We start from the raw sequence: 57,416 nt of genomic DNA on the forward strand, positions 1-57,416 counted from the left end.
GACCACGGTTCCTCCCGCATCACGTCGATTTCCGCCGGAGACCGTGAGCGGGCGACGATGGCCCGCGCCTCGGGCAGCCGGCCACCAACCTCTGCCAATCGGCCGGTGGCCGATTGGCAGAGGTTGGTGGCCGACGCGGGCTTGGCCTCACGCCGGTGCGACGCTAGCCTGAGTTTAGGTCTAAAGTTTAGGTCTAAACACAGAGGAAGGTGGACGGCGATGTCGCGAGTGGTCCTGGTCAGTGGTGGCGGCACCGGTATCGGCCGCGCGGTCGCGGCCGAGTTCGCCGCCAGCGGCGACCAGGTGGTGATCCTCGGGCGCCGCAAGGACGTGCTGGATCGCGCGGCCGAGGAGATCGATGCCGTCGCGATCCCGGCCGACCTCGTCGAGGACACCGAGGTGGAACGGGTCCGCGCGGAGGTCGCCGGGCGGTTCGGCCGGGTGGACGTGCTGGTCAACAACGCTGGCGGGAACACCGAGTTCGGTGCCACACCGTCACAAGGGATCCGCGGGCTGTCCGAGCGGTGGCTCGGCAACTTCCGCGCCAATGTGCTCAGCGCGGTGCTGCCGACCGAGGCGCTCTCGGACCTGCTGGCCGATGACGGCCGGGTCCTGTTCCTCAGCTCCATCGCTGCGGTGCGGGGCTCGGGCACCGGCTCCTACGGCGCGGTCAAAGCGGCGCTGCACCCGTACGCGTTCGACCTTGCCTCGGCGCTCGGCCCGCGTGGCATCACGGTGAACGTCATCGCGCCCGGCTACATCGAGGACACCGAGTTCTTCGGTGACCGGCTGGACGAGGAGCGGCGGCGGGCGCTGGTCGACCAGACCGCCACCGGCCGTCCCGGGACGCCCAGGGACGTGGCGGCGACCGTGCACTGGCTCGCCTCGCCCGCCGCCGGGCACGTCACCGGGCAGATCATCCAGGTGAACGGCGGTGCCGAACGTGGCCGGTGACTCGGCTCGGGACCCGGTCGACGAGATCCAGCTCGCGTGGGCCCGGGAACTGCCCGAAGCTCCGGTCGGTTCCATCGGGGTCATCACCCGGATCTGGTGGGCCGCCAAGATCTTCGGCGACCGGCGACGCCGGCTGCTCAGGGAGTTCGGCGTGGACGTGGCGACACTGGACCTGCTGTCGGCCCTGCGCCGCGCCGGCCCGCCGTACGAGATGAGCCCGGGCGCGCTGGCCGGCGCGTGCATGGTCACCCGCGGCGCGGTCACCCAGCGGGTGGACCGCGCCGCCGCGGCCGGGCTGGTCACCAGGCCCGTCGGCTCCGGCCGTCGGGTCCGCGCCGTCAGGCTCACCGACGACGGGCACGCGCTGCTCGACCGCGTGGTCGTCGACCTGTTGGGGGTCGAGCAGCGGATGCTCGACCACCTGACGTCCGAGCAACAGGAACAGCTGAGCGACCTGCTGCGCGTCCTGCTCGCCGGCCTGGACGCGGGCCCGGTCCGGCTGAGTCATGTCGGCTACGACTGAGCGCCTACGTCCGCGCACCCGGCGGACGAGCAGCGCGTCGATCAGCCCGGCACGGGCCGCCGCCAGGGCGCGTCGCGGGACCTGGCGCCGAACCGTGGCGCCAACACCGCCTTCATGCCGATTCCTTCGCGACGGCTCGCCGCTGCATTCCCTCGACCGCGGGGTTGATCGACCCCGAGAGAATGACCCGCGGATGGATACGGATGAGCTCACCGCTGAGCCCTGGCAGGTACGGGCGCTGGTCGCGCAGGGCCTGAGCCCAGCCGCGGACCTCGACCCCACGGACTTGCTGCTGATGTACCGAGATCGGCCCGTTGACGACGAAGGCAACACGCACCGAGCCCTGCTCGACACCACGGAACTGTTCGCGTGCTGACGCGTTAGCCCCGCGAGAAGTTGGATTCGCGGTTCGGTCCGCGTGGTTCGCACGCTGGGCATCCACAAGGGCCGGCGTGATCTCCTCGGGTGCCACCGTCTCGGTCAGTCCGACGTGATCAGCTTGACCACGTCGTCCATTGTGGGGCAGGTAGCGATCTCGTCGGCCATTTGCCTCGCCCGATCGCGATAGCCCGGGTCGGCCAGGACGGTGCGGACAGCACGCCGGAGCTTCCGGGGCGAGACCGAGTGGCGGGGGTAGCCGATGCCGACCCCGGACCAAGCCACCCGGGCGGCCACCTCGCGCTTGTCCTCACTGGCACCGACCACTACCAACGGAACCCCGTATCGAAGCGCGTGGTTGGCACCCCCATACCCGCCATTGCTGATCATCAGGGCACAACGGGGAAGCAGGTCGTCGTAGGGCAGGAAGTCCGCCACGCGGACATTGGGCGGCAGCGGGTCGGTACGCAGCGAGCCTCCGCCCGTGGTGACGACGACGAGCACGTCCTCCCCGGCCAACCCGGCGATGGCGGGCTCGACCAGTTGACTCAGGTCGTCGTTGGCCACCGTCCCCTGGGTCACGTGTACCACGGGAGTGGAGCCATCCAGCTCACCCCACCACCGTGGCAGGGCGTGCTCGTTCGCGGGGCTGGCCGTCGTCGGGCCGATGAAGTGCAGCGGGGTGGGTAGCGTGCGCGGGTACTCGAAGCGCGAGCAGGTCATCTGTAGCACGCCGTCGCTGTGCATCGGCCAGTCCATGAACAGCGTGCTGGTCTCTGTGTCCAGCACATCGCGGATCTGGCGGACGGCGATCTCCTGTGCCGGCCTGAGCAGCCAACGCACGAGCCGCCTCAGCAGCGCGTGGCGGGCAATGTCGGCCAGCCCATCCGGCGGGGGCTGGAACAGCGCCGGGGCGGTGAGCGGCAGAAACCCCAGCGTCAGCACGCGGGGCCGCCGCTCGCGCAGCACCAGTGCCATGCCAGCCATGAACAGCGGGTCGCACAGCACGACATCGACCCCACACGCCAGGTGCTGGTCAACGGTGGCCAGCTGGGCGGGCATCGCGCGGACGAAGTTGGCCAGCTCGAAGCGGCCCAGCTCCAGCCCACGCAGCCCGGCCCGGCCGGGGATCGAGCCGTCGAGGTCGGTTTCGTCGAAGTCGACCTCCGGCGGCAGCACGGTCACCTCGGCGCCCAGTTCGGCAAACGTCTGCCGGTAGCGACCACCCGTGATGACGGTGACGTCGTGGCCGGCCGTGATGAGTGCCGCGACGATCGGCTTGGTCGGCCCGACGTGGCCGCGCGCGGGCAGCACGCACACGAGCACCGAGGACATGGCACCTCCAGCGAGGACATTGGCCGATACGCTGTACAATCTAATTTGATGGTGCCGAACTCCGCTATCCCACCGCGCCGCTACGAATCGCCGGTGCGGCAGGCTCGCGCCCAGCGCACCCGGGCTCACGTGGTGGCGACGGCGGGCCGACTGTTCGCCCAGCATGGGTACGCGGGCACGAGCATGCGACAGATCGCCGCCGCGGCTGGAGTGAGCCTGGAGACCGTGACCCACACGGGCCGCAAGGCGGACTTGCTGCTCGCCGCGTTTCGGGACAGCTTCGCGGGCAGTCCGAACTCATCGGACATCGGCGCCCTGGTAGGGCATGTCCTACCAGAAGACCTGTCGGAGGATGTGACCCAGTTCGTGCCCGCGGCGGTCGCGAGGGTTGCCGATGGCATCCGTCGTTCCCTCGGGATCTGGCGGGCCTTCGCCGTCGCGGCGGCCGCCGACCAGACAGTCGGCGCCGTCCGGGCCGAGCTGGCCGTCGCCCGCCGTCACGACATCACGGCCTGGTTGCAGGAGTTCGAGGCCGCCGGGCTGCTGTCCGAACGCGACGCCGCGTCGCGCGCGCGTCTCGCCGACGCGCTCGGCCTGATCGTCTCGCACGAGGCCTACGACCATCTCACCGACGTGTGCGGGTGGCCGCACGAGGAGTACGTCGAATGGGCCGCTGCGGTCGTCCTGAACCAGCTCACCCTCGCCGGTCCCGATGCCGTCGCCCCATCGGCTTGACCTTTGCCCAGGGCCCTTCCGCCGTCAGTGCGTTCGCGTTCTGACGCGTGCGGCTCACCGCTGTGGAAACTCCGCGTGCTGTCCGGTCACTGGCGCGAGAGTGGCGGGGGCCTGCCGCGCGAGGACTGGTGGGCCTTCGACGATGCCCAGGTCGCCTTGCTCCACTGTGGCCACCACGGGAATCCGACGTCGAGCTGATCACCTAGCCAGGTGGGTCGGCGACTTCCTCAACTAATGGGTTGACAACAACCGGCCGGCGACCTACTGTCGTAATCAACCAAGGAGTTGAGGAAGACTGGTGGACGAGAGTACGGAGCGGCTCAACCGGGCGTTCGCGGCGCTGGCCGACCCGACCCGGCGCGACCTGGTGGCCCGGCTGGCCGGCGCGGACGCGACCGTGGGCGAGCTGGCGGAGCCGTACGACATGAGTCTCCAGGCGATCTCCAAGCACGTGAAGGTGCTCGAGGAGGCCGGGCTGGTGACCCGCAGCAAGGACGCCCAGCGCCGGCCGGTCCACCTCGACGCGGAAGTGCTCGACCTGATGACGAAGTGGATCGAGCGCTATCGGCGGGAGGTCGAGGAGCGCTATCGGCGCCTCGACGCCCTGCTGGGCCGGATGGCCGACGACAAGGACCGGAAGCAAACCCACACGAAGGACGCATCATGACCAAGCACGAGACCGAGATCATCGCGGACGAGAAGGTTCCGACCATCGAGATCATCCGGGAGTTCGACGCGGCTCCCGAGCAGGTGTTCCGCGCCCACGTCGACCCCGAGCTCTACGCGCAGTGGATCGGGCCGCGCTCGGTGACCACGAGGATCACCAGATGGGACCCCCGCACGGGCGGTGCGTGGGCCTTCGCCAGCGACCGTGACGGCGAGGAGATCGCCTCCTTCTACGGCAGCTTCCACGAGGTGCGGCCGCACGAGCGGATGGTGTGGACCTTCACCTACGAAGGCGAGCCCGACAGCGTCGCGCTGGAGACGCTGACCTTCGAGGAGCTCGAGGGCGGGCGCACGCGGCTGAGGGTGCGCAGCGTGGTGCACGACTTCGAGACCCGCGACGGCATCCTGTCCAGCGGCATGGACGTCGGGGTCAACGAGGGCTTCGCCAAGCTCGACGAGCTGCTCGCGAAGGGAACCTGAGATGACGCCCACGCCGAAGAGCGCCGCCCGGCAGCACGCGGACGACGCCGCCCGGTTCACCGAGCTGGTCGAGTCCGTTTCGGCCGCCGACTGGACGCGGCCCAGCCCGGTCGCCGAGTGGACGGCCCTCGACGTCGTGAAGCATCTGGTCGAGTGGTCCCGTGGCTTCCTCACGGGCGCCGGGATCGAGCTCCCGCCCCTGGACGTCGAGGCCGACCCGGTCGCCGCCTGGAAGCGGCACGTCGCCGACATCCAGGCCATCCTCGACGACCCCGCCGGCCGAGTGCTGCGCAACCCGCACATCGGCGACAAGCCCGTGGACGAGGCGATCGACCAGTTCTACACCCCCGACATCTGGATGCACTCCTGGGACCTCGCCAAGGCGCTCGGCCGCGAGCCCGACCTGGGCCAGGAGCGCTGCCGCGCCGCGCTGGCGGGCATGGAGCCGATGGAGCAGATGCTGCGCGACAGTGGGCAGTTCGGCCCCGCCGTGCCCGTCGCCGACGGAGCCTCCGCGCAGGACAGGTTGATGGCCTTCCTCGGCCGCGACCCGGCCTGGCGGCCCGATGGTCGAGTCGTCGTGGATGGCAGGTGAGTCTCACCAGTGACGCGTTCGGCCCACAACGTCACCCAACCCGAACACGAACGAACTCAGTAACCGAATGCTGGACTGTGGGACAGGGGTGTTGGTGGTGAGCAAACCGTGTTGCGTTGTTCGACGTCGAGCAGGAGTTGTTTCCGTTCCAGTCCGCCGCCGTAGCCGGTGAGGTGGCCGGTGGCGCCCATGACGCGGTGGCAGGGCACGATGATGCCGATCGGGTTCTTGCCGTTGGCCAGGCCGACCGCCCGCGCGGCGGTCGGCCTTCCGATCCGCTCGGCGAGCTCGCCGTAGGACACCGTCTCGCCGTAGGGGATGTCGCGAAGTGCCGCCCACACCGTGCGCTGGAACGGTGTTCCGGTCAGGCTCATCGGCACGTCGAACTCTCGACGGGTGCCGGTGAAGTACTCGGCCAGTTGCTCGATGACCGGGCCGAACGGTGCGGCGTCGGGCTCGCCGAACGTCTCCTGCGGCGGGCGGTGCCGCTGGCGGTCCATGTGAAGGCCGGTCAGGGCTCCGTCGACGCCGACCAGGGTGAGCGGCCCGACGGGGCTGTTCACGGTGGTGTGCCTTCGGTGCATGAGCAGTCCTTTCCTCCGGCCGGAAGCCGGTTGATGGCGTGGTCATTGGTCGCCCACAGGTGTTGCGCGGCGTACGCGCGCCACGGCCGCCACGCCGCCGCACGCTCGGCCAGCGCCGAGGGCGTGCCGGGCAGGCCCAGGTCACGGGCGGCGCGCCGGATGCCGAGGTCGGTTGACACGAAGGCGTTGGGATCGCCGAGTGCGCGCATCGCGATGGTCTCGACCGTCCACGGGCCGATCCCGGGCAGCTCGGCGAGTTGGGCGCGGACCTGACGCCAGTCGCTCCCGGCGCTGAGGTCGATCTCGTCCCGCGACAGGGCGTCGATCAACGCGAAGAGTGCCGTGCGGCGGGCCTGTGGGACGGCGAGCGTGGCGGGATCGAGGGTCGCCAGCGTCGCCACGTCGGGGAACACGTGGGTCAGGCCGCCTGCCGGATCGGACATCGGGTGGCCGTGGGCGACGACCAGGCGCGTCGCGCGCGTGCGGGCCGCTGTGGTGGGCACTTGTTGCCCGAGCACGGCGCGCACCGCGAACTCGTCGGCGTCCACCGTGCGGGGCACTCGGCGGCCAGGAACCTTGTCCACCAGTGGCGCGAGCACCGAGTCGGTGTGGAGCAGGTCGTCCACGGCGACCGGGTCGGCGTCGAGGTCGAGCAGCCACCGGCAACGGGCGATCGCGGTGGACACGTCCCGCAGGTCGGTGAGGGTCAGCCGGCAGTTGATGTACTCGGGCCGCGGACGCAGTGCGACGATGCCGTGACCACGCGGCAGACGTAACGTGCGCCGGTAGGCCCCGGCACGCCATTCCTCCACCCCGGGTACCGCCGTCGCCGCGAGATGACCGAAAAGACCGTCCTGGCACAACGGTGCCCGGTACGGCAGCCGCAACACCAGCGATCCCGAGGCAGCGGACGGCTGACGCCGCAGGGCTGGCTTCCGCAGTTCGCTTGGCGTGAGACCGAAAAACTTCGCCGTACTCCGCGCCGCGCTCGACGAACCTTTCATTCACCCCGAGACACTCGCCCGGTACATCCAGAGCTGGCAGGAACCCGGAGCACTGGCGGCAGCGCTGCGCTGGTTCCACGCCGAAGGCCAAGGACCCGAGTCACCCGACGGAACACCGGCGAACGGCAACGTGGCCCGACACATCTCCCCGCTCACCGTCACCGTGCCCACCTTGGTGATGCATGCCGGCAACGACACACATGGATCCGTCCCGCCTCCCACCGAGGGCTCGACCGCTACGTCACCAATCTGACGTTCGTCGACGTGCCGGACGCAACCCACTGGATCACCGACGAACACCCCGACTTGGTCAACCGCACCATCCGCGACCATCTCGGCAATGTCGACTCAACGGGCGAAGGGCTGCGTCGCGCGGTCGAGTCGTAACCCTTCGCGCGCAGGTCTGAATCTTGGGACGGACTTGTGTGGGGTCCTGATCACGTGTGCTCCACCGAGGACAGCGTCGCCACCACGACGCTTCTGTACTCGTTGTAAGAACTCCCGGCACCTGCTAAGATTCGATCACTCTTGCAATCATTGCAAGAGTGTGGAGGTGAGCGCGATGGCGGCCGAGCCGGTGCCACGACTGTCCGTCCGGCTCGGCGGGCGCAGGTCGACGCGCCCTGGCTCGGCCGCTGGCCAGCTCCGCCGTTACGGCCGGTTCCTCCGGTGGATCCGCCGAGCGCCGTTCGGCGACCGTCCATCCACCGTCCACTGACGACACGGGAGCACGACGACACAGGAGCACGACCATGCCCCAGCTCGACGAGCGAACCGATGGTGAGGCCGCCGACATCGTCGCCCGGTTCACCGAGGCGTGGAGCACCATGGACCCGGATGCGTTCACACCGCTGCTCCATCCCGACGTTCGCCTGGTCCATCCGATGGAGGCGAACACCCGCGGCATCGACGAGGCACACCAGTTCATGAGGCGGATCATGACCCTGATCCCGGACCTGCGCTTCGAGGTCCACGGATGGGCGAGCGGATCGGGCCAGGTGCTGATCTGGGGCCGGCTGCACGGCACTCTCGGCGGTGGCCCCATCGAGTGGCCGCTGGTCGACCGGATCACGCCCAAGGACGGGCTGATCGCCGAGCGTGTCGCCTACTTCGATCCACTGGTGATCGTCACGACCCTGCTTCGCCGCCCGCGGGCCTGGCCGTCCTACCTCGCCATGCGGTGGCGCGGGCTCCGCGGCGGAAGGGCTGGCTCGAGCGGAGGTCGGACATGAGCAGGTCCGACACGATGCGCTCGGTGCGGGTCGACGGTGCCCGGCTCGCCTTCGCGGAGCTCGGCGACCCCTCCGCCGAACCGATCGTGCTGCTGCACGGTTACCCGGCCAACCACCTCTCCTGGCGGCACCAGCTCCCCGGGCTCGCCGAGCACCACCGCGTTCTCGCGCTCGACTGGCTCGGCTGGGGCGAGTCGGAACGGCGAACCGACCTGCGTTTCGACTACGACACCGAGGTCGACCGCCTCGGGCGCGTCCTCGACGCGCTGGGCATCGACGGGTGCAACCTGTTCGGGCACGACTACGGTGGCTTTCTCGCCCTCGGCTTCGCACAGCGGCATCCGGCTCGCGTACGCCGGCTCGCGATCCTCAACAGCCGTGCCCACCGAACCTTCGCGCCGGCGTGGTACGCGATCTTCTCCCTCGTGAGCCTGCTCGGCCGCGGCCCGCTCGCCGGCGCGTTCGCGAGGCTGCTGCCACTGGCGACGATCAACCGGGTGGGCATGCGTCAAGCACTGCGTGCCGGCATCGTCGACCGGGACACGCTGGACAGCTACCTCGGCTGGATGTCGACCGAGGACGGTGCCCGCTGGCTGCTGCACTACTTCGGCCAGTACCAAGTCCCCGCCCGCCCGGAGCTCGCCGAGGGTCTCGGCACGATCCGATGCCCCACGGCGATCATCTGGGGCACCGCGGACACCTACCTCCGCACCACCATCGCCGAGGAGCTCGCCACCCGGATCCCCGACGCCGAGCTCACGGTGATCGACGACGCCGGGCACTTCGTGATGGAGCAGGCGCCGGACGCCGTCCTCGCCGCCCTGCGCCGACTCCTGACCCCCTCCTCGAGCCCACAACAGCGGTGACGTAGGAAATGCGCGGGGATGTCTCCGCGTGCGAAGGCAGGGCCGACACGACAGGAAACCGTCCGATCAGGACGGACGGTGGGTGCCCGGACTCTCGATGCTGACCGGCGGTGCCTCGGACAGGGCGGGCTCCATCAGGTGACTCGAAACTTGCCGATTCGGCATCTTTGCGCTTTCGGCAAGTTCTGCTACGGTGGCTGGCATGGCAGCGGAGATCGGGCTTCGGGAGCGCAAGAAGCGGGCGACGCGCGTCGCGCTGAGCCGGGCGACGATCCGGCTGTGCATCGAGCGTGGGTGGGACAACGTGACGGTGGAGGACATCGCCGCCGCGGCGAACGTGTCGGTGCGGACGTTCCGCAACTACTTCTCCAGCAAGGCCGACGCGATCGCGGCCAGCCACCTCGAGCGCGCGCGGCGCATCGCCGACGAGCTCCGCGCGCGGCCGGCCACCGAGCCACTGTGGGACGCGCTCGCCGGCGCGGTGCGGACCCAGTTCGTGCCGGGGGACGACACGGAGGACGCGCCGGCGAGTGACCAGCGCTGGCGAGACGGGCTCCGGCTGATGCTGGCCGAACCGGCACTGGCCGCCGCGTTCGCCAAGGCCAACGCGACGGCCCAGGACGAGCTGGCCGAGGCCATCGCCGAGCGCACCGGCACCGACGGGATGCGTGACGTCTACCCGAAACTGGTCGCCGCGGTGGTCGGCGCCGCCAGCGCGGTGGCCATCGAGCACTGCCTGCGCGCCGAGCCACCCGCCCCACTCGCCCCGGTCCTGCGTGAGGTGTTCGACCAGCTCACCAAGGGGCTCCCGGTCCCGTAACCCCCTCATCCGCCATCCACCTCGCCCGGCCGGTGCCGGACCGATCCCGCTGCCCTCGTGCGTCCTGACAAGGAGACTCACCGTGACCACTGATGTCGTCATCGTCGGCGGCGGCCCGAACGGGCTGATGCTGGCCGGCGAGTTGGGCCTGGCCGGCGTCCGACCGATCGTGCTGGAACGCCTGGCCGCGCCGAGCGAGGAACCGAAGGCGAACGGGCTGCTGGGCCAGGTCGTGCGCATGGTCGATCGGCGCGGCCTCGTCGAGCGCCTGGGCGGTGGTCCCGGCCCGCCGCGGCCGAACTCCGCCTACGTCATGTTCGCGGCCATGGCGCTGGACCTGAGCCTGCTGGACGAGAGCCCGATCTACGGCCTGCCGGTGCCCCAGCGGCGCATCGTGCAGGCCCTGGACGAGTGGGCCCGCGAGCTCGGCGCGGAGATCCGACGGGGACACGAGGTGATCGGCCTGACGCAGGACGATGACGCGGTCACCGTGGAGGTCACGGGCCCGGACGGCACGTACGTGCTGCGGACCCGCTACCTGGTCGGCGCGGACGGGGCGCACAGCGTCACCCGCAAGCTGTGCGGCATCGGGTTCCCCGGCGTCAGCTACGACCGAACCACCCTCCGCTCCGCGCACGCCACCGTCCCGGGGGAGTGGGTGGATCCGACCACCGGTGGGTTGACCGTGCCCGGCTACGGGACCGTCGCGCCGTTCCTGCCGCACCGCACCGAGCGTGGCGGCTTCTCGTACGCGCCGTTTCCCGGTCAGCCGCCGCTTATCAGCACCACGGAATGGGACCAACCCGGGACCGAGGCACCGGTGAGCCTCGACGAGCTGCGGGCGAGCGTCGCCAGGGTGCTCGGCGCCGACGTGCCGCTCGGCCCGCCCACCGGGGAGGGGCCGCACGTGCTGCGCCGGCTGAGCGGGGGCAACACCAGGGTGGCCGAGCGGTTCGCCGACCGCAGGGTGTTCTTGGTCGGCGACGCCGCACACGTCTACGCCGCGGGTGGCGGGCCAGGGCTCAACCTCGGGTTGCAGGACGCGGTCAACCTCGGCTGGAAGCTCGCCAGGGAGGTCGACGGCAGCGACGTCCGCTACGACATGGGCGTTCCCGACGCGCATCCGATGGTCGGCCGGTTCGCGCCCGACCTGGAGCTGCACACTCCGAACGGGACGATCCGGTTGGCGGAGTTGACCAGGACCGCGCGCCCGCTGCTGCTCGACCTGACCGAGGACGAGTCCCTGGCGGAGGCGGTGTCCGAATGGGACGACCAGGTCGACGTCGTCACCGCACGCCCCGGGGGTCGCTCGCCCGCGGTCACCGCCCTGCTCCTCCGGCCGGACTGTTACGTCGCCTGGGCATCCGCGACACCGCGGGCGGGCTCGGCGGCGCGAGACGGCCTCCGCGCGGCGCTCCGCCGGTGGTTCCGGCCCACCGAGCCCGCCCGCGCCTGACAGCACTGGGAGTCGGACGTCGCCGCCCAGCGGGAGAGCGTCGAGCTGACCACCGCCGAGCAGGTCTGGATGTTCCCGAGTACCGCTGATATCGAACAAGGTCGACAGTTGGGTGGTGGGGCGATATCCAAGGCGGTACCGCTTCCGTGGCGCGTCGACGGAACTCGCACACGTTCTCGGAAACGGTCGCGCCGACACAGGCGGAAAGCGCTCCATGCCGTGCTGGATCAGCGACTCGGCGAGTCCGCCCGGAAGGGAAACCCGAGCCGGGAGTCTCGTCCGTCCGGTGGCGAGAGCCGGCACCAAGTCAGTGTGATCTCGGTTACTTCGCACCCGGTGCCGATTGCCTTGGCCCCGGGGGATGAGCACTGTCATGTCAGCGACTCATGGTGGCACCGCGGTGCGGCGGGCACCACCGGCGACGCGGTCACCCGCGCACCGAGACGCTGCTCGACGACACTGTGGGGACATCGGGGGACGACCGTGGCGGGTCTGCGTTTCGGGGTGCTCGGGCCGATCACCGGCTGGCGAGGTGGGGACGAGGTCGGCTTCGGCGCCGCCAAGCGGTCGCGGGTGCTCGCCGCGCTGCTCCTGCACGCCAACCGGCGCGTCGGCCGCGAGGCGATCATCGACGTGGTGTGGGGGACGGACGCGCCCCGCAGCGGCGTCAACCTCGTCCAGAAGTACGTCGGCGACCTGCGCCGCACGCTCCAGCAGATGGAGTCGACCGGGCTGCTCGAGTCGACCGGCACCTCCTACCAGCTGCGCCTGGCGCCCGAGCAGCTGGACAGCTGGACGTTCAGCCGGACGGTCGCGCAGGCCAGGGCGGCCAACGCCGCCGGCGACCTCGCCGCCGCCCGGCGGGGGCTCGACGCGGCGCTCCGGCTCTGGCGCGGGCCGGCCTACGACGGCATCGACGCCGAACCCATGGTGGTGGAGCGGGCCCGCCTCGAGGAGAGCCGGATGGCCGCGGTCGAGGAGCTGATGGAGATCGAGCTCCAGGTGGGCGACCACGCCTCCGTGGTCGCCGAGCTGTCCCGGCTGACCCGGGAGCACCCCCTGCGGGAGCGGCTGCGCGAGCTGCAGATGCTGGGCCTCTACCGGGCGGGCCGGCAGGCCGAGGCGCTCGCCGTCTTCGCCGACACCCGCCGCCTGCTCGCCGACGAGCTCGGCGTGGATCCCGGCCCCGGGCTACGGCTGATGCACGAACGGATCGTGCGGGCCGACACCGCGCTCGACGTGCCGACCGCCCCGGAGCGACACCTCGATCCGGTCGCGGTGGAGCCGGCGGCGGTGGCACCGCCCGTGTACCAACTGCCCCGCGACGTCCCCGACTTCACCGGCAGGGTGATCGAGCACGAGGCGCTGGTCGGGATGCTGCGCGACGCCCGGTGCCCACCCGTGGTGGTGGCGGGCGCGCCGGGGGTCGGCAAGTCCACGCTCGCCGTCCGGGCCGCGCACACGGTCGCCGCGGAGTTCCCCGGCGGCCAGCTCTACCTGAACCTGGCCGGGACCTCCGGCGCGCCCCGCGATCCCGCGGCCATGCTGGCGGAGCTGCTCCGCGCCCTCGGCGTGCGCGGCGCGGCCATCCCCGCCGGGCTCGACGAGCGGGCCGCGCTCTACCGCTCCCGGGTGGCCGGGCGCGCCATGCTGATCCTGCTCGACGACGCCGCCGACGCCGCCCAGGTGCGCCCCCTGCTGCCGGGCACCGCCGGGTGCGCCGTCCTGATCACCAGCCGGCACCGGCTCGCCGACCTGTCCGGTGCCCGGTCCCTCGACCTCGACGTGTTCGGCGCGGACGAGGCCCGGCAGCTGCTGGCCACCGTCGTCGGCGCGGACCGGGTCGCCGGTGAGCCGGAGCAGGCCGACGCGATCGTGCGGTTCTGCGGGTTCCTGCCGCTGGCGATCCGGATCGCGGCCGGCAAGCTCGCCGGTCGGCCCGGCTGGTCGCTGGGGGTGCTGCGGGACCGCCTCGCGGACCGGTCCCGCCGCATCGGTGAGCTCCGGGTCGGCGGCGCCAGCGTGCGGGCGAGCTTCGAGGTGAGCGTTCGCATGCTGGCCGACCCGGCGCGGCAGGCGTTCCGGTGGCTCGGGTTGCTCGGCGCGCAGACGTTCCCCGGCTGGGTCGCCGGCCCGCTCCTCGACCGGCCGCACGCCGACGAGGTGCTCGACGAGTTGCTCGACGCCAACCTGCTGACCGCGGTCGGCACCGACATCGCGGGGCAGCCGCGGTACCGGCTGCACGACCTGCTCAGGGACTACGCGATGAAGGCCGCCGACGGCGACCCGCTCGACGCGCGCCGGGCCGCCGTCGGCAGGGTGCTCGGGGCGTGGCTGCACCTCGCCGAGCGGGCGAAGGAGGGGCTGCCGCCCAGCGTCGTCGGCCCGCCCCCGGGGAGGGCGCCGCGGTTCCCGCTCGGGCCGGACGCCCGGCGGCTCCTCGCCGACCCGCTGGCCTGGTTCGACGCGGAGCGGGTGGCGTTGCTGGGCGCGGTCGAGCTGGCCGTCGACTGGGGACTGGACGAGCTCGCCTGGGAGTTGGCCTCGGCACTGGTGCCCTACCACGACCACCGCAGCCTGCACGACGACTGGCAGCACGGCCACTCGCTGGCGCTGCGGGCCGTGGCGTCGGCGGGAAACCGGCGCGGTGAGGCCGCCCTGCTGCGCGGGCTCGGGCAGGTCCAGCTCTACCGGGACGACTACGACCGCGCCGTGCGGGCGCTGCGGCGGTCCCGGCGGCTGTACCGGGAAGTGGGTGACCCGCACGGCGAGGCGGCGGCGCTCGCTGGCCTGGCCACCGTGCACCGGCTCACCGGCCGGTACGACGACGCGCTCGCCTCCGCCGGGGCGGCGCTGGACCTGATGGCCGGCGTCGAAGGGCACCCCGGCGAGGCACAGATCCGCAACGGCGTCGGCATGGTGCTCCTCGCCCGGGGACGCCTCGACGAGGCGTCCCCGTGGTTCGCCGAGGCCCTCCGGCTGGCCGAGGCGAGCGGGGACCGGCACCGGGAGGCGACGGTCCTGCGGAATCTGAGCGGCCTGCACGAGCGGCGCGGCGACGTCGGGACGGCGCTGCGTGACCTGGGCCGTGCGTTGACCGTCTTCGAGCGCCTCCAGGACGAGCGCTGCGCGGCCTTCACGCTGCTGCGGGTGGCCGAGGTGCGGGCCGCCGCGGGCGACGGAACGCGCGCGGTGCCGGCGGTCGAGCGCGCGCTGGCGGTGTTCCGGCGGGTCGGCAACCTCGCGGAGATCGCGGCGTGCGCGCGCTTGCTCGACCGGCTGCGCAGCGGTGTCGCCGCGCTTCCGGTCGGGGCGCAGCGGGGCGGGGCTCCCGGTGCCGTCACCGGGAGCCCCGCCCCGCACGCGGCCGTCAGTTGAGGCGGACGATGTCGATCTTGTTGTTCCAGTGGCCGCCGCCCGGGTAGTGGATCAGCCCGAGGTCGGCGATGGAACCACCGTTCTTGATGGTGAAGACCCGGTCCTGGACCGGGAACGAGCGGGAGTCGATCAGGTCCGAGTTCGACGTGCGCCGGTTGTAGACGCTGGTGGCCTTGTCCCGGAAGTCCACGTCATCCAGGTGGTGGGTGCCGCGCCGCACGAACCGGACCATGGCCGCCCGGTAGTTCTTGTTGGCCCAGAGGCAGAGGTTGTTCGAGGGGCAGTCGGACTTGGCGAAGACGCCGAACTCGGGCTCGGCCTGGGGAAGCGCCTCGGCCGAGCGGTAGGTCGACACCTCGTCGTAGCACCGGAAGTCGACGTCGCCCGCCACCTGCTCGACGCAGACCGTGGCGCCCTGCCACCCCTGCGACAGGTCGATGATCTTTCCGTTGTACTCGGCGGTGGCACCGGTCCGCTCGCTCTTCGTGGGGGCGTCGGCGGTGCCGGCGGCCTGGGCCGCCGTCGCCATGCCGGCCGTGATCGCCGCGCTGGCCCCGATCACGGCCAGCACACGCTGCAGTTTCCGCATCTGTCTCTCTTTCCGATTGGTCGGACAGCGGGAACAGCGTGTCGAGCGGCGCTGCAGCGCCGCTGCACCCGCGCTGCAGTCCCACGGAACCGGCCGGAAGAGTGACAGCGGACAGGGCCCTATGCCGGGTCGCCGAAGGCCCAGACCGCGCGGCTGCCAGGGCCGACGACGAGGGTCGACCGGCCGATCCGCTCCTCGTGCCGGTAGGACACGGGTCGGTTGAGTGACATGTCGACCCGCCGCAGGCCCACCTCGTCGAGTGGAACCGCGTCGAGCCAGATCGTGGTGCCACCCCGCAGCGCGACGACGCCACCACCCGGAACGGACTGAACGACGAACCCGCCGGCCCGCAGCAACGGCACGGTGTTGGCCGCGTCCCGCGCCGTGACCGCGACGTGGATGCCGGTCACGTCACGCATCAGATGGTCCCGGTAGTCGTCGGGCAGGTACCGCTCCCTGCCGACGTCGCCGGGATGGCTGGCCGGCTCGGTCTTGCTGCGCGGGTCGGCGAAGTACTCCGGCCGGTACTCCATCGCCCACATGCCGAACTTGTCGTACTGGTCGGTGGTGAGGACGGCGTCGAACCACGGGACCGGGACGCCGTCGCCGAAGTCCCGGGTCTGGAGGAGCTCCAACGGCTCGGTGACCCCGAGCTCCCGCAGCCGCTCGATCACCGTCGCCAGGTCGCCGGCGTTCTCGGTCGAGACCCCCATCCCGGCCGTGCCCAGCGTGCCGTCCCTGCCGGGCAGGTCGCCGACCCCGAACAGCTCGAAGTAGGTCTCCCGGCCCATCAGGTACCGGCCGGTCCAGGTCACCCCGCCGGCGCCGGTCGTGGTGCGGACCTCGAAGTTGGCGAAGTCCCGCAGGTAGGCGGAGTGCTCGACGGCGTCGGCGGTCTCCCGGTCGAGGACCCCGTAGGCGTGGTTGTAGAACAGCAACTGCCGGTCGGGCGGTCCGCTCTCCTCAGCGCCACTCTCGACCGCGCCGGCGAGGGCGGTGGTGAGGGCCATCGCGAGAACCGTGATCATCCGTGACATCCGGCGAATGCGCATGGGCGCGAGGATAGAGCGCGGGATGTCGTGCTCGCCCTCGTTTCGAGGAATCCCTGAGAAATCCACGAGGAATCCCTGAGGATCTCCCGAATCGATCCCGAGGTGATCCCGAGGTCTCCTCGAACGGCGCCGCGCCTCGCGCTGGGGCGTGCTCGATCCCGCCCCGTGCGGCGGCACTCCGTCGCGAGGGTTGCCGACAGGTGTTCGTATTTCTTGACACGTGTCAGGCCGGGACGTAGCGTGCGAGAGGTGACGACATCGCGGAGCGCCGAGGCATGACCGGGCCCAGGACGTGTGTCATCGGCGCGGGGCTGAGCGGGTTGTGCGCCGGCAAGATGCTCTCGGACTACGGCGTCCCGTACGAGTGCTTCGAGTCGTCGGACCGGATCGGCGGCAACTGGGCCTTCGGCAACCCCAACGGCCGGTCCAGCGCGTACCGCTCGCTGCACATCGACACCTCCAAGCACCGACTGTCCTTCAAGGACTTCCCGATGCCGGAGCACTTTCCCGACTTCCCGCACCACTCCCAGATCAAGGAGTACCTGGAGCGCTACGCGGAGGCCTTCGGGCTGAAGGACAACATCCGCTTCGACACGGCGGTGGAGCACGCCCACCGGCTGCCGGCGGGTGGCTGGGAGATCACCACGCGGGACGGCGCGGTGCACCGCTTCGACGTCCTGGTCGTGGCGAACGGCCATCACTGGGACCCGCGGTTCCCGAGCTTCCCCGGCGAGTTCACCGGCGAGTCGATGCACTCGCACGACTACGTCGACCCGGAGACTCCGCTGCGGCTGTCCGGTCAACGCGTTCTGATCGTCGGGATCGGCAACAGCGCGGCGGACATCGCGGTCGAGTTGTCCCAGCGCTTCCTGGACAACACCGTGGTCCTGTCCACCCGGTCGAGCGCGTGGATCGTGCCGAAGTACATCATGGGGATCCCCGCCGACCGGCTCTTCGCCACCAGCCCGTACCTTCCGCTGTCCTGGCAGCGCCGGCTGGCCCGGAAGAGCCCGGTCCTGCTGACCGGCCGGCCGGAACGGTTCGGCCTGCCCACCCCGAACCACCACTTCCTCGAGGCGCATCCCACACAGTCGCAGGAACTGCCGCTGCGGCTCGGGTCCGGCGACGTCACCGCGAAACCCGACATCCGTCGACTGGACGGCATGCGGGTGCACTTCACCGACGGGACCTCCGCCGACTTCGACGTCATCGTCTACGCCACCGGCTACAACATCTCGTTCCCGTTCTTCGATCCCGACTTCCTCAGCGCTCCGGACAACCGCCTCCCCCTGTACAAGCGCATGTTCAAGCCCGGCCTCGACGACCTCGCGTTCGTCGGTTTCGCCCAGGCGACGCCGACCCTCTTCCCGTTCGTGGAATGCCAGGCCCGGCTGCTCGCCGCCTATCTCGCCGGTACCTACCGGCCGCCCGAGGAGGGGGACATGTGGCGCGTCATCGCCCGGGACGAGAAACGGTTCGTGGGACACTTCGCCGACCGGCCGCGGCACACCCAGCAGGTCGACTACTTCGTCTACGAGCACGACATTCGCGCCCGCGAGCTGCCGGCCGGCTGGCGTCGGGTGCGGGAGCACGGCCCGGTACCGCTCGCGGGGAGGGCCCGGTGACCCCGGCCGAGCACGTCCTGGACCGCCGCCCGCCCAACCGCGGGGACCAGCGGCGAAGGGCCCTGCTCACCGCGCTCGACCAGCTGCTGCGCGAGGACACCCTCGCCGCGATCAACGTGCGGGACATCTCGCGCAGGGCCGAGGTCACGCGCTCGGCGTTCTACTTCTACTTCGAGAACAAGGCCGTCGCGGTCGCGGCCCTGTGCAACGAGATGTACCAGGAGGCGTTCACCGCCGGCGCGATCCTGCTCAGCGGGGAGGGCACCCCGGCGGAACGGATCCGGCGCACGATCGCCGGACTGTTCGAGACGTGGGCGAGGCACCGGCACGTCTTCCGCGCGATGCTGGACGCCAGGGACGCCGACGAGACCGTGCGCGCGCTGTGGGACGACGACCGCGAGTCGTTCGTGCCCACGATCGCCACCATGATCGAGGCCGAGCGCACGGCGGGTCACGCCCCGGAGGGGCCGGACGCCCGGCTGCTCGCCACCGTCCTGCTGGAGCTCAACGACCGCGCACTGGAACGGCTCTCCCGAGGCGGGCCGGCGAGCCCACCGGCCGGCGAGCTCCAGGACGCGCTGGTGACCGTCTGGCTGCGCACCATCTACGGCAGGTGCCCATGACCTCCTCGCCCTCCTCGCCCTTCACCTTCCCCGTGGGGGAGGGCAGCTGCGCCGCGCGACGGTTCGCGGCCACCACCGACGCCCTGCGCACCGCCGCCGGCCGCCCCTGCGTGGTCATGGCTCACGGGTTCGGCGCCACCCGCGACTGCGGGCTCGACGCCGTCGCCGGCGAGCTCGCCGACACCGGCCTCGACGTCCTGGCATTCGACTACCGGGGCTTCGGTGAGAGCGGCGGCACGCCCCGGCAGCGGGTGTCGGTCGGCCGGCAGCTGGCCGACTACCGGGCCGCGGTGGCCGCCGCGCGCGGCCTGGACGGCGTGGACCCCCGGCGCGTCGTGCTGTGGGGCGCGTCGCTGGCCGGCGGCCACGTGCTCGCCGCCGGCGCGCGGGACCCGGACGTGGCCGCCATCGTGTCGCTGGTGCCGATGGTGGACGGCCTCGCGGCGGCCCGGCACGCGGTCCGCCACCACCGGCCGGGCACGCTGGCCCGGTCGGCGGCGGTGGCCGCGCGCGGGTGGGCCGCCCGGCTGGCCGGCCGGGCCGTGCCGCCGGTGCCGCTGGTCGGCCGGCCGGGCTCGGCCGCGGCACTGTCCCTGCCGGGGCAGTTCGAGGCGTACACCGCGTTGGCCGGGCCGAGCTGGCGCAACGAGATCGACCCCACGGCCGCCCTCGAGGTCGGCCGGTACCGGCCGACCCGGCACGCCCGGCGGATCCGCGCCCCGTTGCTGGTGCAGATCGCCGACCTCGACCGGCTCAGCCCGCCGCACGCCGCCGCCAGGGCCGGCGCGGCCGGGCGCGCCGAGGTGCGGCACTACCCCTGCGACCACTTCGACGTCTTTCCCGGCAACCCGTGGTACCGCCAGGTGATCGAGCACCAGCTCGCGTTCCTGCGCCGGCACCTGCGGGACGAGCGGTGAGGAGGGTGCGGTGCCGAACGGCCACCTGATCCAGGGCGAGCGGGTCACCATGCCGGTGCGGGTGCGCGACGGCACCGCCTGCTCGGCGATGTTCGCGGTCCGCGCGCCGGCGGCCCGGGCGGTGCTGGCGTACTCCGGGATGGACGTGGCCGAGCCGGTCCCCGGCTACGCGGTCTGCTCGCTGGTGTTCGTCCGCTACGTCGACAGCGACCTGGGGCCGTACCACGAGTTCGGCGTGGCGTTCCTCGTCCGGTCCCCGGTCGGGCGCGGGGTCTTCATCCACTGGCTCCCGGTCAACCAACCGTTCACATTGGACGCCGGGAGGTCGATCTGGGGCTTTCCCAAGGTGCTGGCCGACATCGACCTCTCACTGGCCGGGCGCACCAGGCGCTGCGTGGTCCGCCACGACGGGCAGCTGGTCGTCGACCTGACGGTGAAGCCGGGCGTCCCGATGCCCGGCCGCGCTGGGGCCACCAACGTCGACGCCTACACCTGGCAGGACGGTGTACTCCGCCGCACGCCCTGGGACCTTCGGGCCGGCCGGGTGCGGAGCCGGCCGGGTGGCGCCGTGCTGCGCCTCGGCGAGCATCCGATCGCGGAGGAGCTCCGCCGGATGGGGCTGCCCACAACGGCCCTCGCCACCAGCGGCATCGGCCGGATGGAGATGACGTTCGGCGAGGCGGAGGTGATCGGATGACGGGCGGGCGAGGTGGCGCGGCACTGGTGACCGGGGCAGCCAGCGGGCTCGGTCGGTTGGCCGCCCTGCGATTGGCCGCCGCCGGCACCCCGGTGGCGGCGCTCGACGTGGACGGCGCGAACCTGGCGCGCACCGCTCGCCGCGCACCCGGCATGCGGGCGTACGCGTGCGACGTCACCGACGAGGCCGCCGTGCGGGAGGCGGTCGCCGCGGCCACGGCCGAGCTCGGTCCGATCGAGCTGGTCGTGCACGCGGCCGGGTTGTGCCGGGTGGGCAGGGCCCTGGACCAGCCGCTGGACGAGCTGCGCCGGGTGCTCGAGGTCAACTACCTGGGGACCGTGCACGTCGCGCGGGCGACCGTGCCGGCGATGGTGGACCGCGGTCGCGGGACCCTGCTCGTGTTCGGTTCGATCGCCGGGTGGGTCCCCTCACCGCGGCTGGCCGCCTACGCGACGTCGAAGTTCGCGGTGACCGCGTTCTGCGAGGTGCTCGCCCAGGAGACCGCGGGCACCGGTGTCCGGGTGGTCTGCGCCTGCCCCGACCACGTGGAGACGCCACTGGCCGACGGGGTACGCGCCGCCGACCCGACCGTCCTCGGTGGACGGACCGGCGCCGATCCCGCCGCCGTGCTCGACGCCGTCGACCGGGCACTGGCGAGCCCCCGACCGCCGCTGTTCCTCTTCCCTGGCCGGAGCGCCCGGTATCTCTGGCGTGCCCGGCGCCTGGCGCCTCGGCTGCTCGGCCGGGTCATCACCCGCCACGTCCGCGCCTGAGCCGGGCGGCGGTCGGGAGGTCAGCGGAACACCGCCGACGTTCATCCCGTTGTGGTACACCCGTATGTGATACGACTGTATCACATACGGGAGGTGGCGACGATGGTCCGAGCGGGGGCGACCACGCCGGTGGTGGGGGAGCGCCGGGGCGCCGGCGCGGTCCTGGCGCTGGCCTGCGTGGCGCAGCTGCTGGTGGTGCTCGACGTCTCGGTGATCAACGTCGCGTTGCCGTCGATCCGCGCCGACCTCGACCTCACGCCCGCGGGCGCCCAGTGGGTGGCCACGGCGTACCTGCTGGCCTTCGGTGGCCTCCTGCTGCTCGGTGGTCGGCTGGCCGACCTGTACGGCCGGCGGCGCGCCGTCGTCGCCGGGCTCGGCGTCGTCACGGTGGCCAGCGTGGTCGGCGGCGTCGCGGGCGATCCAGCCGTGCTGGTCGCCGCCCGCGCCGCGCAGGGGATGGGCGGCGCGGTGCTCGCCCCGGCCACCCTGACCCTGGTCACGACCACCTTCGCCGAGGGGTCGCGGCGCACCTGGGCGCTGGCGATCTGGACGGCCACGAGCGTGGCCGGCGGGGCCGCGGGCAGCCTGCTCGGCGGTGTGCTGACCGAGTACCTGTCCTGGCGGGCCACCCTGCTGGTCAACGTGCCGGCCGGCGGAATGGCGCTGGTCGCCGCGCTCCGCGTCCTGAGCGCGGACGCCCGGCCGGGCCGCGGCCGGCTCGACGTCCCGGGAGCGTTGCTGGCCACCGCCGGCCTCGCGGCGCTGACCCTCGGGGTCGCCTCCGCCCGGGACCACGGCTGGGCCGACCAGCGCACGCTGACGGCGACGGCCGCCGGGCTCACCGTGCTGGCGGCGTTCGTCGTGGTCGAGGCCCGGTTCGCCAACGAGCCGGTGCTGCCGCCGCGGCTGCTCCGCCGGCGCGGCCTCGCGGTCGGCAACGTCGTGATGCTGCTCGCCGCCGCCGGCTTCCAGGCCGCGATGTGGTACTTCCTGACCTTCTTCATGCAGGACGCGTTGCACTACGGCCCGTTGAGGACCGGGCTGGGCTTCCTCCCGCACACCCTGTTGACGGTCGTGGTCGGCTGGCGGGTCACCCCCTGGCTCCTGCGCCACCTCACCAGCCGCACGCTGGTCGTCGCCGGCGCCCTGCTCGCCGCCGCCGGGTTCGCCTGGCAGAGCCGGGGCACCCCGGACAGCGGCTACCTGGCCGGCGTCCTCGGCCCCGCACTGCTGCTCGCCAGCGGCGGCGGGCTGCTCAACACTCCGCTGACCGCCACCGTCACCGCCGGGGTCCCCGCCGCCGACGCCGGGGCCGCTTCCGGCCTGATGAACACCACCAAGCAGGTCGGTGGCGCCCTCGGCCTGTCCGCGCTGCTCGCGGCCGCCGGCGGTCCACAAGCGACGGTGGACTACCGGAGCGCCTTCCTCGGCGGCGCGGTGGTCCTGCTCGTCGCCGCGGCGACGGCGCTCGCCCTCCCGACCTTCCGCGACGACCGCGGCTGACGTCCGGGGTGCCGTTGGTCGAAACAGTCTCTCCCGGCACTGAACCCGTGAACAGGTGGTCCGGGAGTCCCGCAGGGGCTCCCGGACCACGCCGCGTCGGCCGTTCGGTGTAGGCATGCTTCCTCTCCGACACGACCGCCACCGCTCCGTCCGGCGCAGCGGTGACGCCACTCCGACATCCGTTGAGAGCAGTGCGCGCCGCTGCTAGTGTCCCGAGTTCGAGCGCGGCGTGGATCATGGCGGGTCGGTCGTCGCGGCTGGCTCTCGGCGTTCCCGCGTCGCGTTACCTGGGGTGGATTGTCGGATCGATGGGAACCTGACAATGAACCGGCGGCCAGTCGTCGACACGGAAGCCCTCCTGTCCCACCGCCCGGTGGAGATGGTCGACCTCCGCGCCCTGCGGAGAGCGGACTCCCCCGCCGGTCGGGGGAGGACCACGAGCACGTTCGCACCCTCGCCGAGTCCGGCGCCGAGTTGCCGCCGATCCTGGTCAACCGCAGGACGATGCGGGTCATCGACGGTACCCACCGGGTGCTGGCCGCGGTGCTGCGCGGGCAGCACACCATCCCGGCCCGGTTCGTCGAGTGCGACGACGAGCAGGCGTTCGTCTTCGCCGTGGAGGCCAACATCGCGCATGGCCTCCCGCTGTCGCGGCAGGATCGGACCGCGGCGGTCCGCCGGATCATCGCCACCCACCCGCAGTGGTCGGACCGCGCGATCGCGGCCTTCACCGGGCTGGCGCACAAGACGGTCGGCGCCATCCGCCGGCGTTCGAGTGGGGAAGGTCCCCAGTCGCACACCCGGCGCGGCCGGGACGGGCGGCTGCGTCCGGTGGACGGCGCGCACCGGCACCGAGAGGCCGGCCGGCTGCTGGCCGTCCGGCCGGACGCGTCGCTGCGCGAGGTCGCGGCGGAGGCCGGGGTGTGCGCGTCCACGGTGCGGGACGCGCGGGACCGGCTGCGGCGCGGCGAGGACCCGGTGCTGCCGACGCAACGCGGCGCGTCGCGCGGCACCGGCCGTACCGCGGCCGTGGCGGCGACCCCGCTGAATCGGCCGGCCGACCACGGGCACCACGTCGCGTTGCTGCGCACCCTGCGCGGCGATCCCTCGCTTCGGCTGTCCGAGTCCGGGCGCACCCTGCTGCACCTGCTCCGGGTGTGCACAGTGGACGAGGCGGGCTGGGATCGGTTGCGGGACAACGTGCCCGCGCACTGCGCCGATCTGGTCGTGCGAGCGGCCAGGGAGTGCGGGCAGGCGTGGCAGGAGTTCGCCGTGGAGGTGGAGCGGCGGGCCAACCGCCGCCGGTCCGGCTGATCGCGGCCGGGACCGCACGCGCCTTCCCCGCACGCCGCCCCTTCCGGCACGATCGGGCCGGACCGGTTGCGCCGACCAGGGATCGGGTGGCACATGACGACGGAGGAACATCACCGGGTGGTGATCGTGGGCGCCGGCCTCGGCGGCATCGGCGCCGCGGTCCGGCTCTTCCGCAAGGGAGTCTCGGATCTGGTGATCCTGGAGGCCGCCGGGAGCCCGGGCGGGACCTGGCGGGTCAACTCGTATCCGGGGTGCCAGTGCGACATCCCGTCGAACCTCTACTCGCTGTCGTTCGCCCCCAACGCGGCCTGGTCGACCACGTTCCCGTTGCAACCGGAGATCCAGGACTACGTGCTGGACGTGACCGCCCGGTTCGACCTGGACAAGGTGATCCGCTACCACACCGAGCTCCGTCGGGCTCGGTGGGACGCGACGGCCGCGCGCTGGCGGCTGACCACCTCGGCCGGCCGACTCAGCGCCGACGTCCTGGTCCTCGCGCTGGGGTTCCTGTCCCAGCCGTTCGTGCCGCCGATCGACGGCCTCGACCGGTTCCGCGGCGCGGCGTTCCACTCCGCGGAGTGGAACCACGGGGTCGACCTGACCGGCCGGCGCGTCGCCGTGGTGGGGACCGGCGCCTCCGCCGTCCAGCTGATCCCGGAGATCGCCGACCGGGTCGGCCACCTCGACGTGTACCAGCGCACGCCCGCGTGGGTGCTGCCGCATCCCAACCGGCGGGTCACCGGGGCGGAACGCTGGCTGTACCGGCACCTTCCGGTCAGCCAGACCGCCCGCAGGGCCCTCACGTTCGTCGGCTCCGAGGCCCGGCACGCCGTGCTGACCAAGCCGGGGGCGCTGAACCGGGTCGCGCGCGCGCTCGGCCGGTGGAACATCCGCAGGGCCATCCGGGACCCGGACCTGGCCGACAGGGTGACGCCGCGGTACGAGCTGGGCTGCAAGCGGGTGCTGCTGTCCAACCGGTACTACCCGGCGCTGGCCCGCCCCGACGTCGACGTGATCAACGACCACGTGGTCGCCACCACCGCCGGAGGGGTGGTCAGCGGGTCGGGGGAGGAGCGGCCGGCCGACGTCGTCGTGTTCGCCACCGGGTTCCAGGTCACCGGCAGGGCCGACTTCGCCCGGATCCACGGCGCCGGCGGCCAGGACCTCGCCGCCGACTTCGCCGAGCACGGTGCCTACCTCGGGGTCACGGCTTCCGGCTTCCCCAATCTGTTCTGCATCGGCGGACCCACCAGCGGGGTGGGGCACACCTCGTTCCTGTTCATGCTGGAGTCCCAGCAGGCCTACGTCGCGGACGCGGTGGCCGCGATGGCGGCGCGGTCGTGGGCCGCGGTCGACGTGCGGCGTGAGGTCCAGGACGGGTACTTCGCCGAGATCCAGCGGGCCAGCACCGACAAGGTGTGGCTGACCGGCTGCACGAGCTGGTTCCTCGACGGCAAGGGGCGCAACGTCGCCGTCTGGCCCGGCTACTCCTGGACGTTCCACCGCCGCACCCGGCGGTTCGACCCCGGCGCCTACCACGTCGTGCCCGCGCGGTGAAACCCCTGTCGTGGCAACGATTCCGCCACCGGTCCGTCCGGTGTGGAGAGCTTGTGCACACCGTCGGCGCCGCCGTAGCGTCGGTCGCGTGATCGACGCGCGAACCACCATGTTCATCCGGTCGACGCCCGAGGCCGTCCTCGAGTTCGTGATGGACATCGAGCGTTACCAGGAAATCGACGAGAAGATCCGCCCGGTGCTGTGGTCGCGGCGGGAGGGCCACCTCACCGAGTTCGCCTTCCGGCCCCGGCTGGCCGGGCTGCTCGGGCCCAAGGTGGTCTCCCAGGAGCGGCTCACGCCTGGCCGGCGGGTCGACATCCAGCTGGCGCCGGCACCGCACAACCGCCTCGCCAGGGCGCTCACCCACTACGAGGCCAGCTTCGAGTGCGTTCCGGTGGCGGGCGGCACGGAGGTGATCCGCTCGGAGCGATTTCGGGTGAACCGCGGGTTCCGGTGGCTGCTCGAGCCGTTCCTGAAGCGCACCATGCCGGGCCTGGTCCGGGAGGAGCTGCGCCTGGCGAAACGGAAGCTGGAGGAGAGCCAGCCGGCCGCCGGCTGACGCCGGTGGGACGCAGCAGGGCTCGGCGGAAGGGAGAGGGCACATGCCAACATCGGCGACCCCCGGGGCGGCGCGGGTGACAGCCCCGCCGGGGCCGCGCTGGCCGTGGGAGCAAATCCGGCTCGCCCGACTGCTGGCCAGGGTGCCGGCCGAGGGCCTGAGCCTGCTGCACCGGAGGTACGGCCCGGTCGTCCGCTTCGGGTACCCGCCGTTCCGCTACGTCGCCATGCTGGGCCCGGAGGCCAACCGGTTCATCCTGGCCGAGCGGCTGGACCTGTTCCGGTGGCGGGAGGCCATGGCGTTCCTCGTCCCGGTGGACGGGGAGACCGCCATGGTGGTCAGCGACGGTGACGACCACCGGCGCCGCCGCCAGGCCGTCCAGTCGGCGTTCACCGCGCGGCGGATCCACCGCCACCTCGGCATCATGATCGAGGAGTTCGCCGCCGAGCTGGCCCGCTGGCCCTCCGGCGGTACGGTCGACGCCCTCGAGGCGCTGCGCCGGCCGATCAAGCGGATCACCGTGCGCTCGCTGTTCGGCGACCAGCTGGACCGGGCCGACGAGCTGGGCGCGGCGCTGGACACCACGATCGGCTACGTGAACCTGCCGGTGTGGCGGCAGTTCAAGATCGACCTGCCCGGCACCCGGTGGCACCGGGCGAAGGCCGCGCGGCGGCGGACGGACCTGATCGTCAACGCCGAGATCGCCCGGCGCCGCGCCGGTTCCGGCCGGTCCGACCCACCGGACGTCCTGGACGTCCTGCTCGCCGCCGTCGACGAGAACGGCGCGCCGGCCCTGTCCGACCTCGAGGTCCGGGACCAGGTGGTCAGCCTCATCGCCGCCTCCTACGACACGATCGGCAGCGCCGCCGCCTGGGCGCTGCACGAGCTGATCGCCAACCCGGCCGTGCGGGAGACCGCGCGGGCCGAGGTCACCGAGGTAGTGGGCGACGAGCGGCTCACCGTCGAGGCGCTCAACCGGATGCCCTACCTCGACGCGGTCGTCAACGAGACGCTGCGGAAGTGGCCGCCCACGTCGGTCAGCACCCGCAAGGTCACGGCGACGTTCGAGTTCGCCGGCGTCCGGGTTCCCGCGGGGTCCATGGTGCTCTACTCGCCCTACGTCACCCATCGGATGCCGGAGCTGTGGGCCGAGCCCGACCGCTTCCGGCCCGAGCGGTGGCTGGAGGGGAAGGCCGCGCCGTACTCGTTCGTCCCGTTCGGCGGCGGCTACCGGCGGTGTATCGGCTTCGTGTTCGCCACCCAGCAGCTGAAGGTGCTGCTGGTCGAGGCGTTGCGCTCGGTGGAGCTGGCCGCCGAGTACGACACGCTCACCCCGTTCGGCATCCCGGCGCTGCACCCCGGCGAGGGCCTGCCGGTGCGGGTCACCCGGCCGGTGCGGCTGCCGGTGGCCGGCTGATCGCAACGGTCACGCCTTCCCGCCGACCGCCTCCCGATCGCCTGGACCGTGATCGGACCGTCACCTACCATCGAGGACCCATGAAGGTGTTCGTGACCGGCGCCACGGGCGTGCTCGGCCGGCGGGCGGTGCCGGAGCTGGTCCGCGCCGGGCACGAGGTGACCGCCGTGGCGCGCTCGGCCGACAAGGCGGCGCTGCTGCGCGGATGGGACGCCGAGCCGGTCGGCGTCGATCTGTTCGACCCGGCGGCGGTCTGCGCCGCGGTGGCCGGGCACGATGTCGTGGTCAACCTCGCCACCAGGATCCCGCCGCCGTCCCGGGCGGCGTTCAGCAGAGCATGGGCGGAGGGCAGCCGGCTGCGCTCGGAGGCCTCCCGCAACCTGGTCGACGCGGCGCTGGCGGCCGGGGCCGACCGGTTCGTCCAGGAGTCGATCGCCTTCATCTACCCCGACAGCGGGGACCGGTGGATCGACGAGGACGTTCCGCTCGACCCGCCCGCGCTGGGCAGGGCCAACCAGGCCGCGGAGGCGCAGGCCGCCCGGTTCACCGCGGCCGGCGGCACCGGTGTGGTGCTGCGGTTCGGGCAGTTCTACGCGCCGGAGGCCGTCCACACGCGGTACATGCTATCGATGCTGCGCCGCCGGATGCCCGCGCTGCCCGGCCCCCGCGACGCCTACTCGCCCACGGTGGCCGCCGAGGACGCCGGCACGGCCGTGGCCGCCGCGCTCGACGTCCCGGCCGGCACCTGGAACGTCTGCGACGACGAGCCGCTGACCAGGGCGGCGTTCCACCGCGCGGTGGCCGAGGCGCTGGGCGTGCGACCGCCGCTCGGCACCGGGAGCCTGCTGTTCCGGCTGAGCGGCAACACCCGCTTCTACCTCCGCTCGCTGCGGGTCGCCAACCGCCGGTTCACGGCGGCGTCCGGCTGGTCGCCCCGGTACCCGGACGCGGCCAGCGGCTGGCGTGCCCTCCTCGCCGACATTCCAGCGAAGAAATAGTTCGCCCGCGCGTTTCCGGTCGCCGCGTTCCGGTGCCCCGCCGGTCGCCGTAGCATGCGTTCATGCTGCGTCTGCCCACCCGAGAGACAATGGAAAACTGGATGTTGCGGTACTACGATCGCAACCGGGATCCGGCCGCGTTCGCGGTGCCGGTCGCGCGGTCGGGAAGCCTGTGCGCCCTGCGCGGCCACAAATACGCGGTGCTGGTCACCTATCGGCGCAACGGCGAGCCGGTGCCCTCGCCCATCTGGTTCGGCCTGGACGGTGACCGGGCGTTCGTCCGCACCGGCCTCGACTCGTGGAAGGTCCGGCGGATCCGGAACAACCCGCACGTCGTGATCGCTCCCTCGACCCGCAAGGGCAGGCCGATCGGCCCCGGGATCCCAGCCGTGGTGCGGATCCTGCCACCGGAGGAGCATCCCCGGGCCATCGCCGCCCGGATCGCGGCCTACGGTCTCGGCCGCTGGATCTACGACCGGACCATCGCCAAGGTGTACGGCGAGGCCGCCTACCTGGAGATCACCGCGACCCACCCGGAGCCCGCGGCGGACCTGGCCGAGGGCTGACCCGAGGGCACTACCACAGCGTCGCGATCGGCGCCGAACGAGGCGAAGGAATTCGTCGAATTCGCGCTCGGTTGTTCCGGCTGAATTCGACTGATACGATCATCAGCCTCGAGATGCTGGGGTTCCTGGGGACATTTACCGACGGCTGGGCGGCGCATCTTTGACATCGCCCGTCCGAATATCGTCGACTGAATACCGAGCCACTGAAAATCGACGTCCGAGCGACCACCCGTTCGCACGGGGATTTCCGTGTCACGGGTGAGTTCGGGGGAGCGCCGGCACGCCGAATCGACTCGTGAGAGGGGTCCGTCTCATGGAAGGTCGGGGAAGGGGCGTCGCCGTGGCCGACGCGGCCCGCCGTCCCACCGAGCTGGTTCCGCTCGACGCGCTGGTGACGGACGGCTCGCCGCGGTCCTCCGGCGCGGACATGGCGCACGCCCGGTTGCTGGCCGAGTCCGAGGCCGACCTGCCACCGATCCTGGTCAACCGCAGGACGATGCGGGTCATCGACGGCGCGCACCGCGTGCTGGCCGCCACGCTGCGCGGCCAGCACGCCATCGCCGCGCAGTTCTTCGACTGCGATGACGAGGAGGCCTTCGTCCTGGCGGTGGAGGCGAACGTCGCGCACGGCCTCCCGCTGTCGCTGGCCGAGCGCACCGCCGCGGCCGAACGGATCATTGCCTCGCACGGCGAGTGGTCGGACCGGGCGATCGCGGCCGTCACCGGGCTGGCACACAAGACGGTCGGTGCCATCCGCCGGCGTTCGAGTGGGGAAGTTCCCCAGTCGCCCACCCGGCGGGGCCGGGACGGCAGGGCGCGCCCGGTCGACGGCGCCGCCGGCAGGGCCGAGGCGGGCCGGCTGCTCGCCAGCCGGCCGCACGCGTCGCTGCGGGAGATCGCCAGGGAGGCCGGGGTGTGCCCGGCGACGGTGTGGGACGTGCGGGCCCGGTTGGCTCGCGGCGAGGACCCGGTCCCGCCGGCCCGACAGGAGTCGCGCGGCTCCGGGGCCGGGACGGGCGGGCGAGCCGAGCCGCCGGCCCGGCTGCGCCCGGTCGCCCGGCTTGACCACCCGCCCGCCGACGGGCCGTCGGCGGTGCGGAACCTGCGCAGGGACCCTTCCCTGCGGTTCTCCGAGTCGGGCCGGTTGCTGCTGCGGCTGCTGGAGGTCTCCGCGATGGGGCCGCGGGACTGGGAGCGGCTCGGCGACACGGTCCCGACCCACTGCACCGAGGTGGTCGCGACGGTGGCCAGGGTGTGCGGCCAGGCGTGGCACGCCTTCGCCGCCGACCTGGAGCAGCGGCAGCGCCGGCGGTCCGGCTGACCGGTGCGGCCCGACCCCACCGTGGAAAGGGAAGGTGAGCATGACGATCAGCACGGTCCGCGACACCGCGACCGTCGAGGCCCGGGAGCTGATGGCCGACCTGCTGGCGCCGGACCCGCCCGCGTTCGCGTTGCTGTGCCGGTCCACCGGCGCGGCGCCCGCGGCGGGGGAGTCCACTATGGAGGAATCTACGGTGGAGCTGGTCGCCGGCGAGGCCGTCGAGCTGACCGCGCTCGCCGACCTCCCGCTGCCCGCGGCCGGCACGGCCGCGGGCGAGGTGCTGGCGGTTGTCCCGTTCCGGCAGATCACCGAGCGCGGGTACGCCTGCCACGACGACGGGGCACCGATCCTGGCGCTCACCGCGGACCGCAGGGCCGGCCTGCCCGTCCCCGACGCGCTCGAGCTGCTGCCCGACGTCGAGGTCTCGGTGTCCGGCGGTGGCTTCGACCTCCCGGACGACGAGTACGCGCGGGTGGTCCGCCGGATCGTCGACGGCGAGATCCGCGCCGGTGAGGGCTCCAACTTCGTCATCCGGCGGACCTTCACCGCGACCCTCGACGGGTACCGGCCGGCGGTGGCGATGACCATCTTCCGCCGCCTGCTGACCGCGGAGAGCAACGCCTACTGGACCTTCCTGGTGCACACCGGTGACCGCACCTTCGTCGGGGCGTCGCCGGAGCAGCACGTTCGGTCGAGCGGCGGGGTCGTGCGGATGAACCCGATCAGCGGGACCTACCGGTACCCGCCCTCCGGCGCGGACCCGCGCGGGGTGCTGGACTTCCTCGCCGACCAGAAGGAGATCGACGAGCTGTACATGGTCGTCGACGAGGAGTTGAAGATGCTCGCCGGGGTCTGCCGGGGCGGCGCCAGGGTGCGCGGGCCGTACCTGCGGGAGATGGCCCGGCTGGCACACACCGAGTACGTGCTGGAGGGTCCCTGCGCGCGGGACGCGCGCGAGGTGCTGCGTGAGACGATGTTCGCGCCCACCGTCGTCGGCAGCCCGCTGGAGAACGCCTGCAGGGTGATCGCCCGGCACGAGGCCGGCGGCCGCGGCTACTACGCCGGCGCGTTGGCGCTGCTCGGCAGGGACGCCTCCGGTTCTTCCACAGTGGACTCGGCGATCCTGATCCGCACCGCCGAGATCCACCGGGACGGCGCCCTCCGGATCGATGTCGGCGCGACGCTGGTACGGGACTCCCGACCGGCGGCCGAGGTCGCCGAGACCTGGGCCAAGGTGGACGCCTTGCTGGCCGCCACCGGCGTACGCGCGCCGAACGGACCAGCGGGGCGGCGCCGGACCGGTCCGGATGGCTCCGGAAGCACCCGCGCCCCGCTCGGCGGGCGCGCCGACGTGGCGGCGGCGCTGCGGCGGCGCAACGCCGGGCTGTCCGCGTTCTGGCTCGCCTCGCCGGACCCACCGGAGCCGGATCCCGCCGTGCCTGGTTCCGCCGTGCCTGGTTCCGCCGTGCCTGATGTCGCCGTGCCTGATGTCGCCGTGCCGGACCGCCCAGCGTCGAACCGCCCGGTGCCCGGCCGGGTGTTGATCGTCGACGCCGAGGACATGTTCACCCGGATGCTCGGCCACCAGGTGCGCGCACTCGGTGCCGAGGTCGCCCTCCGGCCGTGGTCGGCGGTCGCGCCGGACGACGTCGCCGCGGCCGACTGCGTGCTGCTCGGGCCGGGGCCGGGGGATCCGCGCGCGGGCGGCGACCCCCGGATCGCCGCGCTGCGCGGCTTCGTCGAGCGGCTGCTCGACGCCCGGGTCCCGTTCGTCGCCGAGTGCCTGAGCCACCAGGTGCTCTGTGCCGTGCTGGGCCTGCCGCTGGTAGCCAGGAACCGGCCGAACCAGGGCACCCGGCACCGGATCGACCTGTTCGGCACCCCGGAGCTGGTCGGCTTCTACAACTCCTACGCCGCCCGGCACGACGCCGACCGCCTCACCGCCGCCCCCGGCTCGGTGGAGGTGTGCCGGGACACCCGCACCGGCGAGGTGCACGCCGTGCGCGGCCCCGGATTCGCCTCGGCCCAGTTCCACCTGGAGTCGGTGCTGACCGAGCGCGGCGCCGAGATCCTCGCCGGGCTCGTCGCCTGGGCGGCCGGCACGGGGGAGGAGCGGTGATGGTCGCGGACCCGCTGTCCCTGCTGGTGGAGCCGATCCGGCGGCGGCTCGACGGTGCCGTCGCCGCGCAGCAGCCGCACTGGACGGCCCACCCCGACCTGCCCGGCTGCCGGGCCGTGCTCGCCGAGGCGCCGGCACCCGTGTCGGCGGCAGAGGTCGCCGAGGTGCAGCGGGCCGTCGCGGTGGTGGCCGGCGGCAACGCCCAGGTGCTCCAGCTCGGCGACTGCGCGGAGAGCTTCCACGAGGTCGGGGAGGAGCACGTCCGCGCGAAGCTGGGCCTGCTGCACGGGCTGGCCGACGAGCTCGCCCGGCGCGGCGGTCAGGAGGTGCTGCGGGTCGGCCGGCTCGGCGGGCAGTTCGCCAAGCCGCGCAGCCAGCTGACCGAGCGGGTCGGGGACCGCACGCTGCCGGTGTTCCGCGGCCACATGGTCAACTCGGAGGAGCCGACGCCGGCCGCGCGCCGGCACGACCCGCGGCGGATGCTCCAGGCGCTCGCGGCCAGCGCGGCCGTGCTGGGCCAAGTGCGGGCGGACCGGACACGCCGAGCCGGTGGGCCGTTCGCGGCGGGCCCGTGGGCCAGCCACGACGCGCTGGTGTTGGACTACGAGGCGAGCCTGGTGCGCGCCGGGGCGGGGAGGCGGTTCCTCGCCTCGACCCACCTGCCGTGGATCGGCGACCGGACCCGCCAGCCGGGGTCCGCGCACGTCCGGCTGCTGGCCGCGTTGGCCAACCCGGTGGCGTGCAAGGTCGGGCCGACCACCGATCTCGCCGCCCTGCGGGCCGTGTGCGCGCGACTGGACCCGGACCGCGAGCCCGGCCGGCTGACCCTGATCGTGCGGCTGGGCGCCGGCGCGGTGGCCGACCTGCTGCCGCGCCTCGTCGCCGCCGTGCGGTCGTGGGGCCATCCGGTGGTGTGGCTGAGCGATCCCATGCACGGCAACACGATCCGCGTCGGCGGCGGGCTGAAGACCCGGCGGCTGGACGACGTCGTCACCGAGGCCGTTCGGTTCCGCCGCATCCTCCGGCGGTGCGGTGCCCATCCGGGCGGGCTGCACCTCGAGGTCGCCGCGACGGACGTCACCGAGTGCGTGGGTGGGCCGGTGCGCGACGTCGACGCGCTGCCGCGCCGCTACACGACGCTGTGCGACCCGCGGCTGAACCCGACCCAGACCGCCGAGCTGCTCCGGCACTGGGCTGAGGCGTGAACCGAGCGGCAGGAAACCCCAGCGGCAGGAACCGGGCGGCGCGGGGCGAGCGATGGGACCGAACGGGAATGGAGAGGTGGAGACGTGACGGAGAGCAACGGCGGGGTCGCCATGGTGACCGGTGCCGGCGGCGGCATCGGCGGCGCGGTCGCGGCCGCGCTCGCCCGGCAGGGCTGGGTGGTCGCGGCCGTGGACAGCGCCGCCGACCGGCTGACCGAGCTGACCGAGAAGCTGGCCGCGGACGGGCTGACCGTCGCGGGCTACCGCGCCGACGTCGCGGTCAGCGCCGAGGTGGACCGGGCGGTGGCCCGGATCGAGGACGAGCTCGGGCCGGTCGGGCTGCTGGTCAACGCCGCCGGCGTGCTCCGGCTCGGCGCCGCCACCGAGCTGTCCGACGAGGACTGGCGCGCGGTGCTGTCGGTCAACCTGGACGGTGTCTTCCACTGCTCGCGGGCGGTGGCCGCGCGGATGCGGCGGCATGGCCGCGGCGCGATCGTGACGGTCGCCTCCAACGCCGCCAGGGTGCCCAGGACACGGATGGCCGCCTACGGCGCGGCGAAGGCGGCGGCGGTCTCCTACACCAAGACACTCGGGCTCGAGCTGGCCGGGCACGGGATCCGGTGCAACGTGGTGTCGCCCGGCTCGACCGACACCGACATGCTGCGCCAGCTCTGCGCCGGCGAGGACGGCCGGCGGGCCGCGATCGAAGGGTCCCCGGAGACCTACAAGGTCGGCATCCCGCTGCGCCGGATCGCCGAGCCCGCGGACATCGCCGACGCCGTGCTGTTCCTGGCGTCCGACCGGGCCCGGCACGTGACCATGCAGGACCTCTGCGTCGACGGCGGCGCGGCGCTGGGCGCGTGAGGGGAGGAGCCGATGGGAATCCCCGCGCTCGCCCCGTACCCCATGCCCACCGCGCCGAGCCTGCCGGCCAACCAGGTCGGCTGGCGGCCGGACCCGGCGCGTGCGGTGCTGTTGCTGCACGACATGCAGGCGTACTTCCTCGCGCCCTACCCCCGGGGTGGTCCGCCGTTCACCGATCTGATGGCCAACGCGCGCCGGCTGCGCGAGCGGGCCGCGGCGCTGGGCGTCCCGGTGGTGTACTCGGCGCAGCCGGGCGGCATGGACCGCGCGCAACGCGGGCTGCTGCACGACTTCTGGGGTCCCGGAATGTCCAGAGCGGACGCGGACGTGCGGATCGTCGAGGAGCTGCGGCCCGCCGAGGGCGACGTGGTGCTGACGAAGTGGCGGTACAGCGCGTTCGTCCGCTCCGGGCTGGCCGAGCTGATCTCCCGGCTCGGCCGGGACCAGCTGGTGGTGTGCGGCGTCTACGCGCACGTCGGCTGCCTGATGACCGCGGTGGACGCGTTCAGCCTGGACATCCAGCCGTTCCTCGTCGCCGACGCGGTCGCCGACTTCTCCGCCGAGTACCACCGCCTCGCCCTGGACTACGCCGCGCTGCGGTGCGCGGCGGTGCTGCCCACCGACGCGGTGCTCGCCGCGCTCGGCGCACCGGACCACCAGGCGGCCCGGTCCGGGCGGCCGGCCACGGCTGGAAGGAAATCGTCATGACTGATGTTCGGGTCGGCTCCGGAATTGCGTGCGACGGCTACCGGGAATCGCGCGAGCCGAGTAGCCTTTCCGCTGTGACAGTCGAATCATCCCAACCAGCGGGCGAGACGTTTCGGGTCGGCGTTGACGTCGAGATCGACGCCAACCCCGGCACGGTGTTCGACTATGTCGCAGACCTGCCGAGGAGCGGGGAATGGAGCCCGGAATGCCGGGGCGGGGACTGGGTGAGTGGCCAGCCGGCGGCCGTCGGGTCGGTGTTCCGGGCGCGCAACCACCGCCGCCCCGACGTCGTCGCCTGGGCGCCCGTCGTGCGGGGCGAGTGGACCACCGAGTGCGAGATCGTGGAGTCCACCAGGCCATCCGCCTTCCGCTGGGCGATGCGGGACCGGGCCGGCCGCCGACAGCAGAGCGTGTGGTCGTTCGAGCTGCGGCCCGGCGCCGCCGGTGGCACGGTGCTCACCCACGCCTTCTGGATGGGTGAGCTGACCGAGGGAATGCGCGGCATTCTCGCGGAGCTGGACGACGCCGGTCGGCGGCGGTTCGTCGCCGAATGGGCGGAGAAGCTCCGGGATGACATGGAAACGTCGGCGAACCGGATCAGGGCGGCCGTCGAGCGCGGCGGCCGGTGACGATTACCCCGGGCAAATCGAATGGTCGGGGACTGACCCGGAAAGGGGGAGAGTCCGTGTGATTCTCCAGCGGATCGGAAATCGTGGACTGTTTCTCGGCGCGTTGTTCGACGACGCGCTCCGGCGCAACCCGTACCAGCGGTTGACGCTGGACCACGAGCTCGACGTCGCGCCGGGGCTGGGCCGCGACCTCACGGTCTACTCGTGCGCGCTGCTCGTCGCCGACCTCGCGGCCGCGCTGCGCCAGGCGGGGGTGCGGCCGGGCGACACGGTCGCGGTGCACAAGCGGGACGGGTTCGACATCTTCCTGCTCGGTTGCGCGATCTCCCGGGCGGGGGCCGTCCCGATGCTGCTCTCGCCCGCGCTGCCGGGCACCACGGTGGCGCGGCTGCTGGACCGAGCCGGCTGGCCGGCACTGGTCACCGACGGCGACACCCTCGCCGATCGGCTGCCGGACGAGGTGGCCGACCGTGCCACCAGGGTGCTGCTGGTGGCCGGCGGTGCCCCCGGCGCCTCCGACGCTCCCGGCGCCTCCGGTGCTTCCGTTGTCCCCGGTGTCCCGGCTGTCACGCCGCTGCGTCCGGACCGTGAGGCGGTCCCGCAGCCGTTCCGCCCGCCGCGCCCCGGCCGCCCTGGGCTGATCACGCACACCTCCGGCACCACCGACGTGCCGAAGCTGGTCGTGCACACGCCGTTCACGCTGCGCGCCCGGTACCGGCCGCAGGCGCTCGCGACCCGCCTGCTGGTGCGCCGGCGGGAGACGCTCGCCATCCACGTCTCGTTCGTCCACTCGCGACTGGTGACCGTGCTGGCCATCGCGCTGCGCAGGGGCTTCCCCGTGGTGATCGTCCGGAATCCGGACCCCGCCGCGACCGCGGACCTGTTCGCCGCGCACCAGCCGGGCATCCTCGAGGCGCACCCCAACACGTTCGTCGAGTGGGAGGTGCTGGCCGACGACCCGCGCGGGCCACTGGCCAACGTGAAGTACGTCAGCAGCACCTTCGACGCCATCCACCCGCGCACCGTGCGCACCCTGCTGGGCGCGTCGCGGCGCCGGCGGCCGGCGCAGCTGCAGCTGTACGGGCAGAGCGAGGTGGGCCCGACGGTGGGCAGGGTGACCAGCCGGCGGCACACCGGCGCCGTCGACGGGCGGTGTGTCGGGTTCCCGTTCCCCGGGATGACCGCGGTCCGGGTGGTTCCCCGCGACGGGCGCCCACCGGGCCCGGACGCCCCCGGCTACGTCGAGGTGCGCACCGCCGGGCGGGCGGTGACCTACCTGGGCGAGGACGCGCGGTTCCGCCGGCAGCTCGACGATGGCTGGAGGGGTGGCTGGTGGCGGATGGGCGACGTCGGGTACCGGACCAGGCTCGGCTGCCTGCACGTCTCCGACCGCGAGGTCGACCTCATCCCCGGGTTCGGCAGCCTGCTGGCGGTCGAGGACACCGTGCTGTCCCGGCTGGACGCGCTGCTGGAGGTCGTCATCGTCCCCGACGGCGCCGGCGCGCCGACGCCGGTGGTCGTCACCAGGGACGGCGCCGAGCTGGACCTCGCGCGGTGGCGGCGGGCCACCGCCGACCTGCCGGCGATGCTGCCACCGGTGCAGCTCGACCTCGACGAGCTGCCCAGGACCGCGACCACCAAGGTGCGGCGGCGGGAGCTGGCCCGCCGACTGCGCGCCGCGGCACCGGGTTGAGAGGGGCGTGCGATGGGACTCGACGCCGTGCGTGACCACAGCAGGGTCGTCGGCTGGCTGGACGACCCCACGGACGACCGCGGGGTGCGGTTCCGGCAGGACGACGGCGCCTGGCGGCGGTGGACCTACCGCGAGCTCGCCGACGGCGCCCTGCGCGCCGGCGCGGCGTTGGCCGACGCCGGGGTCCGCCCCGGCGATGTGGTGCCGCTGGTGCTGCCCAACGGCCCGGACTTCGTCACCCACTTCTTCGGGCTGCTGGCGATCGGCGCGACGCCGTCGGTGCTGCCGCTGCCGTGGGCGCTGCGCGCCGGCCAGGGCTACCAGCACCAGCTGCGCGCCATCGCCGCCAGGATGCGCCCGGCGCACGCGGTGGTGTCGGCGCGGTACCGGGACCTGTTCACCGAGAGCGTGGCCGAGCTCGACACGGCGACCATGGCGCTGGAGCCGGCCTACGCCGACCGGCCCGAGGACGCCCCGCGGGCCCGCCGCGAGCTGGCGGTGCTCCAGTTCACCTCCGGCTCCCGCGGCCACCAGCGCGGGCTGCGCATCACGATCGCCAACCTCGCGGCCAACCTCCGGATGATCCGGCGGTGGACCGAGGTCGACGGCTACGGCGCGGTGTCCTGGCTGCCGCTCTACCACGACATGGGGCTGATCGGCGGGATGCTGGCGGCGCTGACCGTGCAGGCCGAGCACGCGCTGCTGCGCCCCGAGCAGTTCCTCCGCGACACCCGCGGGTGGCTGGCCGAGTACGGGCACCGGCCCTACGCCACGATGGTCATGCCCAACTTCGGGTTCGAGCGGGTGCTCGCCAGGGTTCGCCCCGAGGACGTGGCCGGCCTCGACTTCTCCGCGCTGACCTCGGTGATCAGCGGCGCCGAGCGGATCGACCCCGCGGTGCTGGCCCGGTTCGTCGGGCTGCTCGGCCCGTACGGGCTGGCCGCCGAGGCGCTGATGCCCGCCTACGGGCTGGCGGAGGGCACCCTCGCGGTCACCGGTGTGTCTAAAAAGGACGTGCCGCGGCTGGTCATGGCCAGCTGCCAGGACCGGCGGCTCGGGGAGAAGGTGGACGTGCGCGGCGTCGCCGAGCTCGGCACCGAGCCGGTCGCCGAGCCGTGGCTGTGGCAGGTCAGCTGCGGCCCCCCACTGGACGGTGTGACCGTGGAGATCCTCGACGAGGACGGCGTCCGGCAGCCGGAGGGGGTGCTGGGGGAGATCTTCGTTCGCGCCCCCTCGGTGGCCGACGGCTACGTCGACGCCTCGGCCGAGGACGCGGCGCGGCTGGGCGCCGGTGCGCTGCGCACCGGGGACGCCGGCTTCCTGCTCGACGGCGAGCTGTACGTGGTCGGCCGGCTCGGCGACAGCGTGAAGGTCAACGGGCAGAGCGTGTTCGTCGAGGACGTCGAGCTGGAGCTGGTCGCGTCCGGCGCGGTCTCCCGGCAGCACGCCACCGTCGTCGCCGGCACGGCCAACGGCACGCCCACCGTGCTGGTGGTCAGCGAGCGGTCGCTCGGCGACCGGCTCGCCGACGTCCGGGCCACCGTCCGCGCCTTCACCGGCGACGCCGCGCGGATCGACGTGCTGCACGTGGCGCGCGGCAGCATCCCGCTGACCTCCAGCCGCAAGCCCCGCCGGCGCGCCCTGTGGCTGGCGTACCTGACCGGGGAGCTGACCGAGGTGCGGCTTTAGCCGCGTGCACCGACACCAGGGCCCGACGGGAGCACGACAGGAGCACGACGGGACCACGACAGCACGACAGGAGGACGCATGGCCGCTCACCAGGAACCGGGCACCGCCCGCCCGCTGTTCGCGGACGGCCCGTTCAGCGACCGCGTGGCGGACTGCCGCAAGCGGGTCGCCGGCCTGCTGCACGAGGCGTTCGCGCCGCGGGCCGCGGCCGCGGAGGCCGCCGGCCGCTTCCCCCGGGAGGTGCTGGTCGAGCTGGGCGCCAGCGGTCTGTTCCGCGAGCGCTGGGCCTCCGCGCCGCACGGCGACCCGGGGCTGGGCGTGGTGATCGCCGAGGAGAGCGGCCGGCTCGGCCACGCCGGGCTCTCGGTGGGCCTGAGTCTGCACTGCGAGACGGTCAGCGCCATCCTCGTCCGCTACGCCGACTCGCCGCTGCTGCGCGAGTACCTCGCCGGAACGCTCGAGGGCCGGCTGGTCGGCTGCCTCGGCGCCTCCGAGCCGGCCGGCGGGTCCGACCTCAACGGCGTCCGCACCGTGGCGCGGCGGACCGCGGGCGGCTGGCGGGTGACCGGCGAGAAGAAGTACCTGTCGCTGGGCCTGGTGTGCGACTTCGCGCTGCTGCTGTGCCGGCTCGACGAGGGCGACGGCCCGGCCGCCGGCCGGCTCGGCCTGGTCGCCGTGCCCTCCGCCGCGCTGACCCCGCGCAAGCGGCTGGTCAAGGCCGGCACGGCCGCGCTGGACACCACGTGGATGACGGTCGACGCCGAGGTCCCTTCCGGGGCGATGGTCGGCCGGCCCGGCGCGGGGCTGCTGGCGGCGGTGTGGGGGCTCAACCACGAGCGGCTGTCCATCGCCGCGCAGACCGTCGGCGGGGCGGCCAGGGCCATCGACCTGACCACCGCGCACCTGCACCGCCGGACCCAGTTCGGCCGGCCGCTGGTGGAGCACCAGGTGCCGCGGTTGCGGCTGGCCGAGCTGTCCTCGCGGCTGCTCGTGCTGCGCTACGCCGTCTACGCCGCGGCGCAGGGCGTCGCGGTCGCCGGCGCGTGCGGCACCCGCGAGATCGCGGCGCTGAAGGTCACCGCGGCGCGCTTCGCCGAGGAGGTCATGAGCGAGTGCATGCACCTGTTCGGCGGGCCCGGCTACCTCGAGGACGAGACACCGCTGGCCCGGATGTGGCGCGACTCGCGACTCGCCCGGCTCGGCGGGGGAACGGACGAGATGATGTGGGAGCTGGTGGCCAGCGGGATGGTTCCGGACTTCGCCACGTACGACGAGAAGGTCGACGTGGGATGAGGTTGCTGCTGACCGGGATCACCGGGCAACTGGGCACGGCCGTCGCCGGGGCCGCGCCGGAGCGCGGGGTCGAGCTCGTCCCGCTGGTGCGCGGCTCCCGGCCGGGGCGGGTGCCCTTCGAGCGGGCGTTCCCGGCACTGGCCGGGGCGGCGGTGCGCGGCGACGTGCGCGCGCCGGGGTGGGGCCTGCCCGACCCGGTGCTGGACGAGCTGAGCCGGAGCGTGGACGCGGTGGTCGACCTCGCCGGCGAGACCAACTGGGCCGGCAGCGGGCGCGACCTCTACACCACCAACGTGCTGGGCGCCCGGCACGGCCTGGACGTCGCCCGCGAGCTGCGCCGCCGGTCCGGCCGACACGTCGCGTACTGCTACGCCTCGTCGATCTTCGTCGCCGGCGGCGCGCTCGGGCACGTCGCCGAGGCGCCGCTGCCGCCGGACCGGCACCGGACGGCGTACGAGCACAGCAAGTGGGTCGCCGAGCGGGAGCTGGTCGCGCAGCACCGGCCCGGCGACCCGGACGTGCTGATCAGCAGGGTGGGCGCGCTGCTCGGCGACGCGCGGACCGGCGAGACCCGGCACCGGAACTCGCTGTACCTGCTGGCCGAACGGTGGGACGACCTGCCGGGCCGGGTGCTGCCGGTGATGCGCGGCGCCAGGGTCGACGTGCTGCCGCGGGACGTGGCGGCGGCGGCGCTGCTGGACTCGTTGGCCGGCCTGCTCCGCGCCGGGCCCCGCCCGCAGCCGGTGATCACCCACCTGTGCGCCGGCGAGCGGGCCCCGACCCTGCGCGCCCTGCTGGAGGCCGCGCGGGCGGCCGCGCCGCTGTCGTTCGGCAGCTGGGTGCGGCTGGTCCCGGCCGGCGCCGAGCAGGTGCTGTGGTTGTCCGCCAACGCCGAGCGGTTCCTGCCGCTGCCCCCGGCGTGGCGCAACAGCCTCATCGGGCTGCGCTACATCGGCCTCGACCGGGTGATGGACCGCGGTCGGCTGGCCGACCTGGTGGACGGGCCGCTGCCGGCGCCCGACACCGAGCTGCTCGCCCGGTTGCTGTTCGCGCTGCCGGCCGCCCGTCGGCCGGTGGCGCCCGCCGACGCCGGACTGTCGAGGTTCCAGCCATGAACGGGAGCCGGGACACGGGGATGAACGTGCTGGTCGTGGGCGGCTCGGGATACCTGGGCGCGGGCATCACGCAGGCGTGCCTGCGCGCGGGGGCGCGGGTGCGGGTGGTCTCCCGCCGAGGCACGGCCGCCGCGGGCGAGGGCGTCCGCGGGGACGTGCGCCGGCCCCGGCTGGGCCTTCCCGCCGACGTGCTGGCCAGGGTGCGCGCGGAGACCACCCACGCCGTCCTCTGCTTCGGCCCGGTGTCCTGGGCCACCGGCCCCGGCGAGGCGCTGGAGACACACGACGCGGGCATGCGCACCGTGCTGGCCTTCCTGCGCGAGCTGCCCGCGCTGGAGCAGGCCGTGCACGTGTCGTCCCTGCTCGCGCTGGGCCGGGCGAAGGGCAGGGTCACCAACCGCGAGCTGTACACCGGGCAGCGCTTCCGCAACTGGTACGAGTACGGCAAGTACCGCGCCGAGCGCCTGGTCCGGGACGCCATGTCCGCCGGCGCGCCGCCGATCGGTGTCGTCCGGTTCGGCCCGGTGCTCGGCCCGGACCCGCGGGGCGGCCGGCCGGACACCGAGCACGGGCTGCCGGCCGCCTTCCCGCACCTGCTGGCCGGCTACCCGGTGCACCTGGGCCGCCGCGGCGACTTCCCGTGCTGGGTCACCGACGTGCACTCCGCGGCGGAGGTGGTGGTCACCGCGCTGCGGGCGCCGATCGGCCGGCGCACCTGGACGTGGTTCGACCCGGCGTTGCCGACACTGCGCGAGGTGTTCATCGAGGTGTGCCGACCGTGGGGGACGGTGCCCAAGATCGTCGACGCCGGACCGCTCGGCCGGTTGACCCGGCTGCTCGGCGAGCGGGTCGGCACGGTGCCCGAGCTGGTCGACTACGCCGAGCCCTGGTTCGACCTCGACCCGGCGGTGCTGCGAGAGATCCCCGAGCCGTGGCCGACCCCGGAGCCCGACTACCTCGGCGCGACCGGGCGGGCGCTGCTGGCCCCGCCGACCGTGGAGAGGGGGTGAGCCGGGTGACGGACGCGAGCGAGGCGGCCGTGCCGGTCGACACCGACCCGCACCCATACTTCCGGGTCTACTCGGCGGGCAACTTCGGCGAGGTCGCGCCGGAGCGCCTGTCGCCGATGTCGTGGTCGCTGGTCGGCGAGCCGATGGAGCGCGGAACCCGGGCGCTGGCCCGGCGGTTGTGGGGCCGGCCGCCGTGGGCGGAGGGGACGCACTACGTCTTCGTCGGCTACTTCGGCTGCCGTCCCTACCACAACCTGGCCGCCTACTGCCACCTCGCGCGCGCCATTCCCGGCCTCGACCCGGAGGACGTCACCGGCGCCTACTTCGAGGGCGTCGACGCGCCCGCCGAGGTCACCGCGCTGCGCCCGGGCCGGGCCCGCCGGCTGGCCGGTGCCGCCCGGCTGCTGCGCGAGCTGCGCGACGTCGGCCCCCGGCTGCGCGCGCTGGAGGAGCGGGTCGCCGAGCTGGAGTGGGGCCTGCGCGCGGCGCTGACCGCGCGGAGCCCGATCGCGCTGTTCGGCGTGTTGCGCGACGCTCGCCCGGTGCTCGACGAGGCGTGGGCGCTGCACATCCTCACCACCTCCGGTCTGGTGCCGCTGGGCGCGGTGCAGCGGCGGGTCTACGGCACCCTGCTGCGGCACGGTGACGAGGTCGCCCACTGGCTGTCCCGGCCGCGGGAGCTGGTGTGGGACCGGCTGCACGCCGCGGCGGCGACCATGGACCCGTTCGGGCCCGGCCACTTCCTGGACTCCTCCTTCTACGAGGTCGCCGACGGCACCGCGCCCTGGCGGGACTACGCCGTGCGGCACAAGCGGACCGCGACCGGCGAGGCCGACCCGGCGGTGGAGCCGGTGTCCCCCGCCGACGCGCTGGCCGGCATGCTCTCCCCGTGGCGCGGCCGGACCGTGCGGGCGCTCGCCGTCGCCGTGGGCGAGGTGATGGCCGGCCGGGAGCACTCGAAGTCGCTGGCGATGCGCACGTTGCACGTCCACCGGCGGCTGCTGCCCGAGCTGGCCACGGCCCTCGGCGCGCCGGCCGAGGCGTGGCCCTACCTGACCGTGCGGGAGTTCGCCGGGCTGGTCACCGAGCCGGGGCTGGCCGACCGCGCCGGGCCCAGGGCCGAGGCGTGCCGGCGGGCGCTGCGCACGCCGATGCCCGAGCACCTCGACCTCACCGGCGACGACGGCGTCGTCCGGCCGTGGCTGTCGGCGAGCCCGCCGACCCGCCGCGGGGTCGCGCCGGGTGTCGGGACCGGTGTGGTGATGACGCCGGACGACGACCCGCCGGACGAGCCGGCGATCATCGTGTGCGCCTCCGCCGACGCCGACATCGCCCCGCTGCTGCCCTTCGCCGCCGGCATCCTCAGCGAGCGCGGCAGCGACCTGTCCCACATCGCGATTCTCTCCCGCGAGTACGGCATCCCGTGCGTCGTGGGCTATCCCGGCGCGGCGGCGCTGCCGCCGGGGACCGCCGTGTCCGTCAACGGCAACACAGGAGAGGTGAGCATCCTTGACCAGCACTGACCGTACCGACCAGAGCGCCCCCGACGTCCTTCCCGTGCTGGAGGAGATCTACGCCAAGGTCAAGCGGATCCACCGCGAGCTGCGGCCGGCGGACCGGATCGTCGCCGACCTCGAGGTCGACTCGCTGGCCACCCTGGAGATCCTGCTGGCACTGGAGGAGCGGTTCGGCGTGTCCCTCGTGGACAACCCGCGCGCGGCGCGCGTGGAGACCGTCGCCGACCTCGTCGCGCTCCTCGACGACCTGCGCCACCCGGCCCCGTGACGGCGTGACCGCGCCGCCATCCGGCACCGACACCGAGGCACCGATCATGGACACCTGCCACTTCGACGTACTGCACGCACTGGCCGTCAAGGGCATGGCCCCGCCCGCCGCGCTGGCCGCCGGCTCCCGGCACGACCGCGCGGAGCTGCTCGCCGAGCTCGAGCGGCTGCGCGCCGCCGGGCTCGCCAGCCACCTCGAGCGGCGGGACGTCTGGCGGATCACCCGGGAGGGCCGCGACCGGCACGCCGAGCTGCTCGCCCACGACGTCCCGCCCGGCGTCCGGGACCGGCTGCGCCGCGGCTACGACCGGTTCCTGCCGGTGAACCTGCGGGTCAAGGACGCCTGCACCCGCTGGCAGCTGCGCGACGGCGTGCCCAACGACCACACCGACACCGGCTACGACGCCGGTCTCGTCGCCGAGCTGGGTGAGCTGCACGCGGGGGCCGACCCGGTGCTCGCCGACCTCGCCGGCGCGCGCGACCGGTTCGGGCGGTACCGGGAGCGGCTCACCGCCGCGCTGGACCGGCTGCGCGGCGGGGACACCACCGCGTTCACCGGTGTGGGCCGCGACTCCTACCACGACGTGTGGATGGAGCTGCACCGCGACCTGCTGCTCTCGCTGCGGATCGACCGGGCGGCCGAGGACGCCGCGGAGGACTCGGAGGGCTCCGTGGCCGCCGCGCCCCCGACCGGGACCGCACCGTGACGGCCCCGCCGGTGGTCCCGCTGACCGCCGAGCTCGGTGCCGCCGACCGCGCCTCGGCCGGCGGCAAGGCCGTCGGCCTCGCCGCCCTGCTGCGCGCGGGGCTGACCGTCCCGCCGACCTGGGTGGTGCCGGTGGGGGCGCTGCCCTCCGCCGCGGAGCTCGCCGGGCTGGCGGAGGTCGCGCCCCGCTGGGCGGTGCGCAGCTCGGCCACCATCGAGGACGGCGCCGCGCTGTCCTACGCCGGCATGTTCCGCAGCGAGCTGGACGTGCCGGTGGGTGGGCTGGCCGCGGCCGTGGCGCGGGTCCAGGCGTCGGCGCGCAGCCGGCGGGTCGCCGCCTACCGGGCGTGGACCGGTGCCGGCGAGCGGGAGGTCGGCATGGCGGTGCTGCTGCAACCGTTCCGCCCGCCGTCCCGCAGCGGGCTGTGGCTGGGCCGCGGCCTCGCCACCGGCCGGCTGGAGTGGGTACCCGGCGGTGGCGAGCCGCTGGTCTCCGGTGCCGTCACCCCTTCGTGGGAGGAGTGGGCACCGGCGGGGCTGGTCGCCGGCGGCGAGTCCGGGGTGCTGACCGCCGGTGGGACACCGGTCGGCGCGGCCTGCGCCGCGGTGCAGCGCGCCCTGGGCACGCCGGCGGACCTGGAGTTCGCCCTGCTCGACGGTGTCCCATCCGGCAGCGAGCTGGTGTGGTTGCAGTACCGGCCCATGACCAGGGAACTGACCGGGGACCCGACCCGGGAGCCGGCCGGGGGAGCGGGGCCGGAGGAGCCGGGTGACGCGGTCGTACGCGGCGTCCCGGCGTCCCCCGGCCAGGCCGACGGCAGGGTTGTGCTGCTCCGGGACGCGTCCGACCCGGAGTGGTCACCGGGGACGGTGCTGCTGACCGAGCGGACCGACCCGGACTGGGTGCCGCTGATGGCCGAGGCGGCCGCACTGGTCACCGCGGCCGGCGGAATGCTCTGCCACGCCGCCATCGTGGCGCGGGAGCTCGGGGTCCCGTGTGTCACCGGGGTCGGCGCGGCGGCGCTGGCCCGGCTGGCCGCGGGGGAGACGGTGTCGGTGGACGGGACCGCCGGAACCGTGTCCATCGTGGACTGAAGGGGAGGTGCCGTGGAGGAGCTCGCCGACCTCGCCGGGGAGCACGCGGCGTTCGCCCGCCTGCTGGGCACGCTCGACGGTGCCGACTGGGAGCGACCGTCCGCGGCGGCCGGCTGGGCCGTCCGGGACCAGGTGGCGCACCTCGCCGACACCGAGGAGGTCGCCGCGGACACGATCACCGAAGGGCCGCGGAGGTTCGCCGCCGCGGTGGCCCCGTACGCCAGCGCCGAGGACTTCACCGCCGCCGGCTGCCGTCGCGGCGCCGGGCTGTCCCCGCCGGAGCTGGTCGGCTGGTGGGCCGGCGCCGCCGCGCGCACCCGTCGGCTGCTGGCCGAGCGGGACCCGGACGAGCGGGTGGCATGGGGATTCGGCATGCCCGTGCGAACGTTCGTCGCGGCCCGGTTGATGGAGCACTGGGCACACGGCCTGGACATCGCCGACGCGCTGGCCCTCCCGGTGGCCGAGGAGCGCCGGCTGCGCCACGTCGCCGCGCTGGGCCTGGCCACCCTGCGCTACGCCCTCGCCAGGGCCAGGGTGCCGTGGCCGGCGGGACGCAGCCTGCGGTTGGAGCTGACCGCCGAGGACGGCCGGGTGCACGAACTCGGCCCCGCGGACGCCACCGACGTCCTGCGCGGGCCGCTGCGCGCGTGGTGCCGGGTCGCCACCCGCAGGGCCGGCAGAGCGACCCCGCCGGCCCTCGAGCCCCGCGGCGAGCTCGCCGCGCTCGCCGCGCGGCACGCGCGGGCCTACCTGTAGTCGAAGAGTGTCCGTTGTGGAGGGAGGTGTCGTTCGTGGTCGCGGTGACCGTCGAGCGCACCATCGGCTGCGCGCCGGAGACGTTCGTCGAGTTCGTGCTCGACGTCCGCCGGTACGCCGAGGTGGACGACAAGATCGGCCGGATCCTCTGGGTCCGCCGGCGACCAGGGCTCACCGAGTTCAAGTTCCGGCCGAGGTTGCCGGGCCTGCGGCTGCCGGAGCCGGGCACCGTGTCCCGGATGCGGCTGGTGCAGGGCAACCGCATCGACATCGCGCTCGCCCCGCTGCCGCGCAACGCGCTCAGCCGGTTCGTGTCGAGGTTCCGCGCGGGCTTCACCTGCGCGCCGGCACCCGGTGGCACGACGGTGACCCGGACGATCTCGTTCGACTTCAACCCGCTGGTGCGCCCGCTGCTCGAGCCCACCCTCCGGCACACTCTGCCCGAGTCGGTCGAGCGCGAGCTGCGGCTGGCCGAGGAGATCCTGGGAGGTGCGGAACAGGGCGCTCGCCCCTGGGCGGGCGAGCGTTCCGGTGCTAGCCTCCGGAAAGACCGACGTATCAAGGAAACATAACAGTCTACTGTAGATAGTGAACGCGAAAGTCCCCGGCGAGTCGAGGGAAGGTCATGACCAGCGCGCAGGTCCGCCAGGAGCACGCCGGCACCGATGCCGAGCGGCACGTCCACGTCGCCGTGGTCGGCGCCGGGCTCTCCGGCATCGCCGCGGCGGTCAAGCTGCGCGGGGCCGGCATCACCGACCTCGTCGTGCTGGAGAAGGCCGACCGGGTGGGCGGCACCTGGCGGGACAACACCTACCCCGGCTGCGCGGTGGACATCCCCTCCCCGGTGTACTCGTTCTCGTTCCACCCCAACCCGGACTGGAGCCGGCTGTTCGCGTCCCAGCCGGAGCTGCTCGCCTACATCGAGGACACGATCGAGCGGTTCGACCTCGCCGGCGTGATCCGGCTGGGCACCGAGCTGCGCGAGGCCCGGTGGGCGGAGGAGCGCCGGCGCTGGGTGCTGGACACCAGCGCGGGCCCGTTCGTCGCGCGGCACGTCGTCTTCGCCGCCGGGCTGCTTCACGAGCCGAAGATCCCCGACCTGCCCGGGCTGGCGGGCTTTCCCGGCGCGGTCTTCCACTCCGCGCGGTGGGATCACGACGTGGAGCTGGCCGGCCGCCGGGTCGCGGTGGTGGGCACCGGCTGCTCCGCCGTGCAGATCGTCCCGGAGATCCAGCCGGTGGTGGAGCACCTGTACGTCTTCCAGCGCACGCCGGCCTGGGTGGTGCCCCGGCTCGACTTCCGGTTCTCCCCGCGGCTGCGGCGCCTGCTCCGCCGTCACCCGGTCACCCAGCGGCTGCTTCGCGGAGCCAGCGATCTGGTACTGCGGACACTGGCGCTGCTGCTGCGCCGGGGCAGCGTGGCCCGGTTGCTGACACCGGCAGGAAAGTGGTTGCTGCGTCGCCAGGTTCCCGACCCGGTGCTGCGCCGGCAGGTCACCCCCGACTTCACCCTCGGTTGCAAACGGCTGCTGCTGTCGAACACCTACCTGCCGGCGCTGGGCCGGCGCAACGTGACCCTCGTACCGCACGCCCTGGCCGCGGTGGAGGGCCGCGAGCTCGTGGCCGCCGACGGCGGCAGGGTCACCGCCGACGTGCTCGTCCTCGGCTCGGGGTTCGAACTGCGCCACCCACCCATCGCCGACCGGATCCGCCGCCGCGACGGGCGCCTGCTGTCCGAGGTGTGGTCGGCCACCAGCCCCGAGGCCTACCGGGCCACCACGGTGCCCGGGATGCCCAACGCGTACCTGCTGCTCGGCCCGAACATCGTGATGTACAACTCGCTGCTGGCGCTGGCCGAGGCCCAGCTCGACTACGTCGTGGACGCCATCCGCACCGCCGACGCCCGTGGCCTGGAGGTGCTCGAGGTCCGCGCGGCGCCGTTCCGCTCCTTCAACGAGGAGGTGCAGCGGGGCCTGTCGCCCAGCGTCTACAACAACGGCGGCTGCAGCAGCTTCTACCTGGACGAGCGCGGCCGCAACTTCGTCACCTGGCCGTGGTCGCTCCGGCGGCTGCGCCGTGAGCTGTCCCGGTTCGACCTGGAGAACTACGAGACCGTGCCCGCGCGGGGCCGCGGTCGCAACCCGTGAGGCGAGTGGACGACATGTACGACTACACGCAGGCACTCCGGCGCAGCGAGCTCAGCAGGGCGAGGTGGCGGCGGCCCGCCGAGGTCTCCCTGCTGGGTCGCGAGTGGACATTGCTGCCGAACGTCTTCTCCCCGGCCGACACCAACTCCTCGCTGACCCATCTGGAGCTGCTGGACTTCCCGGTCGGCGGGTCGTTCCTGGAGATCGGATCCGGCATGGGGATCATCGCCGTCCATGCCGCGCTGGCCGGCTGCCGGTCGGTGGTCGCCACCGATCTGAACCCGGCGGCCGTGGAGAACACGGCGCGCAACGCCGAGCGGTTCGGCGTCGCCGACCGGGTGCGCTGTGTCCACAGTGATCTGTTCGACCAACTGCCCGAGCACGCCACCTTCGACGTGGTCTACTGGCACTCCAACAACGTCTGGACGCCGCCGTCGGTGCCGCTGGACAACGTGCACGCGCTGGCCTACGTCGATCCCGGATACGCCGCCCACCGGCGGTTCTTCCAGCAGGCACCCGGCCACCGCGCGCCCGGCGGCCGGGTACTGCTCGCGGTCAGCAGCCGGGCCTCCCGATCCGACCTGGACGAGCTCGCCGCGCGGGCGGGGCAGCGGCTGCACTCCGTGAAGGCGACCACCGTGCCCGAGCCGGAGGGTCCCGTGGTCTACGAGTTGCTCGAGGTCGTCCCGGGGTAGGCACCCTGGACGGCCACCCGCCGAGAAGAGGTCCAGCCATGATCTTCGACAAGCTCCAGGCACTGCCCGCCGACGCCGAGCCGTGGATCGTCGACCACGAGCCGATCATCGTCGCGGCGCGCGACGAGCGGATCCACCCCGGCGACGTCGCCGACGCGGCCGCGCGCACCGCCACCGTGCTCCGCGAGGCCGGGGTGGTCGGCGGCACGCGGTGCGTCGTCTGGCTCGAGTCCCCGACCGACATCATCGTCGCCTACGCGGCCATCACCGCGCTGGACGCCGTGCCCGTCCTGATCAGCCCGACGCTGACCGTGGAGACGCTCGAGGCGATGATCGACGGCGTCGCGGGCATCACCGCGGTGGTCAGCACCGGCGACCGCCTCGAGGCGGCCCGCGCCCACCTTCCCCACCTGGCCGCCGTCGACTGGCGGGAGGTGACGGCCGCGCTGCCCGGCGCCCGCCGGTTCAGCCGGGAGCCGGAGGTCGCCTCGCACGCGGCCTACGTGGTGGTGCACACCTCCGGCACCACCGGGGTGCCGAAGCTGGTGGAGTGCTCCAGCCGGAGCATCCGGTTCAACGCCTCGGTGCAGGCGGTCATCCACTGGGCCGCCCGGCTGCGCGGGTACCTCGCCCTCGCGATCTCGCCGGTGCACGGCCGCACCGTGGTCGGCATCCTCGCCGCGCTGATGCGGCGGGCACCGCTGCTGCTCCTGCAGGACGACTCCGCGGGCAACGTCGAGCGGATGCTGCTGCGGCACCGGCCGACCTACCTCGAGACGCATCCGAACACCTTCCGCGCCTGGCAGCACCTCGCTCAGGGCGGGGCCTTCCGGTCCGTCCGCGTCTTCGGCGCCGGCTTCGACGTGATCCACCCGGACACGGTCCGCGCGCTGCTCGCCGGGTCGGGCCACCGGCTCGCCGTCTGCATGGAGGTGTACGGGCAGAACGAGTCGGGCCCGATCGCCATCCGCTGCCACCTCAAGGGGATGCCGCGGATCCCCTCGAGGTGGCAGCGCCGCCGGGAGAGGCTGATGGGCGGGCACCGGGTCGGCCCGCGGTTCGCGTTCTGCCGGGTGCGCATCCTGCGTGACGACGGCACGCCGCAACCGCCGGGCACGCCGGGCCGGATCGTGGTCCGCACGCCGGGCACGTTCTCCGGCTACCTCAACCGGCCGGACCTGGCGTCCCGCAACCATCCGAAGGGCCGGTGGTGGGACACCGGCGACTGGGGCATGTGCTCCCGGCTGGGCCTGCTCACCCTGATCGACCGCCAGGTGGACAAGGTCTCCTCGGCGCCGAGCGCCATCGCCGTCGAGAACGTGCTGCTGGACCAGTTCCCGGAGTTGCTGGAGCTGGTGGTGGTCGACGTCGACGGCACCGTGTGGCCGGTGCTGTCCCTACGGCCCGGCTGCGAGTTCCGCGCGCGAGACTGGGCCTCCGCCGCGCCGCGGGTCGCCGCGATGGCCGATCCGCTGGTCATCCCGGACGGCGAGTTCCCCAGGACGGTCACCGGGAAGATCAAGCGCGAGCAGCTCAAGGACCTGGTGCGGCGCCGGGCGGCCGTGGCCCGCTGACGCGGTGCTGGAGGGCGGGCCCGCGCCAGCGGGACCGCGAACCGGAAGGAGAGGAAGATGACCGTGACGAGTGCGTCGGGCACCGCGCGGGTCCCGATCGGCGCCAAGATCGTCGGGTTCCTCCGGCTGGGCAAGATCCGGATGTACCACCACGCCTACGGGTGGCTGCTCGCCGTGCTGCTGCTGCGACTGGAGGGGCTGGTCACCGAGCGGACCGCGGGCGGCCTCGCGCTGCTGCTGGTGATGGTGCTGGCCATCCAGTTCAGTGGGGGCGCCTTCGACGACCTCGGCGGGTTCCGGGACGGCAGCGACGCCCACAACTACGCCGGCCGGCCACCTCGGACGGTCGCGCGGAAGCCGCTGCTCACCGGGGTGCTGACCGAGTCGGAGGCGGTGGCCTTCGGCGCGGCGTGCTGGACCGTCGGCGTCGCGGCGGGCCTGCTCGCCGCGTACCTGCTGGCCGCCCCGCCGGTCGCCGTCGTGCTGCTGCTGGCCGCCCAGGTCGCGGCCGCGCAGTACTCGGTGGGGCTGAAGCTGAGCTACCGGCCGCTGGGGCTCGAGTTGACCATCTTCTTCGTGATCAGCGCGATCGCGCTCGTGCCGTACTGGTTCGTCGCCGGCCGGCCGAGCGCCGAGATCCTGCTCGCCAGCGCGTTGTTCGGCCTGTGGTTCCTGATGATCGTCAACTACGGCAACGCGTCCGACCGCGAGGGCGACCGGGCGGTGTCCCGGCACACCCTCGCGGTGCTGCTGCCAGCAGGCTGGTTCCGGGTGCTGCTCACCCTGCTGTTCACCGGCAGCGTCACATTGCTGGCGTTGTTGTTCACCACCACGCGAATCGACCCGGTGTTGGCGGTGACCGTTGTTCCGGTGGTCGTTCTGCACGCCGCCCAGCTTTACCACGGGGTGCGCGGGAATGATTGGCGGAAGGCGCGGTTCCTCGGGTTGAGCTCGGTGGACGCGGGCTGCCTCGGTCTGGCGGTGGCCTTCTTTCTGGCGAGTTGACAGCGCCGGAGCGGTCCCAGCATCCTGGCAATGATCCGGGCTGGGCTCGGGACTCGGAACTGGGGACTGGGGACTGGGGCGCGCGACGAAGGGTGGTCATGCTCGATTGGCTGGGTGACGTCGTGTACCGCCGGGCGCGCCTGGTCTTGGTGGTCGCCGGCATTTTCGTGGCCGCCGCCGGAATTCTCGCCGCGGGCGTCTTCGACACGTTGAAGGTGGGCGGCTACCTCGACCCCGAGGCCGAGTCCAGCATCGCCGCCGAACGGATCGACGCGGCGTTCGGTGGCCAGTACAACCTGGTGTTCCTGGTCGAGGCCGAGGGCCGGTCACTGGACGACCCCGCGGTGGCCGCCGAGGGCCTCCGGCTGACCCGGGAACTGGCCAGCGAGGACGGGGTCGGCAACGTCGTCTCGTACTGGTCGACCGGCAGCCCCGCGCTCACCTCGTCGGACGGGTCGAGCGCCGTCGTCGCCGCGCACGTCGACGGCGACGAGGACGCCGCGCTGCGGCACACCCAGCGCCTCCACGACGCCTACGCCGATCGGGACGGCGTGCTCTCGGTCCGCGTCGGCGGGGAGGAGGGCGTCAACCGGGAGATCTTCCAGAACCTGCAACACAGCCTGGTGGTCGCGGAGGCCGTCGCGGTGCCGGTGAGCCTGCTGTTGCTGGTGCTGGCCTTCGGCAGCGTGGTGGCCGCGCTGCTGCCGCTGGTCATCGGCATCCTGGCGATCGTCGGCACGTTCGGCGAGCTGGCCGTGCTGGGCGGGATCACCGACATGTCGGTGCTGGCCGCGAACCTCACCACGGCACTGGGGCTGGGGCTGGGGATCGACTACGCGCTGCTGATGGTGGCCCGGTTCCGGGAACGGCTCACCGCGGGCGACGCCGTGCCCGAGGCGGTGGCCACCACCGTCCGCACGGCCGGCAGGACGATCCTGTACTCGGCGCTCATCGTCGCCGCGGCGCTGGCCACGATGGCGGTGTTCCCGCTGTACTTCCTCCGCTCGTTCGCCTACGCCGGGGTGGGTGTCGTGTTCATCGCGGCGCTGGCGAGCCTGTTCGTGGTGCCCGCGCTGCTCAGCCTGCTGGGCGGGCGGGTGAACGCGCTGCGGCTGCCCTGGTCGAAGGCCGTGCGCGGGTCGGACGCGCCGTTCTGGGGCCGGCTGGCCGACCGGGTGAACCGGCGGCCCGCGCTGGCCGGGGCACCCGTGCTGCTGGTGCTGCTGGTGCTGGCCTCCCCGTTGCTGCACGCGGAGTTCGGCACGGTGGACGACCGCGTGCTGCGGCCGAGTGCGGAGAGCCGGTCGGTGAACGACGCGCTCGACGCGGAGTTCACCGGATTCGACGCCTCCGCCCTCCAGGTGGTGCTCGAGGGTCCGGTGCGCCAGCCCGCCCTCGCCGGCTACGCGCGCGAGCTGTCCGCCCGGCCCGAGGTCACCCACGTGGAGAGCAGCGCCGGCACGTTCGCCGAGGGGCGGCTCGCCGGCCAGCAGCCCACCGACGCGGCGCGCGGCACGCCGGACACGCAGTGGCTGACGCTGTCCACCGACCTGCCGCCGAAGACCGACGCGACGGCCGACCTGGTCCGCGCGGTCCGGGCCACCCCCGGCCCCGACGGCAGCGCGGTGCTGGTCGGTGGGGCCGACGCCGAGCTGATCGACACCAGGGCGGCGCTCGCCGCGAAGCTGCCGCTGGCCGTCGCGATCATCGTGCTGATCACGTTCGTGGTGCTGTTCCTGTTCACCGGCAGCCTGCTGCAGCCGGTGCGGGCATTGATCCTGAACGGTCTCAGTCTGGCGGCCACGTTCGGCGTCCTGGTGTGGGCCTTCCAGGACGGGCACCTCGCCGGGCTGCTGGGGTTCACCCCGCAGCCGATCGACACCGCCAACTCGATCCTGATCTTCTGCGTCGTCTTCGGCCTCTCCATGGACTACGAGGTGTTCCTGATCAGCCGGATCAAGGAGATGCACGACGCCGGGTACGACACCGCCACGGCCGTCAGCCGCGGCCTGGCCCGCACCGGGCGGATCGTGTCGGTGGCCGCCGGGCTGCTCGCCGTGGTGTTCTTCTCCTTCCTCACCGGCACGCTCAGCTTCCTGCAGCTGTTCGGCCTCGGCGCCGGGATCGCCATCCTGATCGACGCGATCCTCGTCCGTGGCGTGCTGGTCCCTGGCGCGATCGCGGTGCTGGGCCGGGCGGCCTGGTGGTCGCCGCCGGCGCTGCGCCGGCTGCATCGGCGGGTGCGCCTTGCCGAGGAGTGAGCCGGCCGCCACGGCGATGACCGCGGCCTACGTCACCGGGTTCGGCACGGCGGCCGACATCCGGGTCGGGTCGCTGCCGGTGCCGGAGCCGGGGCCGGCCGACGTCCTGGTCCGGGTCCGCGCGGCGGCGGTCAACCACGTCGACACGTTCGTCCGCTCCGGTGCCTACCGCACCGCGCTGACCTTCCCGTTCGTCCTGGGGCGCGACCTGGTCGGCACCGTCGCCCGGCCGGGCTCCGCGGTCGCCGGCTTCCCGCCAGGAACGCCGGTGTGGTGCAACAGCCTCGGGCACGACGGCCGGCAGGGGTCGTTCTCCGAGTACGCGGTGGTGCCCGCGGACCGGCTGTACCCGCTGCCGGCCGGCGTCGACCCGGTCGCCGCGGTGGCCGTGCTGCACACCGCCGCCACCGCCCACATCGGACTGTTCCGGGAGGCGGGGGTCGCGCCGGGGGAGACCGTCCTGGTCGCCGGGGCCGGTGGCGGGGTGGGCAGCGCGGCCGTGCAGCTGGCCGCCGGCGCGCTGGAAGCCAGGGTGATCGCGGTCGACAGGGCGGAGAACGCGCCGTGGTGCCGTGCCTGCGGGGCGGCCGCCGTGCTCGACCGGTCGGCGCCGGAGTTGGACAGGGCGGTCGCCGACCTGGCACCGTCCGGAGTGGACGTGTACTGGGACTGCTCCGGCCACCACGACATCGAGCGGACACTGCCGATGCTGGCCCGCGGCGGCCGGGTCGTGCTGAGCGCCGGCCTCTCCGCGCGGACCGTGCTGCCGGTCGGCGCGTGCTACACCCGGGACGTGAGCCTGCGCGGGTTCGCGATCAGCAACGCGTCGGTGGCCGACCTCGCGGCCGCCGCGGAGGTGATCAACCGCGAGCTGGCCGGCGGCCGGCTCCGCGGTCGGATCCGGGCCCGGCTGCCGCTGGCCGAGGCGGCCCGCGCGCACCGGATGCTGGAGGAGGGCGGCCAGGGCGGCCCGCCGGGACGGGTGGTCGTGCTCCCCTGAGGGTCCTGCGCTGTCCGCTCCCGGCGGGTGGTCGACAATGGTCGGTGATGATCGCGGGCACCGCGGTCGAGCGCACCCGTTCTCCGAGGAGGCCGAACGATGACCGGACCCGTGGCAGCCGATCTGGCCGGCTTCGCCGACCTGGCGCTGCGCCCGGAGCTGCTGCGCGTGCTGGCCGAGCTCGGCTACGAGGAGCCGACGCCGATCCAGCGCACCGCGATCCCACCCCTGCTCGCCGGGAGGGACCTGGTCGGCCAGGCGGCCACCGGCACCGGGAAGACCGCGGCGTTCGCGTTGCCGGTGCTGCAGCGGATCGCCACGGCCGGCGCCGGGCACCACCCCGCCGCACTGGTGCTGGTGCCCACCCGCGAGCTGGCCGTGCAGGTGTGCGAGGCGATGCACCGCTACGGGCGCGAGCTGGGCACCCGGGTGCTGCCGATCTACGGCGGGCAGCCGATCGGCCGGCAGTTGCGAGCCCTCGAGCAGGGCGTCGACGTGGTGGTCGCCACCCCCGGCCGGGTGCTCGACCACCTCGCCCGCGGCACGCTCGACCTCGACGGCCTCCGCGTGGTGGTGCTCGACGAGGCCGACGAGATGCTGGACATGGGCTTCGCCGAGGACATCGAGGCCATCCTGGAGCGGACCCCGGACGACCGGCAGACGATGCTGTTCTCCGCGACCATGCCGCCGCGGATCGACGGGATGGTGCGCCGCTACCTCACCGACCCGGAGCGGATCGTGCTCGGCCGCGCGGCGTCGACCGGCGGCGAGGCGGCGCGGGTGCGGCAGAACGCCTACCTCGTCCCGCGCGGGCACAAGCCGGTCGCGCTCGGCCGAGTGCTCGATGTGGAGGCGCCGACCGCGGCCGTGGTGTTCTGCCGGACCCGCGAGGAGGTCGACCGGCTCACCGAGACGCTCAACGGGCGCGGTTACCGGGCGGAGGCCCTGCACGGCGGGATGGACCAGCAGCAGCGCGACCGGGTGGTGGGCCGGCTGCGCGCCGCCACGGCCGACCTCGTCGTGGCCACCGACGTCGCCGCCCGCGGCCTGGACATCGAGCAGCTCACCCACGTCGTCAACTACGACGTGCCCAGCGCGCCCGAGTCCTACGTGCACCGGATCGGCCGGGTGGGCAGGGCTGGCCGCGAGGGGGTGGCGATCACCCTGGCCGAGCCGCGGGAGCACCGGATGCTCAAGACGATCGAGCGGGCCACCGGGCACCGCATCCCGGTGGGGAAGCTGCCCACGGTCGCCGACCTGCGGGCCCGCCGGCTGGAGCTCACCCGCGCGGCACTGCGGGAGAGCCTGCTGGACGACGATCTGGAGCGGTTCCGCGCCGTGGTGGAGCCGCTGGCGGAGGAGTTCGACGTCCTGGAGGTGGCGCTGGCCGCGGTGAAGCTGGCGCACGAGTCCGGCGGCGCCGCCGACGACGAGGAGGAGGTGCCGGACGTCGAGCTGCCACCGGCGGGCGCCCGGCGGGACCGGCGGCCGGCACCGACGGCCGGCCGCGGGTCGCGGCGCCGGCGCGCGAACGGGGGGATGACCCGCCTGT

General features: G+C 73.6%; 55 protein-coding genes (1 of these 55 cut by a window edge). 50 read left to right on the top strand and 5 right to left on the bottom strand.

The genetic code is table 11. From position 1 onward, the window contains the following. Positions 1-219: 219 nt before the first annotated feature. The 3 genes from BM051_RS14155 to BM051_RS14165 all read left to right on the top strand — a co-directional run bounded on the left by BM051_RS14155 (position 220) and on the right by BM051_RS14165 (position 1,853). Positions 220-954: an SDR family NAD(P)-dependent oxidoreductase gene (locus tag BM051_RS14155; protein WP_092530597.1), complete on the top strand. Its 735-nt coding sequence runs from the start codon at positions 220-222 to the stop codon at positions 952-954. Next, on the top strand, positions 935-1,477 hold the full coding sequence (locus BM051_RS14160; protein WP_092530598.1) for a MarR family winged helix-turn-helix transcriptional regulator: 543 nt from the start codon (positions 935-937) through the stop codon (positions 1,475-1,477). Before BM051_RS14155 ends, BM051_RS14160 begins: the two co-directional genes overlap by 20 nt. A gap of 193 nt (positions 1,478-1,670) precedes the next feature. Then, entirely contained in the window at positions 1,671-1,853 is a 183-nt protein-coding gene (locus BM051_RS14165) for a hypothetical protein (RefSeq protein WP_092530599.1), read from the top strand. Positions 1,854-1,957: 104 nt separating this feature from the next. Here BM051_RS14165 and BM051_RS14170 read toward each other — a convergent pair whose 3' ends face one another. Next, a complete protein-coding gene (locus BM051_RS14170) occupies positions 1,958-3,190 on the bottom strand; it encodes a glycosyltransferase (protein WP_092530600.1) in 1,233 nt (410 codons plus the stop codon). 48 nt (positions 3,191-3,238) lie between these two features. On the opposite strand from BM051_RS14170, the gene BM051_RS14175 reads away from it, so the two are divergent. The 5 genes from BM051_RS14175 to BM051_RS14190 all read left to right on the top strand — a co-directional run bounded on the left by BM051_RS14175 (position 3,239) and on the right by BM051_RS14190 (position 5,666). Continuing rightward, the gene (locus BM051_RS14175) at positions 3,239-3,925 is read left to right on the top strand and encodes a TetR/AcrR family transcriptional regulator (protein WP_092530601.1); all 687 of its coding nucleotides are present in this window, start codon (positions 3,239-3,241) and stop codon (positions 3,923-3,925) included. Positions 3,926-4,000: 75 nt separating this feature from the next. Continuing rightward, on the top strand, positions 4,001-4,123 hold the full coding sequence (locus BM051_RS30655) for a hypothetical protein (RefSeq protein ID WP_424923294.1): 123 nt from the start codon (positions 4,001-4,003) through the stop codon (positions 4,121-4,123). 100 nt (positions 4,124-4,223) lie between these two features. Then, a complete protein-coding gene (locus BM051_RS14180) occupies positions 4,224-4,592 on the top strand; it encodes an ArsR/SmtB family transcription factor (RefSeq protein WP_092530602.1) in 369 nt (122 codons plus the stop codon). Further along, complete coding sequence (locus BM051_RS14185) at positions 4,589-5,071, top strand: SRPBCC family protein (protein WP_092530603.1); 483 nt, start codon at positions 4,589-4,591, stop codon at positions 5,069-5,071. Before BM051_RS14180 ends, BM051_RS14185 begins: the two co-directional genes overlap by 4 nt. Position 5,072: 1 nt before the next feature. After that, positions 5,073-5,666, top strand: coding sequence for a TIGR03086 family metal-binding protein (locus BM051_RS14190; RefSeq protein WP_092530604.1), 594 nt, complete (start codon positions 5,073-5,075; stop codon positions 5,664-5,666). A 56-nt stretch (positions 5,667-5,722) separates the two neighbouring features. Here BM051_RS14190 and BM051_RS14195 read toward each other — a convergent pair whose 3' ends face one another. After that, positions 5,723-6,250 (bottom strand): methylated-DNA--[protein]-cysteine S-methyltransferase, encoded by a 528-nt coding sequence (locus BM051_RS14195; protein ID WP_092530605.1) that lies wholly within the window; start codon positions 6,248-6,250, stop codon positions 5,723-5,725. Next, complete coding sequence (locus BM051_RS14200; RefSeq protein ID WP_092530606.1) at positions 6,226-7,254, bottom strand: DNA-3-methyladenine glycosylase family protein; 1,029 nt, start codon at positions 7,252-7,254, stop codon at positions 6,226-6,228. The genes BM051_RS14195 and BM051_RS14200 overlap by 25 nt, the downstream gene beginning before the upstream one ends. A gap of 264 nt (positions 7,255-7,518) precedes the next feature. Here BM051_RS14200 and BM051_RS30350 point away from each other — a divergent pair, with 264 nt between their 5' ends. The 6 genes from BM051_RS30350 to BM051_RS14225 all read left to right on the top strand — a co-directional run bounded on the left by BM051_RS30350 (position 7,519) and on the right by BM051_RS14225 (position 15,006). After that, positions 7,519-7,641 (top strand): hypothetical protein, encoded by a 123-nt coding sequence (locus BM051_RS30350; protein ID WP_279587057.1) that lies wholly within the window; start codon positions 7,519-7,521, stop codon positions 7,639-7,641. A gap of 365 nt (positions 7,642-8,006) precedes the next feature. Then, positions 8,007-8,486: a nuclear transport factor 2 family protein gene (locus BM051_RS14205; protein ID WP_092530607.1), complete on the top strand. Its 480-nt coding sequence runs from the start codon at positions 8,007-8,009 to the stop codon at positions 8,484-8,486. Continuing rightward, positions 8,483-9,352 (top strand): alpha/beta fold hydrolase, encoded by an 870-nt coding sequence (locus BM051_RS14210; RefSeq protein WP_166677757.1) that lies wholly within the window; start codon positions 8,483-8,485, stop codon positions 9,350-9,352. Before BM051_RS14205 ends, BM051_RS14210 begins: the two co-directional genes overlap by 4 nt. A gap of 202 nt (positions 9,353-9,554) precedes the next feature. Continuing rightward, positions 9,555-10,172, top strand: coding sequence for a TetR/AcrR family transcriptional regulator (locus tag BM051_RS14215; RefSeq protein ID WP_092530608.1), 618 nt, complete (start codon positions 9,555-9,557; stop codon positions 10,170-10,172). An 82-nt stretch (positions 10,173-10,254) separates the two neighbouring features. Further along, positions 10,255-11,628 (top strand): FAD-dependent monooxygenase, encoded by a 1,374-nt coding sequence (locus BM051_RS14220; protein WP_092530609.1) that lies wholly within the window; start codon positions 10,255-10,257, stop codon positions 11,626-11,628. 483 nt (positions 11,629-12,111) lie between these two features. After that, positions 12,112-15,006 (top strand): AfsR/SARP family transcriptional regulator, encoded by a 2,895-nt coding sequence (locus BM051_RS14225; RefSeq protein ID WP_166677758.1) that lies wholly within the window; start codon positions 12,112-12,114, stop codon positions 15,004-15,006. Here BM051_RS14225 and BM051_RS14230 read toward each other — a convergent pair. Together BM051_RS14230 and BM051_RS14235 are read right to left on the bottom strand one after the other, a co-directional pair. Further along, complete coding sequence (locus BM051_RS14230; protein WP_092530611.1) at positions 14,999-15,595, bottom strand: peptidase inhibitor family I36 protein; 597 nt, start codon at positions 15,593-15,595, stop codon at positions 14,999-15,001. The two genes, BM051_RS14225 and BM051_RS14230, sit on opposite strands and share 8 nt — an antisense overlap. A gap of 119 nt (positions 15,596-15,714) precedes the next feature. Beyond that, on the bottom strand, positions 15,715-16,647 hold the full coding sequence (locus BM051_RS14235) for a DUF5829 family protein (protein WP_243859623.1): 933 nt from the start codon (positions 16,645-16,647) through the stop codon (positions 15,715-15,717). 275 nt (positions 16,648-16,922) lie between these two features. On the opposite strand from BM051_RS14235, the gene BM051_RS14240 reads away from it, so the two are divergent. The 36 genes from BM051_RS14240 to BM051_RS14415 form a co-directional block, all read left to right on the top strand. Further along, a complete protein-coding gene (locus BM051_RS14240; RefSeq protein ID WP_092530613.1) occupies positions 16,923-18,272 on the top strand; it encodes a flavin-containing monooxygenase in 1,350 nt (449 codons plus the stop codon). Further along, the gene (locus BM051_RS14245; protein WP_092530614.1) at positions 18,269-18,895 is read left to right on the top strand and encodes a TetR/AcrR family transcriptional regulator; all 627 of its coding nucleotides are present in this window, start codon (positions 18,269-18,271) and stop codon (positions 18,893-18,895) included. Before BM051_RS14240 ends, BM051_RS14245 begins: the two co-directional genes overlap by 4 nt. Next, the gene (locus tag BM051_RS14250) at positions 18,892-19,812 is read left to right on the top strand and encodes an alpha/beta hydrolase (RefSeq protein WP_092530615.1); all 921 of its coding nucleotides are present in this window, start codon (positions 18,892-18,894) and stop codon (positions 19,810-19,812) included. Before BM051_RS14245 ends, BM051_RS14250 begins: the two co-directional genes overlap by 4 nt. A 10-nt stretch (positions 19,813-19,822) precedes the next feature. Then, complete coding sequence (locus BM051_RS14255; protein ID WP_243859624.1) at positions 19,823-20,509, top strand: acetoacetate decarboxylase family protein; 687 nt, start codon at positions 19,823-19,825, stop codon at positions 20,507-20,509. Continuing rightward, a complete protein-coding gene (locus tag BM051_RS14260; RefSeq protein WP_092530616.1) occupies positions 20,506-21,282 on the top strand; it encodes an SDR family NAD(P)-dependent oxidoreductase in 777 nt (258 codons plus the stop codon). Before BM051_RS14255 ends, BM051_RS14260 begins: the two co-directional genes overlap by 4 nt. 102 nt (positions 21,283-21,384) lie before the next feature. Next, complete coding sequence (locus BM051_RS14265; RefSeq protein WP_092530617.1) at positions 21,385-22,785, top strand: MFS transporter; 1,401 nt, start codon at positions 21,385-21,387, stop codon at positions 22,783-22,785. 504 nt (positions 22,786-23,289) lie between these two features. After that, positions 23,290-24,099, top strand: a complete 810-nt coding sequence (locus tag BM051_RS14270) for a cell cycle transcriptional regulator TrcR (RefSeq protein WP_243859625.1) — start codon at positions 23,290-23,292, stop codon at positions 24,097-24,099. A 93-nt stretch (positions 24,100-24,192) separates the two neighbouring features. Continuing rightward, the gene (locus BM051_RS14275; protein ID WP_092530618.1) at positions 24,193-25,656 is read left to right on the top strand and encodes a flavin-containing monooxygenase; all 1,464 of its coding nucleotides are present in this window, start codon (positions 24,193-24,195) and stop codon (positions 25,654-25,656) included. Positions 25,657-25,744: 88 nt separating this feature from the next. Beyond that, positions 25,745-26,215, top strand: coding sequence for an SRPBCC family protein (locus BM051_RS14280; protein WP_243859626.1), 471 nt, complete (start codon positions 25,745-25,747; stop codon positions 26,213-26,215). Between the two features lie 43 nt (positions 26,216-26,258). Next, the gene (locus BM051_RS14285; protein ID WP_092530619.1) at positions 26,259-27,632 is read left to right on the top strand and encodes a cytochrome P450; all 1,374 of its coding nucleotides are present in this window, start codon (positions 26,259-26,261) and stop codon (positions 27,630-27,632) included. 80 nt (positions 27,633-27,712) lie between these two features. Beyond that, positions 27,713-28,630: an NAD-dependent epimerase/dehydratase family protein gene (locus BM051_RS14290; protein ID WP_092530620.1), complete on the top strand. Its 918-nt coding sequence runs from the start codon at positions 27,713-27,715 to the stop codon at positions 28,628-28,630. 101 nt (positions 28,631-28,731) lie between these two features. Beyond that, positions 28,732-29,196, top strand: a complete 465-nt coding sequence (locus BM051_RS14295) for a PPOX class F420-dependent oxidoreductase (RefSeq protein ID WP_166677759.1) — start codon at positions 28,732-28,734, stop codon at positions 29,194-29,196. A 313-nt stretch (positions 29,197-29,509) separates the two neighbouring features. Further along, positions 29,510-30,517 carry a ParB N-terminal domain-containing protein gene (locus BM051_RS14300; RefSeq protein ID WP_092530622.1) on the top strand — a complete coding sequence of 336 codons (1,008 nt, stop codon included), beginning with the start codon at positions 29,510-29,512 and terminating at the stop codon, positions 30,515-30,517. Between the two features lie 40 nt (positions 30,518-30,557). Beyond that, positions 30,558-32,636 (top strand): anthranilate synthase family protein, encoded by a 2,079-nt coding sequence (locus BM051_RS14305; protein WP_092530623.1) that lies wholly within the window; start codon positions 30,558-30,560, stop codon positions 32,634-32,636. Next, positions 32,636-33,841 carry a 3-deoxy-7-phosphoheptulonate synthase gene (locus tag BM051_RS14310; protein WP_092530624.1) on the top strand — a complete coding sequence of 402 codons (1,206 nt, stop codon included), beginning with the start codon at positions 32,636-32,638 and terminating at the stop codon, positions 33,839-33,841. Before BM051_RS14305 ends, BM051_RS14310 begins: the two co-directional genes overlap by 1 nt. Before the next feature lie 84 nt (positions 33,842-33,925). Then, positions 33,926-34,705, top strand: coding sequence for a 2,3-dihydro-2,3-dihydroxybenzoate dehydrogenase (locus tag BM051_RS14315; RefSeq protein ID WP_279587058.1), 780 nt, complete (start codon positions 33,926-33,928; stop codon positions 34,703-34,705). A 12-nt stretch (positions 34,706-34,717) separates the two neighbouring features. Next, positions 34,718-35,413, top strand: a complete 696-nt coding sequence (locus BM051_RS14320; protein WP_092530625.1) for an isochorismatase family protein — start codon at positions 34,718-34,720, stop codon at positions 35,411-35,413. A 74-nt stretch (positions 35,414-35,487) separates the two neighbouring features. Continuing rightward, a complete protein-coding gene (locus tag BM051_RS14325; protein ID WP_208325970.1) occupies positions 35,488-36,042 on the top strand; it encodes an SRPBCC family protein in 555 nt (184 codons plus the stop codon). 58 nt (positions 36,043-36,100) lie between these two features. Continuing rightward, positions 36,101-37,735 carry an AMP-binding protein gene (locus BM051_RS14330; RefSeq protein WP_092530627.1) on the top strand — a complete coding sequence of 545 codons (1,635 nt, stop codon included), beginning with the start codon at positions 36,101-36,103 and terminating at the stop codon, positions 37,733-37,735. Positions 37,736-37,747: 12 nt separating this feature from the next. Then, a complete protein-coding gene (locus tag BM051_RS14335) occupies positions 37,748-39,424 on the top strand; it encodes an AMP-binding protein (protein WP_092530628.1) in 1,677 nt (558 codons plus the stop codon). Positions 39,425-39,502: 78 nt separating this feature from the next. After that, the gene (locus BM051_RS14340; protein WP_092530629.1) at positions 39,503-40,717 is read left to right on the top strand and encodes an acyl-CoA dehydrogenase family protein; all 1,215 of its coding nucleotides are present in this window, start codon (positions 39,503-39,505) and stop codon (positions 40,715-40,717) included. Beyond that, positions 40,714-41,832, top strand: coding sequence for an SDR family oxidoreductase (locus BM051_RS14345; RefSeq protein WP_092530630.1), 1,119 nt, complete (start codon positions 40,714-40,716; stop codon positions 41,830-41,832). Before BM051_RS14340 ends, BM051_RS14345 begins: the two co-directional genes overlap by 4 nt. Continuing rightward, complete coding sequence (locus tag BM051_RS14350; protein ID WP_092530631.1) at positions 41,829-42,842, top strand: SDR family oxidoreductase; 1,014 nt, start codon at positions 41,829-41,831, stop codon at positions 42,840-42,842. The genes BM051_RS14345 and BM051_RS14350 overlap by 4 nt, the downstream gene beginning before the upstream one ends. Before the next feature lie 5 nt (positions 42,843-42,847). Beyond that, positions 42,848-44,365, top strand: coding sequence for a PEP-utilizing enzyme (locus BM051_RS14355; RefSeq protein WP_134046227.1), 1,518 nt, complete (start codon positions 42,848-42,850; stop codon positions 44,363-44,365). After that, positions 44,352-44,627 carry an acyl carrier protein gene (locus BM051_RS14360; protein ID WP_092530633.1) on the top strand — a complete coding sequence of 92 codons (276 nt, stop codon included), beginning with the start codon at positions 44,352-44,354 and terminating at the stop codon, positions 44,625-44,627. Before BM051_RS14355 ends, BM051_RS14360 begins: the two co-directional genes overlap by 14 nt. A gap of 4 nt (positions 44,628-44,631) precedes the next feature. Further along, positions 44,632-45,333 carry a hypothetical protein gene (locus BM051_RS29045; protein WP_092530634.1) on the top strand — a complete coding sequence of 234 codons (702 nt, stop codon included), beginning with the start codon at positions 44,632-44,634 and terminating at the stop codon, positions 45,331-45,333. Continuing rightward, complete coding sequence (locus BM051_RS14370; protein WP_092530635.1) at positions 45,330-46,427, top strand: PEP-utilizing enzyme; 1,098 nt, start codon at positions 45,330-45,332, stop codon at positions 46,425-46,427. Before BM051_RS29045 ends, BM051_RS14370 begins: the two co-directional genes overlap by 4 nt. Before the next feature lie 12 nt (positions 46,428-46,439). Continuing rightward, positions 46,440-47,183 (top strand): maleylpyruvate isomerase family mycothiol-dependent enzyme, encoded by a 744-nt coding sequence (locus BM051_RS14375; RefSeq protein ID WP_092530636.1) that lies wholly within the window; start codon positions 46,440-46,442, stop codon positions 47,181-47,183. A gap of 26 nt (positions 47,184-47,209) precedes the next feature. Next, positions 47,210-47,755 carry an SRPBCC family protein gene (locus BM051_RS14380; protein ID WP_177216932.1) on the top strand — a complete coding sequence of 182 codons (546 nt, stop codon included), beginning with the start codon at positions 47,210-47,212 and terminating at the stop codon, positions 47,753-47,755. Positions 47,756-47,808: 53 nt separating this feature from the next. Then, positions 47,809-49,329 carry a flavin-containing monooxygenase gene (locus BM051_RS14385; protein ID WP_092530637.1) on the top strand — a complete coding sequence of 507 codons (1,521 nt, stop codon included), beginning with the start codon at positions 47,809-47,811 and terminating at the stop codon, positions 49,327-49,329. Next, positions 49,326-50,024: a 50S ribosomal protein L11 methyltransferase gene (locus BM051_RS14390; RefSeq protein ID WP_134046229.1), complete on the top strand. Its 699-nt coding sequence runs from the start codon at positions 49,326-49,328 to the stop codon at positions 50,022-50,024. The genes BM051_RS14385 and BM051_RS14390 overlap by 4 nt, the downstream gene beginning before the upstream one ends. A 38-nt stretch (positions 50,025-50,062) precedes the next feature. Next, positions 50,063-51,598 carry a class I adenylate-forming enzyme family protein gene (locus tag BM051_RS14395; protein ID WP_092530639.1) on the top strand — a complete coding sequence of 512 codons (1,536 nt, stop codon included), beginning with the start codon at positions 50,063-50,065 and terminating at the stop codon, positions 51,596-51,598. 57 nt (positions 51,599-51,655) lie between these two features. Further along, the gene (locus BM051_RS14400; RefSeq protein WP_092530640.1) at positions 51,656-52,603 is read left to right on the top strand and encodes a UbiA family prenyltransferase; all 948 of its coding nucleotides are present in this window, start codon (positions 51,656-51,658) and stop codon (positions 52,601-52,603) included. A 98-nt stretch (positions 52,604-52,701) separates the two neighbouring features. Next, the gene (locus tag BM051_RS14405; RefSeq protein WP_092530641.1) at positions 52,702-54,864 is read left to right on the top strand and encodes an MMPL family transporter; all 2,163 of its coding nucleotides are present in this window, start codon (positions 52,702-52,704) and stop codon (positions 54,862-54,864) included. Further along, positions 54,851-55,864 (top strand): NADPH:quinone reductase, encoded by a 1,014-nt coding sequence (locus BM051_RS14410; protein WP_243859627.1) that lies wholly within the window; start codon positions 54,851-54,853, stop codon positions 55,862-55,864. Before BM051_RS14405 ends, BM051_RS14410 begins: the two co-directional genes overlap by 14 nt. Before the next feature lie 99 nt (positions 55,865-55,963). After that, positions 55,964-57,416, top strand: partial view of a DEAD/DEAH box helicase gene (locus tag BM051_RS14415; RefSeq protein ID WP_092530643.1) — the 5' portion only. The gene runs 221 nt beyond the window's last position; 1,453 of the gene's 1,674 nt are visible here — the first part of the coding sequence; the start codon lies at positions 55,964-55,966; its stop codon lies off the right edge, out of view.

It is taken from the genome of Amycolatopsis arida, from assembly GCF_900115565.1.
In the GTDB taxonomy this organism is placed as follows: domain Bacteria; phylum Actinomycetota; class Actinomycetes; order Mycobacteriales; family Pseudonocardiaceae; genus Yuhushiella; species Yuhushiella arida.

Coding starts and splice junctions, on each gene's coding strand:
- BM051_RS14155 (WP_092530597.1), top strand. CDS start 220: ATGTCGCGAGTGGTCCTGGTCAGTGGTGGCGGCACCGGTATCGGCCGC.
- BM051_RS14165 (WP_092530599.1), top strand. CDS start 1,671: ATGGATACGGATGAGCTCACCGCTGAGCCCTGGCAGGTACGGGCGCTG.
- BM051_RS14170 (WP_092530600.1), bottom strand. CDS start 3,190: ATGTCCTCGGTGCTCGTGTGCGTGCTGCCCGCGCGCGGCCACGTCGGG.
- BM051_RS14175 (WP_092530601.1), top strand. CDS start 3,239: ATGGTGCCGAACTCCGCTATCCCACCGCGCCGCTACGAATCGCCGGTG.
- BM051_RS14185 (WP_092530603.1), top strand. CDS start 4,589: ATGACCAAGCACGAGACCGAGATCATCGCGGACGAGAAGGTTCCGACC.
- BM051_RS14190 (WP_092530604.1), top strand. CDS start 5,073: ATGACGCCCACGCCGAAGAGCGCCGCCCGGCAGCACGCGGACGACGCC.
- BM051_RS14195 (WP_092530605.1), bottom strand. CDS start 6,250: ATGCACCGAAGGCACACCACCGTGAACAGCCCCGTCGGGCCGCTCACC.
- BM051_RS14200 (WP_092530606.1), bottom strand. CDS start 7,254: ATGAAAGGTTCGTCGAGCGCGGCGCGGAGTACGGCGAAGTTTTTCGGT.
- BM051_RS14205 (WP_092530607.1), top strand. CDS start 8,007: ATGCCCCAGCTCGACGAGCGAACCGATGGTGAGGCCGCCGACATCGTC.
- BM051_RS14210 (WP_166677757.1), top strand. CDS start 8,483: ATGAGCAGGTCCGACACGATGCGCTCGGTGCGGGTCGACGGTGCCCGG.
- BM051_RS14215 (WP_092530608.1), top strand. CDS start 9,555: ATGGCAGCGGAGATCGGGCTTCGGGAGCGCAAGAAGCGGGCGACGCGC.
- BM051_RS14230 (WP_092530611.1), bottom strand. CDS start 15,595: ATGCGGAAACTGCAGCGTGTGCTGGCCGTGATCGGGGCCAGCGCGGCG.
- BM051_RS14235 (WP_243859623.1), bottom strand. CDS start 16,647: ATGCGCATTCGCCGGATGTCACGGATGATCACGGTTCTCGCGATGGCC.
- BM051_RS14240 (WP_092530613.1), top strand. CDS start 16,923: ATGACCGGGCCCAGGACGTGTGTCATCGGCGCGGGGCTGAGCGGGTTG.
- BM051_RS14250 (WP_092530615.1), top strand. CDS start 18,892: ATGACCTCCTCGCCCTCCTCGCCCTTCACCTTCCCCGTGGGGGAGGGC.
- BM051_RS14260 (WP_092530616.1), top strand. CDS start 20,506: ATGACGGGCGGGCGAGGTGGCGCGGCACTGGTGACCGGGGCAGCCAGC.
- BM051_RS14265 (WP_092530617.1), top strand. CDS start 21,385: ATGGTCCGAGCGGGGGCGACCACGCCGGTGGTGGGGGAGCGCCGGGGC.
- BM051_RS14270 (WP_243859625.1), top strand. CDS start 23,290: ATGCGGGTCATCGACGGTACCCACCGGGTGCTGGCCGCGGTGCTGCGC.
- BM051_RS14275 (WP_092530618.1), top strand. CDS start 24,193: ATGACGACGGAGGAACATCACCGGGTGGTGATCGTGGGCGCCGGCCTC.
- BM051_RS14285 (WP_092530619.1), top strand. CDS start 26,259: ATGCCAACATCGGCGACCCCCGGGGCGGCGCGGGTGACAGCCCCGCCG.
- BM051_RS14290 (WP_092530620.1), top strand. CDS start 27,713: ATGAAGGTGTTCGTGACCGGCGCCACGGGCGTGCTCGGCCGGCGGGCG.
- BM051_RS14295 (WP_166677759.1), top strand. CDS start 28,732: ATGTTGCGGTACTACGATCGCAACCGGGATCCGGCCGCGTTCGCGGTG.
- BM051_RS14300 (WP_092530622.1), top strand. CDS start 29,510: ATGGAAGGTCGGGGAAGGGGCGTCGCCGTGGCCGACGCGGCCCGCCGT.
- BM051_RS14305 (WP_092530623.1), top strand. CDS start 30,558: ATGACGATCAGCACGGTCCGCGACACCGCGACCGTCGAGGCCCGGGAG.
- BM051_RS14310 (WP_092530624.1), top strand. CDS start 32,636: ATGGTCGCGGACCCGCTGTCCCTGCTGGTGGAGCCGATCCGGCGGCGG.
- BM051_RS14320 (WP_092530625.1), top strand. CDS start 34,718: ATGGGAATCCCCGCGCTCGCCCCGTACCCCATGCCCACCGCGCCGAGC.
- BM051_RS14335 (WP_092530628.1), top strand. CDS start 37,748: ATGGGACTCGACGCCGTGCGTGACCACAGCAGGGTCGTCGGCTGGCTG.
- BM051_RS14340 (WP_092530629.1), top strand. CDS start 39,503: ATGGCCGCTCACCAGGAACCGGGCACCGCCCGCCCGCTGTTCGCGGAC.
- BM051_RS14345 (WP_092530630.1), top strand. CDS start 40,714: ATGAGGTTGCTGCTGACCGGGATCACCGGGCAACTGGGCACGGCCGTC.
- BM051_RS14350 (WP_092530631.1), top strand. CDS start 41,829: ATGAACGGGAGCCGGGACACGGGGATGAACGTGCTGGTCGTGGGCGGC.
- BM051_RS14385 (WP_092530637.1), top strand. CDS start 47,809: ATGACCAGCGCGCAGGTCCGCCAGGAGCACGCCGGCACCGATGCCGAG.
- BM051_RS14395 (WP_092530639.1), top strand. CDS start 50,063: ATGATCTTCGACAAGCTCCAGGCACTGCCCGCCGACGCCGAGCCGTGG.
- BM051_RS14400 (WP_092530640.1), top strand. CDS start 51,656: ATGACCGTGACGAGTGCGTCGGGCACCGCGCGGGTCCCGATCGGCGCC.
- BM051_RS14405 (WP_092530641.1), top strand. CDS start 52,702: ATGCTCGATTGGCTGGGTGACGTCGTGTACCGCCGGGCGCGCCTGGTC.